This window comes from Blastococcus sp. TF02-8 (assembly GCF_003319175.1).
In the GTDB taxonomy this organism is placed as follows: Bacteria; Actinomycetota; Actinomycetes; order Mycobacteriales; family Geodermatophilaceae; genus Blastococcus.
The window spans coordinates 1-55264 of sequence record NZ_QOHK01000013.1 but is presented as its reverse complement, the minus strand read 5'-3'; the positions used below and the strand labels follow the sequence as shown (position 1 = coordinate 55264).

62 protein-coding genes and 1 pseudogene (1 of these 63 cut by a window edge) are annotated in these 55264 nt (G+C 73.7%); 36 read left to right on the top strand and 27 right to left on the bottom strand.

Annotated elements, in window-relative coordinates; genetic code table 11:
* Both DQ237_RS18365 and DQ237_RS18360 read left to right on the top strand, forming a co-directional pair.
* A protein-coding gene (locus DQ237_RS18365; RefSeq protein WP_113801588.1) for a TIGR03885 family FMN-dependent LLM class oxidoreductase crosses the window boundary here: on the top strand, positions 1 to 791 show its 3' portion. Its footprint begins 196 nt before the window's first position; only the last 791 of its 987 coding nucleotides appear in the window; its start codon lies beyond the left edge, outside the window; the stop codon is at positions 789 to 791.
* Between the two features lie 111 nt (positions 792 to 902).
* Complete coding sequence (locus DQ237_RS18360) at positions 903 to 1415, top strand: hypothetical protein (protein WP_205730283.1); 513 nt, start codon at positions 903 to 905, stop codon at positions 1413 to 1415.
* Between the two features lie 21 nt (positions 1416 to 1436).
* On the opposite strand, the gene DQ237_RS20650 is transcribed toward DQ237_RS18360, so the two are convergent.
* Genes DQ237_RS20650 through DQ237_RS18340 form a run of 5 tightly spaced genes read right to left on the bottom strand, consistent with a single transcriptional unit; the run spans position 1437 to position 3834 of the window.
* Positions 1437 to 1700 carry a dihydrofolate reductase family protein gene (locus DQ237_RS20650; RefSeq protein ID WP_205730286.1) on the bottom strand — a complete coding sequence of 88 codons (264 nt, stop codon included), beginning with the start codon at positions 1698 to 1700 and terminating at the stop codon, positions 1437 to 1439.
* A 9-nt stretch (positions 1701 to 1709) separates the two neighbouring features.
* On the bottom strand, positions 1710 to 2000 hold the full coding sequence (locus tag DQ237_RS20645) for a dihydrofolate reductase family protein (protein WP_205730282.1): 291 nt from the start codon (positions 1998 to 2000) through the stop codon (positions 1710 to 1712).
* Positions 2001 to 2032: 32 nt separating this feature from the next.
* Positions 2033 to 2803, bottom strand: a complete 771-nt coding sequence (locus tag DQ237_RS18350) for a sulfite exporter TauE/SafE family protein (protein ID WP_113801587.1) — start codon at positions 2801 to 2803, stop codon at positions 2033 to 2035.
* Complete coding sequence (locus DQ237_RS18345; RefSeq protein ID WP_113801586.1) at positions 2800 to 3579, bottom strand: sulfite exporter TauE/SafE family protein; 780 nt, start codon at positions 3577 to 3579, stop codon at positions 2800 to 2802. Before DQ237_RS18345 ends, DQ237_RS18350 begins: the two co-directional genes overlap by 4 nt.
* 57 nt (positions 3580 to 3636) lie before the next feature.
* Positions 3637 to 3834 (bottom strand): hypothetical protein, encoded by a 198-nt coding sequence (locus tag DQ237_RS18340; RefSeq protein ID WP_113801585.1) that lies wholly within the window; start codon positions 3832 to 3834, stop codon positions 3637 to 3639.
* Between the two features lie 193 nt (positions 3835 to 4027).
* On the opposite strand from DQ237_RS18340, the gene DQ237_RS18335 reads away from it, so the two are divergent.
* Positions 4028 to 4519, top strand: coding sequence for a hypothetical protein (locus tag DQ237_RS18335; protein ID WP_147251849.1), 492 nt, complete (start codon positions 4028 to 4030; stop codon positions 4517 to 4519).
* A gap of 41 nt (positions 4520 to 4560) precedes the next feature.
* On the opposite strand, the gene DQ237_RS18330 is transcribed toward DQ237_RS18335, so the two are convergent.
* Entirely contained in the window at positions 4561 to 4809 is a 249-nt protein-coding gene (locus DQ237_RS18330) for a hypothetical protein (RefSeq protein ID WP_113801583.1), read from the bottom strand.
* Positions 4810 to 4849: 40 nt separating this feature from the next.
* Between DQ237_RS18330 and DQ237_RS18325 the strand changes: the two genes are divergently transcribed.
* Positions 4850 to 5338: a GrpB family protein gene (locus DQ237_RS18325; protein ID WP_113801582.1), complete on the top strand. Its 489-nt coding sequence runs from the start codon at positions 4850 to 4852 to the stop codon at positions 5336 to 5338.
* A gap of 14 nt (positions 5339 to 5352) precedes the next feature.
* On the opposite strand, the gene DQ237_RS18320 is transcribed toward DQ237_RS18325, so the two are convergent.
* Together DQ237_RS18320 and DQ237_RS18315 are read right to left on the bottom strand one after the other, a co-directional pair.
* Complete coding sequence (locus tag DQ237_RS18320) at positions 5353 to 5826, bottom strand: GNAT family N-acetyltransferase (protein WP_113801581.1); 474 nt, start codon at positions 5824 to 5826, stop codon at positions 5353 to 5355.
* Positions 5819 to 8356 carry an RNA helicase gene (locus DQ237_RS18315; protein WP_113801580.1) on the bottom strand — a complete coding sequence of 846 codons (2538 nt, stop codon included), beginning with the start codon at positions 8354 to 8356 and terminating at the stop codon, positions 5819 to 5821. Before DQ237_RS18315 ends, DQ237_RS18320 begins: the two co-directional genes overlap by 8 nt.
* A 386-nt stretch (positions 8357 to 8742) precedes the next feature.
* Here DQ237_RS18315 and DQ237_RS18310 point away from each other — a divergent pair, with 386 nt between their 5' ends.
* From DQ237_RS18310 to arfB, 4 genes are all read left to right on the top strand, one after another.
* Positions 8743 to 9600, top strand: coding sequence for a glucose 1-dehydrogenase (locus DQ237_RS18310; RefSeq protein WP_113801579.1), 858 nt, complete (start codon positions 8743 to 8745; stop codon positions 9598 to 9600).
* A gap of 158 nt (positions 9601 to 9758) precedes the next feature.
* A complete protein-coding gene (gene yidD, locus DQ237_RS19985) occupies positions 9759 to 10229 on the top strand; it encodes a membrane protein insertion efficiency factor YidD (protein ID WP_113801578.1) in 471 nt (156 codons plus the stop codon).
* Between the two features lie 50 nt (positions 10230 to 10279).
* Entirely contained in the window at positions 10280 to 11293 is a 1014-nt protein-coding gene (locus DQ237_RS18300; RefSeq protein ID WP_113801577.1) for a phosphotransferase, read from the top strand.
* Between the two features lie 23 nt (positions 11294 to 11316).
* Positions 11317 to 11757: an alternative ribosome rescue aminoacyl-tRNA hydrolase ArfB gene (arfB, locus tag DQ237_RS18295; protein WP_113801618.1), complete on the top strand. Its 441-nt coding sequence runs from the start codon at positions 11317 to 11319 to the stop codon at positions 11755 to 11757.
* Between the two features lie 7 nt (positions 11758 to 11764).
* Here the strand turns inward: arfB and DQ237_RS18290 are convergent, their stop codons facing one another.
* Genes DQ237_RS18290 through DQ237_RS18270 form a run of 5 tightly spaced genes read right to left on the bottom strand, consistent with a single transcriptional unit; the run spans position 11765 to position 15378 of the window.
* Positions 11765 to 12478 carry a VOC family protein gene (locus tag DQ237_RS18290; RefSeq protein WP_113801576.1) on the bottom strand — a complete coding sequence of 238 codons (714 nt, stop codon included), beginning with the start codon at positions 12476 to 12478 and terminating at the stop codon, positions 11765 to 11767.
* Positions 12479 to 12530: 52 nt separating this feature from the next.
* Complete coding sequence (locus DQ237_RS18285; protein ID WP_113801575.1) at positions 12531 to 13160, bottom strand: GyrI-like domain-containing protein; 630 nt, start codon at positions 13158 to 13160, stop codon at positions 12531 to 12533.
* A complete protein-coding gene (locus DQ237_RS18280) occupies positions 13153 to 13788 on the bottom strand; it encodes a class I SAM-dependent methyltransferase (RefSeq protein WP_113801574.1) in 636 nt (211 codons plus the stop codon). The genes DQ237_RS18285 and DQ237_RS18280 overlap by 8 nt, the downstream gene beginning before the upstream one ends.
* Before the next feature lie 5 nt (positions 13789 to 13793).
* Positions 13794 to 14693, bottom strand: coding sequence for an alpha/beta hydrolase fold domain-containing protein (locus DQ237_RS18275; RefSeq protein WP_113801573.1), 900 nt, complete (start codon positions 14691 to 14693; stop codon positions 13794 to 13796).
* Positions 14694 to 14715: 22 nt separating this feature from the next.
* Positions 14716 to 15378, bottom strand: a complete 663-nt coding sequence (locus DQ237_RS18270; protein ID WP_113801572.1) for an N-acetyltransferase — start codon at positions 15376 to 15378, stop codon at positions 14716 to 14718.
* 119 nt (positions 15379 to 15497) lie between these two features.
* On the opposite strand from DQ237_RS18270, the gene DQ237_RS18265 reads away from it, so the two are divergent.
* Genes DQ237_RS18265 through DQ237_RS18255 form a run of 3 tightly spaced genes read left to right on the top strand, consistent with a single transcriptional unit; the run spans position 15498 to position 20955 of the window.
* Positions 15498 to 18080 carry a molybdopterin oxidoreductase family protein gene (locus DQ237_RS18265; RefSeq protein ID WP_113801571.1) on the top strand — a complete coding sequence of 861 codons (2583 nt, stop codon included), beginning with the start codon at positions 15498 to 15500 and terminating at the stop codon, positions 18078 to 18080.
* Entirely contained in the window at positions 18080 to 20635 is a 2556-nt protein-coding gene (gene nirB / locus DQ237_RS18260) for a nitrite reductase large subunit NirB (RefSeq protein WP_240619733.1), read from the top strand. Before DQ237_RS18265 ends, nirB begins: the two co-directional genes overlap by 1 nt.
* On the top strand, positions 20632 to 20955 hold the full coding sequence (locus DQ237_RS18255) for a Rieske (2Fe-2S) protein (RefSeq protein ID WP_113801570.1): 324 nt from the start codon (positions 20632 to 20634) through the stop codon (positions 20953 to 20955). Before nirB ends, DQ237_RS18255 begins: the two co-directional genes overlap by 4 nt.
* Before the next feature lie 3 nt (positions 20956 to 20958).
* Here the strand turns inward: DQ237_RS18255 and DQ237_RS18250 are convergent, their stop codons facing one another.
* Complete coding sequence (locus DQ237_RS18250; RefSeq protein ID WP_240619732.1) at positions 20959 to 21423, bottom strand: DUF2000 domain-containing protein; 465 nt, start codon at positions 21421 to 21423, stop codon at positions 20959 to 20961.
* Positions 21424 to 21473: 50 nt separating this feature from the next.
* Between DQ237_RS18250 and DQ237_RS18245 the strand changes: the two genes are divergently transcribed.
* Complete coding sequence (locus tag DQ237_RS18245) at positions 21474 to 22268, top strand: AraC family transcriptional regulator (protein ID WP_240619731.1); 795 nt, start codon at positions 21474 to 21476, stop codon at positions 22266 to 22268.
* 4 nt (positions 22269 to 22272) lie between these two features.
* Here DQ237_RS18245 and DQ237_RS18240 read toward each other — a convergent pair whose 3' ends face one another.
* From DQ237_RS18240 to DQ237_RS20330, 3 genes and pseudogenes are all read right to left on the bottom strand, one after another.
* Positions 22273 to 22677 (bottom strand): hypothetical protein, encoded by a 405-nt coding sequence (locus DQ237_RS18240; RefSeq protein ID WP_113801568.1) that lies wholly within the window; start codon positions 22675 to 22677, stop codon positions 22273 to 22275.
* Between the two features lies 1 nt (position 22678).
* Positions 22679 to 22885, bottom strand: a pseudogene (locus tag DQ237_RS20335) (cupin domain-containing protein); the annotation flags it as partial.
* Between the two features lie 15 nt (positions 22886 to 22900).
* Positions 22901 to 23260: a helix-turn-helix domain-containing protein gene (locus tag DQ237_RS20330; protein ID WP_240619729.1), complete on the bottom strand. Its 360-nt coding sequence runs from the start codon at positions 23258 to 23260 to the stop codon at positions 22901 to 22903.
* A gap of 66 nt (positions 23261 to 23326) precedes the next feature.
* Between DQ237_RS20330 and DQ237_RS18230 the strand changes: the two genes are divergently transcribed.
* Both DQ237_RS18230 and DQ237_RS18225 read left to right on the top strand, forming a co-directional pair.
* On the top strand, positions 23327 to 24274 hold the full coding sequence (locus DQ237_RS18230; protein WP_113801615.1) for an NAD(P)/FAD-dependent oxidoreductase: 948 nt from the start codon (positions 23327 to 23329) through the stop codon (positions 24272 to 24274).
* A complete protein-coding gene (locus tag DQ237_RS18225) occupies positions 24271 to 24909 on the top strand; it encodes a bifunctional 2-polyprenyl-6-hydroxyphenol methylase/3-demethylubiquinol 3-O-methyltransferase UbiG (protein ID WP_113801567.1) in 639 nt (212 codons plus the stop codon). The genes DQ237_RS18230 and DQ237_RS18225 overlap by 4 nt, the downstream gene beginning before the upstream one ends.
* Here DQ237_RS18225 and DQ237_RS18220 read toward each other — a convergent pair.
* Positions 24906 to 25721, bottom strand: a complete 816-nt coding sequence (locus DQ237_RS18220) for a hypothetical protein (protein ID WP_113801614.1) — start codon at positions 25719 to 25721, stop codon at positions 24906 to 24908. The two genes, DQ237_RS18225 and DQ237_RS18220, sit on opposite strands and share 4 nt — an antisense overlap.
* Positions 25722 to 25868: 147 nt before the next feature.
* Here DQ237_RS18220 and DQ237_RS18215 point away from each other — a divergent pair, with 147 nt between their 5' ends.
* Positions 25869 to 27260 (top strand): MFS transporter, encoded by a 1392-nt coding sequence (locus DQ237_RS18215; protein ID WP_113801566.1) that lies wholly within the window; start codon positions 25869 to 25871, stop codon positions 27258 to 27260.
* A 122-nt stretch (positions 27261 to 27382) separates the two neighbouring features.
* On the top strand, positions 27383 to 27958 hold the full coding sequence (locus DQ237_RS18210; protein WP_113801613.1) for a GNAT family N-acetyltransferase: 576 nt from the start codon (positions 27383 to 27385) through the stop codon (positions 27956 to 27958).
* On the opposite strand, the gene DQ237_RS18205 is transcribed toward DQ237_RS18210, so the two are convergent.
* The 3 genes from DQ237_RS18205 to DQ237_RS18195 form a co-directional block, all read right to left on the bottom strand.
* Positions 27948 to 29069, bottom strand: a complete 1122-nt coding sequence (locus DQ237_RS18205; RefSeq protein ID WP_113801565.1) for a uroporphyrinogen-III synthase — start codon at positions 29067 to 29069, stop codon at positions 27948 to 27950. The genes DQ237_RS18210 and DQ237_RS18205 overlap by 11 nt on opposite strands.
* A gap of 92 nt (positions 29070 to 29161) precedes the next feature.
* Positions 29162 to 29725: a uridine kinase gene (locus DQ237_RS18200; protein WP_113801564.1), complete on the bottom strand. Its 564-nt coding sequence runs from the start codon at positions 29723 to 29725 to the stop codon at positions 29162 to 29164.
* Complete coding sequence (locus DQ237_RS18195; protein ID WP_205730281.1) at positions 29704 to 30759, bottom strand: MBL fold metallo-hydrolase; 1056 nt, start codon at positions 30757 to 30759, stop codon at positions 29704 to 29706. Before DQ237_RS18195 ends, DQ237_RS18200 begins: the two co-directional genes overlap by 22 nt.
* A 52-nt stretch (positions 30760 to 30811) precedes the next feature.
* Here DQ237_RS18195 and DQ237_RS18190 point away from each other — a divergent pair, with 52 nt between their 5' ends.
* The 5 genes from DQ237_RS18190 (at position 30812) to DQ237_RS18170 (ending at position 33892) form a co-directional block, all read left to right on the top strand.
* Positions 30812 to 31300 carry a PH domain-containing protein gene (locus DQ237_RS18190; RefSeq protein WP_240619728.1) on the top strand — a complete coding sequence of 163 codons (489 nt, stop codon included), beginning with the start codon at positions 30812 to 30814 and terminating at the stop codon, positions 31298 to 31300.
* Between the two features lie 300 nt (positions 31301 to 31600).
* Positions 31601 to 32287, top strand: coding sequence for a translation initiation factor IF-3 (gene infC / locus DQ237_RS18185; protein ID WP_369832235.1), 687 nt, complete (start codon positions 31601 to 31603; stop codon positions 32285 to 32287).
* Between the two features lie 94 nt (positions 32288 to 32381).
* Complete coding sequence (rpmI, locus tag DQ237_RS18180) at positions 32382 to 32576, top strand: 50S ribosomal protein L35 (protein WP_104525481.1); 195 nt, start codon at positions 32382 to 32384, stop codon at positions 32574 to 32576.
* A 34-nt stretch (positions 32577 to 32610) separates the two neighbouring features.
* On the top strand, positions 32611 to 33000 hold the full coding sequence (rplT, locus tag DQ237_RS18175; protein WP_113801561.1) for a 50S ribosomal protein L20: 390 nt from the start codon (positions 32611 to 32613) through the stop codon (positions 32998 to 33000).
* Between the two features lie 82 nt (positions 33001 to 33082).
* Positions 33083 to 33892: an RNA methyltransferase gene (locus DQ237_RS18170; RefSeq protein ID WP_113801560.1), complete on the top strand. Its 810-nt coding sequence runs from the start codon at positions 33083 to 33085 to the stop codon at positions 33890 to 33892.
* Here the strand turns inward: DQ237_RS18170 and DQ237_RS18165 are convergent.
* The gene (locus tag DQ237_RS18165) at positions 33889 to 34815 is read right to left on the bottom strand and encodes a diiron oxygenase (RefSeq protein WP_113801559.1); all 927 of its coding nucleotides are present in this window, start codon (positions 34813 to 34815) and stop codon (positions 33889 to 33891) included. The genes DQ237_RS18170 and DQ237_RS18165 overlap by 4 nt on opposite strands.
* An 89-nt stretch (positions 34816 to 34904) precedes the next feature.
* On the opposite strand from DQ237_RS18165, the gene DQ237_RS18160 reads away from it, so the two are divergent.
* Positions 34905 to 35549, top strand: coding sequence for a TetR/AcrR family transcriptional regulator (locus DQ237_RS18160; RefSeq protein ID WP_166509675.1), 645 nt, complete (start codon positions 34905 to 34907; stop codon positions 35547 to 35549).
* Between the two features lie 14 nt (positions 35550 to 35563).
* Positions 35564 to 35857: a DUF4873 domain-containing protein gene (locus tag DQ237_RS18155; protein ID WP_113801557.1), complete on the top strand. Its 294-nt coding sequence runs from the start codon at positions 35564 to 35566 to the stop codon at positions 35855 to 35857.
* Positions 35858 to 35860: 3 nt separating this feature from the next.
* Here the strand turns inward: DQ237_RS18155 and DQ237_RS18150 are convergent, their stop codons facing one another.
* Positions 35861 to 38107, bottom strand: a complete 2247-nt coding sequence (locus tag DQ237_RS18150) for an EAL domain-containing protein (protein WP_113801611.1) — start codon at positions 38105 to 38107, stop codon at positions 35861 to 35863.
* An 81-nt stretch (positions 38108 to 38188) separates the two neighbouring features.
* Complete coding sequence (locus tag DQ237_RS18145) at positions 38189 to 39031, bottom strand: DMT family transporter (protein ID WP_113801610.1); 843 nt, start codon at positions 39029 to 39031, stop codon at positions 38189 to 38191.
* Positions 39032 to 39213: 182 nt separating this feature from the next.
* On the opposite strand from DQ237_RS18145, the gene pheS reads away from it, so the two are divergent.
* The 3 genes from pheS to DQ237_RS18130 are packed head-to-tail and all read left to right on the top strand — an operon-like array spanning position 39214 to position 43551.
* Positions 39214 to 40296 (top strand): phenylalanine--tRNA ligase subunit alpha, encoded by a 1083-nt coding sequence (gene pheS, locus DQ237_RS18140; protein WP_113801556.1) that lies wholly within the window; start codon positions 39214 to 39216, stop codon positions 40294 to 40296.
* Complete coding sequence (gene pheT, locus DQ237_RS18135; RefSeq protein WP_113801555.1) at positions 40293 to 42755, top strand: phenylalanine--tRNA ligase subunit beta; 2463 nt, start codon at positions 40293 to 40295, stop codon at positions 42753 to 42755. Before pheS ends, pheT begins: the two co-directional genes overlap by 4 nt.
* A complete protein-coding gene (locus DQ237_RS18130; protein WP_113801554.1) occupies positions 42748 to 43551 on the top strand; it encodes an SDR family NAD(P)-dependent oxidoreductase in 804 nt (267 codons plus the stop codon). The genes pheT and DQ237_RS18130 overlap by 8 nt, the downstream gene beginning before the upstream one ends.
* On the opposite strand, the gene DQ237_RS18125 is transcribed toward DQ237_RS18130, so the two are convergent.
* Positions 43524 to 44309, bottom strand: a complete 786-nt coding sequence (locus DQ237_RS18125; RefSeq protein WP_113801553.1) for a helix-turn-helix domain-containing protein — start codon at positions 44307 to 44309, stop codon at positions 43524 to 43526. The genes DQ237_RS18130 and DQ237_RS18125 overlap by 28 nt on opposite strands.
* A gap of 125 nt (positions 44310 to 44434) precedes the next feature.
* On the opposite strand from DQ237_RS18125, the gene DQ237_RS18120 reads away from it, so the two are divergent.
* Entirely contained in the window at positions 44435 to 44797 is a 363-nt protein-coding gene (locus tag DQ237_RS18120; RefSeq protein ID WP_113801552.1) for a nuclear transport factor 2 family protein, read from the top strand.
* 26 nt (positions 44798 to 44823) lie between these two features.
* On the opposite strand, the gene DQ237_RS18115 is transcribed toward DQ237_RS18120, so the two are convergent.
* Complete coding sequence (locus tag DQ237_RS18115) at positions 44824 to 45231, bottom strand: glyoxalase superfamily protein (protein WP_113801551.1); 408 nt, start codon at positions 45229 to 45231, stop codon at positions 44824 to 44826.
* A 59-nt stretch (positions 45232 to 45290) separates the two neighbouring features.
* Complete coding sequence (locus DQ237_RS18110) at positions 45291 to 45605, bottom strand: STAS domain-containing protein (protein WP_166509674.1); 315 nt, start codon at positions 45603 to 45605, stop codon at positions 45291 to 45293.
* 142 nt (positions 45606 to 45747) lie between these two features.
* On the opposite strand from DQ237_RS18110, the gene argC reads away from it, so the two are divergent.
* Genes argC through tyrS form a run of 9 tightly spaced genes read left to right on the top strand, consistent with a single transcriptional unit; the run spans position 45748 to position 55038 of the window.
* Positions 45748 to 46785 carry an N-acetyl-gamma-glutamyl-phosphate reductase gene (argC, locus tag DQ237_RS18105; RefSeq protein ID WP_240619726.1) on the top strand — a complete coding sequence of 346 codons (1038 nt, stop codon included), beginning with the start codon at positions 45748 to 45750 and terminating at the stop codon, positions 46783 to 46785.
* A gap of 25 nt (positions 46786 to 46810) precedes the next feature.
* Entirely contained in the window at positions 46811 to 47962 is a 1152-nt protein-coding gene (gene argJ / locus DQ237_RS18100; protein WP_113801548.1) for a bifunctional glutamate N-acetyltransferase/amino-acid acetyltransferase ArgJ, read from the top strand.
* Positions 47959 to 48978 carry an acetylglutamate kinase gene (gene argB, locus DQ237_RS18095; RefSeq protein WP_113801547.1) on the top strand — a complete coding sequence of 340 codons (1020 nt, stop codon included), beginning with the start codon at positions 47959 to 47961 and terminating at the stop codon, positions 48976 to 48978. The genes argJ and argB overlap by 4 nt, the downstream gene beginning before the upstream one ends.
* Positions 48975 to 50165, top strand: a complete 1191-nt coding sequence (locus tag DQ237_RS18090; protein WP_113801546.1) for an acetylornithine transaminase — start codon at positions 48975 to 48977, stop codon at positions 50163 to 50165. Before argB ends, DQ237_RS18090 begins: the two co-directional genes overlap by 4 nt.
* Positions 50162 to 51109, top strand: coding sequence for an ornithine carbamoyltransferase (gene argF, locus DQ237_RS18085; RefSeq protein ID WP_113801545.1), 948 nt, complete (start codon positions 50162 to 50164; stop codon positions 51107 to 51109). The genes DQ237_RS18090 and argF overlap by 4 nt, the downstream gene beginning before the upstream one ends.
* Positions 51106 to 51645, top strand: coding sequence for an arginine repressor (locus DQ237_RS18080; protein WP_113801544.1), 540 nt, complete (start codon positions 51106 to 51108; stop codon positions 51643 to 51645). The genes argF and DQ237_RS18080 overlap by 4 nt, the downstream gene beginning before the upstream one ends.
* Positions 51642 to 53084: an argininosuccinate lyase gene (gene argH, locus DQ237_RS18075; protein ID WP_113801543.1), complete on the top strand. Its 1443-nt coding sequence runs from the start codon at positions 51642 to 51644 to the stop codon at positions 53082 to 53084. The genes DQ237_RS18080 and argH overlap by 4 nt, the downstream gene beginning before the upstream one ends.
* 2 nt (positions 53085 to 53086) lie before the next feature.
* Positions 53087 to 53764, top strand: coding sequence for a DNA-3-methyladenine glycosylase (locus DQ237_RS18070; protein ID WP_113801542.1), 678 nt, complete (start codon positions 53087 to 53089; stop codon positions 53762 to 53764).
* Positions 53761 to 55038, top strand: coding sequence for a tyrosine--tRNA ligase (gene tyrS, locus DQ237_RS18065; RefSeq protein WP_113801541.1), 1278 nt, complete (start codon positions 53761 to 53763; stop codon positions 55036 to 55038). Before DQ237_RS18070 ends, tyrS begins: the two co-directional genes overlap by 4 nt.
* The last annotated feature ends 226 nt before the right edge of the window (positions 55039 to 55264 follow it).

Here is a 55264-nt window from a genome sequence, read left to right as displayed (position 1 = left end):
CGTACGGGGTGGTCAACGCCCCGGGCCAGCGCTACCACCCCGTGATCGTGGCGCAGGCGATCGCCACCCTCGGAGCGATGTTCCCCGGCCGGTTCTGGGCGGCGCTGGGGAGCGGCGAGGCGATGAACGAGCACGTGACGGGGGAGAAGTGGCCGCGCAAGGACGTGCGTGATGCCCGCCTGCGCGAGTGCATCGACGTCATCCGCGCGCTGCTGGCCGGGGAGGAGGTCACGCACGACGGGTTGGTCACGGTGGACCGGGCGCGCGTGTGGAGCCTTCCGGACCAGCCGCCGGCCCTGGTCGCACCGGCGGTCACCGCCGGGACGGCCCGGCGGGCGGCCGAGTGGGCCGACGGGCTGATCACCATCAACCAGCCGGTCCCGACCCTCCGCGAGCTCATCGAGACCTACCGAGGAGCCGGCGGACGCGGGAAGCTCGCCGTCCAGGTGCACGTCTCCTACGACCCCGATCCCGACCGCGCCCTGGCGATCGCCCACGACCAGTGGCGCAGCAACGTCTTCCCGCCGCCGCTGGTCTGGGACCTCGACACCGCGGAAGCGTTCGACCAGGCCAGCGCGCACGTGCAGCCGGCCGACGTCGAGGGCGCGGTGCTGATCTCCGCGGACCTCGGCCGGCACACCCAGTGGCTGGCGGAGCTCCTCGAGCTGGGCTTCGACGAGGTGTACGTCCACCACGTCGGTCAGGAACAGCGTGGGTTCCTCGACGCCTTCGGGCAGCACGTCCTGCCGCAGCTCCAGGTGACGCCGAGAGAGGCGGCGGCTACCCGCTGACGACCGTTCAGGCACGTCGATTCCCTGAGGGATGGCCCACTCGGCGTCGGCGGGGTGTCCTGCGGGGATCGGTCGCCGCCTGTGCCTAGCGTGGCGCACGAGGTGAATGGAATGACCGAACCGAACGTGACCATGTCCCTGCCGAAGCAGAACGCCGACGGCACCCCGACCGCCGCGGCCCCGGTACCTCCGCTGCCCGACGCGACCCCGGTCGACGAGGCGTCCGAGAGCCCGAACGCCACGTCGCCGGTGACCGTGCGCCCCTCGCTGCGCCGCCCACGCCGGGGCCCGATGACGGTGATGGGCCCGTGGGCGCCCGTCGCCGGTGGTCTGGTCGGCTTGCTGCTCGGCGTGATCGCCGCGGTCGTCCTCGGCGGCTCGGCCGACTCGTTCCAGGAGGAGCTCGCGCTGGTGTTCGCCGTCGTGGGCCTGGGCCTGCTGGGTGCTGCGGGCATCCTGCTGGCCGACGAGGTGCGGATCATCCGGCAGCAGACCCGCGAGGCCGCCGTCCGCCCGGCGTGGGTGGAGACGACCGCCGGCCTGGTGAACGGCCTGACCCCGGCGCGGCTGCTCCTGGGCGTCAGCGCGTTCGTGCTGTTCCTGGCGGCCTACGTCAGCCGCTGAGCGGCCGAGGCCCGGCGGTGCTCACCGCCGGGCCTCGTACCGGGTCAGGAGCACGCCGCCGGGGAACGTCCGGGTCTCCACCAGGTTCACGTTCACCCAGCCGTCGAGGGTCGGGAAGAACGGTGTGCCACCCCCGATCAGGACGGGATGGGTGACAACCACGTACTCGTCGATCAGGCCGGCGCGCATGGCCGCTGCGGCGAGCGTGGCGCCGCCGACGTCCATGGGGCCGCCGTCCTCGGTCTTGAGCCGGGCGATCTCGGCGACGGCGTCGCTCGCGACCAGGCGGGCGTGTCAGTCGACCGCGCCGATCGTGGAGGAGAAGACCACCTTCGGCAGGTCCCGCCACCGGCCGGCGAACTCGACGTGCGCGGGGGTGGCACCGGGCTGCTGGTCGGCCGTGGGCCAGTGGGAGCTCATCGCCTCCCACAGCCGGCGCCCGTAGAGCGTGAGGCCGGTCGCCGCCACCCGGTCCGACCAGAACTGGAACAGCTCGTCGCTCGGCGCCCCCCAGGTCAGATCGTCACCGGGTGCGGCGACGTAGCCGTCGAGAGACACGTTCATGGCGTAGGACAGCGTGCGCATGCGGCGGCCTTCCGGTTGGTGGACGCCGATCATCACGGGAAGAACGCCTGGACGGCGAGACGGACCGCGAGGGCCAGCCCCGCGAGGGCGATGACCCGGCGCAGCCCCGCCTGCGGGGCCCGGCGCACCACGGCCGGGCCGATCCTTCCCCCGATCAGGCAGCCGATGGCCAGCGGGACGACCGCGGACCACGCCACCGAGGCGAAGAGGACGTAACCGACCGCCGCGACGGCGTTGGCGACGCCGAGGATCACGTTCTTCATCGCGTTGCCGCGGGGTAGGCCCTCGCCGGTGCCGAGCAGGTACATCGCCAGCAGCAGCACGCCCGCCGCGGCGCCGAAGTAGCCGCCGTAGATGGCGACGACGAAGGTGCCCAGCGGCAGCCACCGCGGATCGCCGCCGCCGGAGGAGTGGCGGGCGCCCTCGGCGGCCAGGTCCCGCGGCGGACGCTGCACCAGGATCGCGGCCGAGGCGCCGGCGATGAGGACGGGGACGATCTTCTCGAACGCCTCGGTCGGCGTGAGCAGGAGCAGCACCGCTCCCGCGACCCCGCCCAGCACCGCCGCCACGGCGAGGGGGAGGAGTCGCCGGCCCTGGCCCCTCAGCTCGGGACGCGAGGCGCTCACCGACCCGACGCTGTTGAGCACCAGCGCGACGGTGTTCGACACGTTCGCGGTGACCGGGGGCAGCCCGGTGGCCAGCAGCGCCGGGTAGCTCACGAGGGAGGCCAGCCCGGCGATGCTTCCGGTGAGGCCGGCGCCGATCCCGGCGAGGACGAGGAAGAGGAACTCCAGGGGGGTCATCGGCTCAGCAGCACCCCGATCGCGACGACGCCCAGCGCGACGATCGCCGTCCGCAGGACCGGCTCGGGCAAGCGCCGCCCGAAGCGGGCGCTGAGGTAGGCGCCCACGAGCGACCCGGCCGCCAGGAGCGCAGCCGCCGTCCAGTCCACCCGGTCGGTGGCCACGACGACGTAGGCGCCCGCGGCGACGGTGTTGACCGTCAGGGTGAGCACGTTCTTGATCGCGTTGAGCCGCTGCAGCGACTCGGGCAGCAGGAGCCCGAAGAGCCCGATCTGCAGCACGCCCTGGCTCGCGGCGAAGTAGCCGCCGTAGGTGCCGGTGAGGTAGGCGCTGCCGAAGAGGGCGGCGAGCCGGCCCGGCGCGATCCGCGCAGTCGCCGCTGCACCGGACCGCCGGCTGTCCAGCCGCCGGCGCAGGAGCGGGTGCACGGCGACCAGTACGACGGCGACCGCGATCAGCACCGGCACCACGGCCTCGAAGGTCGAGGCGGGCAGGTGCAGGAGGAGGTAGGCGCCGGTCGGGCCGCCCAGGACCGAGGCCGGGACGAGGCTCAGCAGCAGCCGCCGCTGACCGCGCAGCTCCTCGCGGTAGCCGATCGACCCGGTGAGGTTGCCGGCGATCAGGCCGAGCGAGTTGCTGATCGTGGCCGGGACCGGGGGTAGCCCGACGGCCAGGAGGGCCGGGAAGGAGACCAGGGTGCCCGAGCCGACGACGGCATTGATGCCGCCCGCGGCGAAGCCGGCAGCCAGGACCACCGCCATCTCCCAGCCGGTCATGCGTTCATCGGCTGCGAGCCTGGCACACGGTCCCGGCCCCGCCGGGAGCCGCGACGACTAGCGCTGCTGCCGCCGGGCGATGACGACGAGGACGCCAACCACGAGGACCAGCGGCGCCCAGCCGGGCAGTCCGAAGGAGCCGAGCAGGAGCTCGGCCACGAAGAGCAGCAGCTGGAAGGCTACGAAGAAGCCGACCAGCAGGGCGATGTAGAAGAGCACGGGTCGTTCCATCTGCAGACGCCGCAGGTAGTCCATGGCCCCTCCTCGTTCCTCGTGACGTCGATCAACTGATTCATCGGCAGCGCACGGCCGCGGCTGAAGGCCGACGCCCCTTCCACAACTTCCCGGGGGGAGGGGGCGTTCCCGCGATCGGCGCGCTCCTGACGAATCAGGCGACGACTCGGGGACGAAGGCCCGGAGCCCGTCATCCGGTCCCTACGCTGCCCCGGTGCGCCGTCCTCTGCTGCTGGCTGTGGCACTGCTCCTCGTCCTCCTCACGTCGGGGTGTTCGGTCCCGCCGGCGGCTGTGTCAGGGGTGGGTCTCGACGAGAACGGCGAGCTCGTCGGCTACGTGTACGTCTGCCGCCACCACATCGACGGCATGGCGCTGTACGCGGCAGACGGTGACGTCCACGGCTCATGGGGTGCGGTCGAGCCCGTGACCGGTCTGGCCACCTGGTCGCTGAGCGGTCCGTCGGCGGGTTGGCGAGTGGAGACCCGGCTGACCGATCTCGACCCGCAGCGCGAGTACACGCTCTACGGCGGGACCGACGACAACTCGTGGTCTGCGAAGGGCGTGACGTTCCGCCTCGACGCGCTGGCCAGCACGGACCCGGGGCAGGTCACCTACTGGTCGGGCGAGATCGACCGTCGCGGCGAGGTGAACGCGGTGGCGAGCGTGGAGGAGTTCACCCGCGACGCGTGCGACCTCGTCGACTAGCGGCGTCCTCTCGTGATGTCGGCCGGGTGGGAAGCCCGCAGCTACTGGTCCAGGTGGGCCTCGTCCACGTGTCCGCTGGATGACCCGGCCTCGATCCACAGGCCGTCCCGGTCCCGCTGGAAGAGCTCCACGTACTCGTAGTCGCCGTTCACGAGCAGGTTCACCGCGGCTCGACGTCGGGTCGTGACCACGGAGTGCACGCGCGCCTCGGCGGCCGCCGACCAGCCGGCCAGGGCGCGCAGCACCAGGTGCTCGCGCGCGGAGTCGCCGAGTCCGGTCTCCGGAGGCACGTGAGCAGGCTATGCCGACTCGCCGCCCTAGGGTCCGGGCATGGAGCTGGTCGACGCCGACGTGACCGGGTGGGCGGCACGCTTCGCGCTCGAGGCCGCCGTGGTCGGAAGGGTCCTGCCGCGGGCCGCGGTCGAGCACATCGGGTCCACGGCCCTCGGCATCCGGGCCAAGGACGTGGTCGACGTCCTCGTGGGCACGCCCCAGGCCGAGCACGACGAGGCGGTCGCCCGGCTGGTGGCGATCGGCATGGTCGTCGACGGCGAGCGCACGACGGGGGAGGGGGAGCGACACACCTGGCTCGCGCGGTGGGAGGGTGGCCGGCGCGTCACCGTGGTGCACGTCGTGGATGCCGAGGGCGGGGAGTGGGTTCGCCGCACGACCTTCCGGGACGTCCTGCGCCGCGACGAGGCGCTGCAGGCCGAATACGTCCGGCTCAAGTCCCAGCTCGCCGCCACGACCGACGACTGGACGGAGTACACGGCCCGCAAGGCGGCCTTCGTGCGCCGGGCGCTCCAGCGGCGAGGCTGAACTCCGGCTCGACGTCAGACCATCGCGGCGACGCGCGCGAGGAGGCCGCCGCTCAGCGGCCGGTCGGCGTAGACGAGCCGTACGGCGGCCGGGTCGGAGTTGCCGGCGTCCGGACCCCGCCATACCTGGGTCAGCCCCGAGCGCTCGGCCCGGCCGCGCGACTCGACGTTGTGCTCCAGCAGGTAGGCGACGACCGGCCGCTGCGGCGCGACCGTGTGCGCCGCGTCGATCGCCGCGAGCACGAGCTCGGCCGCGAGTCCCGTGCCCCAGGCCGGCGGGGTGAAGCGGTAGTAGAGGTTCCACCACGCCGTCCCGACCCGGAGAGCACACCCACCCGTGCCGACGACGTCGTCCGCGCGCAGGTCCGTGTCCGGTAGGTCGGCGCGCAGCCGCGCCGTCCAGTAGCCCAGGCCGTCCCGCGCCAGGTGCTGGGGGACGACGGCGTCGAGTTGCAGTCGCTGGGTGGTCAGGTGGCGCAGGTCAGTCACGGCGGCCGGCGTCCACGAGCCGGATCACGGCGGCGCCCTCCTCGTCGGAGGCCTCCAGGTCCACCTCGACGTCGAGACCCCAGTCGTGGTCGCCCGCGGGGTCGTCGACGATCTGCCGCACCTTCCACACGCCTGGCTCGGACTTGTCCCAGAGGAGCAACGCCGGCCCGCGGGCGTCGCCGCCGGTGTTGACCTCCGCGTGCTCGGCGAAGTAGGCCTGCACGACCTCGCCCCAGCGGTCGGCGTCCCAGCCGGAGCCGGAGTCCAGCTCGCCCAGGTCGTACCAGCGCCGGCGCGCCCACAGCTCCACCCGGCGGAACAGCGCGTTGCGCACCATCGCGGTGAACGCGCGCTCGTTGCCGGTGAGCGGCCGCGGGCGGGCAGGGACGGCGACCTCGGCGACGGCGTCGTCCTCGGGATTGGTGAGCGCCTCCCACTCGTCGAGCAGCGAGGAGTCGACCTGGCGCACCATCTCACCCAGCCACTCGACCAGGTCGGTGACCTCCTCGGTGCGAGCAGACGCCGGCACACCCGAGCGCAGCGCCTTGAACGCGTCGGAGAGGTAGCGCAGAACCGCGCCCTCGGAGCGGGTCAGCCCGTAGGTGTTCACGAACTCCCGGAAGGTGAACGCCCGCTCCCACATCTCACGGACGACCGACTTCGGTGACAGCTGCGCGTCGGCCGCCCACGGGTTCGTCTGCCGGTAGACGTCGAAGGCGTGCCCGAGCAGCTCCTCGAGCGGCTTGGGGTAGCTGACCTCCTCCAGCAGCTCCATCCGCTCGTCGTACTCGATGCCCTCGGCCTTCATCTGGGCCACGGCCTCGCCCTTGGCCTTGTTCAGCTGGGCCGACAGGATCTGCCGCGGGTCGTCGAGGGTCGCCTCGATGACGCTGACGACGTCGAGGGCGTACGTGTCCGACTCGGCGTCCAGCAGGTCGATCGCGGCCAGGGCGAAGGTCGACAGCGGCTGGTTGAGGGCGAAGTCCTCGGGCAGGTCGAGCGTGAGGTCGTAGCGGCGGCCGTCCGGCTCCGGCTCGGGCAGCCGCTCCAGGACGCCGGCCTGCAGCAACGAGCGAGCGATGCCGATCGCCTCGCGGATCAGCTTCAGCTGCCTCTTCCGCGGTTCGTGGTTCTCGGTGAGGAGTCGGCGCATGGCCACGAACGGGTCGCCGGGCCGGTCGACGACGTCGAGGACCATCGACGTCGAGACCCGCATGTGGCTGGTCAGCTTCTCCGGCTCGCTCTCGATCAGCCGGGTCATCGTCGACTCGCTCCAGGGCACCATCCCCTCGGGCACCTTCTTGCGCACGAGCTTGCGGCGCTTCTTCGGGTCGTCGGCGACCTTGGCGAACTGCTTGATGTTCTCGATCTCGTGCTCGGGCGCCTGGACGACGACCGTGCCCGCGGTGTCGTAGCCGGCCCGCCCGGCGCGGCCGGCGATCTGGTGGAACTCGCGGACCTGCAGCAGCCGCATGCGGGTGCCGTCGTACTTGCTGAGCGCGGAGAAGACGACGGTGCGGATCGGCACGTTGATGCCGACGCCGAGGGTGTCGGTGCCGCAGATGACCTTGAGCAGCCCGGCCTGGGCCAGCTGCTCCACCAGCCGCCGGTACTTCGGCAGCATCCCGGCGTGGTGCACGCCGATGCCGTGGCGGACCAGGCGGGAGAGCGTCGTCCCGAAGGCGGAGGAGAACCGGAAACCGCCGATCATCTCGGCGATCGCGGCCTTCTGCTCCTTGCTGGCCACGTTGACGCTCATCAAGGCCTGGGCGCGCTCCAGCGCCGATGCCTGGGTGAAGTGGACGACGTAGATCGGCGCCTGCTGGGTGTCCAGCAGCTCCTGGATCGTCTCGTGCATCGGCGTCGTCGCGTAGTAGTGGTGCAGCGGCACCGGGCGCTCGGCGTTCGCGACCAGTGCCGTGGTCCGGCCGGTGCGGCGGCTGAGGTCCTCGCGCAGGAAGGTGACGTCGCCGAGCGTGGCGCTCATCAGGAGGAACTGCGCTTTCGGCAGCTCCAGCAGCGGCACCTGCCAGGCCCAGCCGCGGTCTGGGTCGCCGTAGAAGTGGAACTCGTCCATGACCACCAGGCCGATGTCGGCGTCGGCGCCCTCGCGCAAGGCGATGTTGGCCAGGACCTCCGCCGTGCAGGCGATGATCGGGGCGCCGGGGTTCACGCTCGCGTCGCCGGTGAGCATGCCGACGTTGGCCGCGCCGAAGACTCCGCAGAGGGCGAAGAACTTCTCGCTCACCAGCGCCTTGATGGGTGCGGTGTAGTAGCTGCGCCGTCCGGCGGCCAGCGCGGCGTACTGGGCGCCGGTGGCCACCAGCGACTTGCCCGACCCGGTCGGGGTGGCGAGGACGACGTTCGCGCCGCTGACCAGCTCGATCAGCGCCTCCTCCTGCGCCGGGTACAGCACGGTTCCGTTCGACTCGGCCCAGGCGGCGAAGGAGGCGAACAGCTCGTCGGCGTCGTCACCGAGCTTCCGGAGCGCGGTGAGGTCGGCCGGATCGGCGAGCAGGGGAGTGGTCATCGTGCCGAACAGCGTGCCCGACGCCGTCCTGCTTCCCGTGCACCGCCCGTCGGTTCGGGCTCGATCACGGAACGGTAACGGAACCTCTAGCTGTGCATCGGCTACGTCGATGGCGGTAGGTAAGGTGAACAGCAGGTGAATGAGAGGTAGCGAGACGATGCGCGAGATCAAGGACTGCCCGGAGTGCCGTTGGGTGCCCGTCGTGGATGCGTCCGGTCGTCGTCGGCTCGAGATGCGCTGGGTCTCCGCCGAGGCGGCTCCGGCCAGCCGCGCAGCCTGACGCAGGAGCCCACCGGGTTCCCTCCGGGCCGGACCGGGTAGCGGGCGGACGACGAGGCGCGGGAGACGACCGCGCCGCAGGTCGTGAGCCGCACCGGAGGAGAACCATGTCGTCGCCCCGTCCCGAGTCCCAGCCCGCCCAGCAGCAGAGCGTTCCCGGCACGCTGGGGGAGATGGACCCCAAGCCGGACCACGGCGAGGAGAGCTACAAGGGCTCCGGTCGCCTCACCGGCAAGGCCGCCGTCATCACCGGTGGCGACAGCGGTATCGGGCGCGCCGTCGCGATCGCCTTCGCCCGGGAGGGTGCCGACGTCCTCATCTCGTACCTGAACGAGCACGAGGACGCGCAGGACACCGCGAAGTACGTCGAGCAGGCCGGACGGAAGTGCGTCCTGGTGCCGGGCGACATCTCCGACCGGGCGCACTGCAAGACGATCATCCCGAAGGCGGTCGAGGAGTTCGGCAAGGTCGACATCCTGGTGAACAACGCCGCGTTCCAGATGAGCCACCCGACCCTGGACGAGGTGTCGGACGAGGAGTGGGACTACACCCTCGCCACGAACCTCACCGCGATGTTCACCCTGTGCAAGGCCGCGATCCCGCACATGCAGCCGGGCGCGTCGATCATCAACTCCTCGTCGGTGAACTCCGACAACCCCAGCCCCGACCTCGCGCCCTACGCGATGACCAAGGGGGCCATCGCGAACTTCACCGCGTCGCTCGCGCAGATGTACGCGGACAAGGGCATCCGAGCCAACAGCGTGGCGCCAGGCCCGGTCTGGACGCCGCTGATCCCGGCGACCATGCCCCCGGAGAAGGTGGAGAAGTTCGGCCAGCAGGCTCCGCTGGGCCGTGCCGGGCAGCCGGCCGAGCTCGCGCCGGTCTACGTGCTGCTGGCCAGCGACGAGGCGTCCTACGTCTCGGGGGCCCGCATCGCCGTCACCGGCGGCACCCCGATCCTCTGACGCCTCGCTGATGATCAGGTGACCTGGTCGTTCTGGGTCCTACCTCACGGTCGACCGTGAGGTAGGACCCGTCGTGATCAGGTGACCTGATCATCGTCGTGCCGCGGGTGCGGTGGGATCACGCATGGGCGCCGCCGTCGCGCGGTACCTGCCAGACCATGGTCTTCATCTGGAGCAGTGGGGGGCGCCGCCGTCGCGGCTACGGGGGATACGGACCCGGCTACGGCCGCGGGTACGGCCCGCCGCCCGGGTACGGCTACGGCGGCTACCGCCGGAACAACGACTCGTGCCTGCGCGATCTGCTGTTCCTCAACACCGGCTGCTGCCTGGCCAACGCGATCGGCTGCGGCCTCGAGCTGATGCTGGTGGCGCCCCGCTCGATCCCCGCGATCCGGGCAGGGCAGCAGGGGACCGGCGCCGCGGCTCGGCTCATCTCCGCAGTGCGGTACTACCAGCGGGAGATCAGCCCGAAGCGGCGCCCGTGCTGCCGGTACACGCCCACCTGCTCGGCCTACGCGATCGAGGCGCTGGAGACCCATGGCGCGCTGCGCGGCTCGTGGCTGACCCTGCGCCGGCTCGTGCGATGCCGTCCCGGGGCGGCAGGGGGAGCGGACCCGGTACCGGCCTGAGCGCGGAAACCGGCTCGGCGTCGGCGCGGGAGGATCCTAGGATCCCGCCGGTGATCACCGAGACCACCGGCGCGCGCACCTGGCGGGATCCGCGGTGGCGGGCAGGGGTCCTCGCCTGGGCCGACGACCAGCTGGAGCGACTCGGCCTGGCGCCGGCCGGCGAGCCGGAGCAGCCACACGTGCAGCCGTGGTCGACCGCCTTCCGCCTGCCGCTGCGGGACGGCGGTGCGGTCTGGCTGAAGTCGGTCGGTCCCGGGTCCGCCCAGGAGCCGGCGCTGGCCACGGCGCTCGGCGGCTGGGCGCCGGACCACGTCCTCGTGCCCCTGGCGGCCGAGCCGGAACGGCGGCTGCTGCTCCTGCCCGACGGCGGCCGCACCATGCGGGAGGTGGGCTCCCGCGAGCCCGCCGACTGGGCGGCCATGCTCGTCGAGCACGCCCGTCTGCAGGTCGCCGTCGCGCCGCACGCCGCCGACCTGATGCGCCTCGGGGTGCCCGACCACCGGCCCGAGCGACTGCCCGGGCTCGCGGAAGAGCTCCTCACCGACGACGAACTGCAGAAGCTCGGCACACCCGACGGGCTCTCGGAGGAGGATCGCGATCGGGTGCGCGCCGACCTCGGCGCGTACGCGGAGGCGTGCCGGGGGCTGGCCGACGGCGGTGTGCCGGCATCGGTCCAGCACGACGACCTGCACGACGCCAACGTCTTCGTCGAGGGCGAGCGGCACCGCTTCTTCGACTGGGGCGATGCTTCGGTCGGGCACCCGTTCCTGGTCCTGCTGGTGAGCCTGCGGTTCGCCGCGCGCGTGCTGGAGCTGCCCGGCGGCGACCCGGTGCTGTTCGGGCTGCGCGACGCCTACCTGGACCAGTGGCTGGATTTCGGGACGGCGGCCGAGCTCCGCGAGCTCAGCGACCTGGCGCTGCGGGTGGCGCCGCTGCAGCGGGCGAGCAGCTGGCGGCGGATCCTGCGCGGGGTGCACCCGGAGGAGCGGACCGAGTGGGCCGAGCAGGTGCCGGGCTGGACCGCCCAGCACCTCGCTCCGGGAACGTTGCGCGCCGGATCGTGATCACCGTCGGCCAGACTGGTGGCATGCCCGCGACCGACGACGCCGCCGGTGACCTGCCCGTCACCGGCTCCCTCGTCGTACCCGCGGGGCTGCTGTCGTGGCGGTTCTCGCGGTCGTCCGGACCGGGCGGGCAGGGCGTGAACACGGCCGACTCGCGGGTGGAGCTGTCGGTGCGGCCGCTGGAGCTGCCCGGGCTCAGCGAGCACCAGCAGCAGCGGATGGCCGGGCGGCTCGGCGGCCGGCTGGTCGACGGCGTGCTGACCATCGCGGCGAGCGAGCACCGGCAGCAGCTGCGCAACCGGCAGGCTGCCCGCGAGCGGATGGCCGCGGTGCTGCGCGCGGCTCTGGCGCCGCCCGCGCCGGCCCGGAGGCGGACCAAGCCGACCAAGGGCTCGCAGGAGCGGCGGATCCAGGCCAAGAAGCAGCGCAGCCAGCTGAAGAAGCAGCGCGGCTCCTGGGACTGACGACTGCTCAGGTGGTCAGGCAGAAGGGGTGGCCGGCGGGGTCGGCGAACACCCGGAAGCCTTCGCTGCCGCCCTCCAGCCGGATCGCGCCGAGTTCCAGCGCGCGCTGCTCTCCGGCATCCAGGTCGTCGACGAGCAGGTCCAGGTGGGCCTGCTGCGGTCGGGCCGGATCCGACCAGCGCGGCGGGGTGTAGTCGCTGATCTGCTGCACCATGACCGAGAAGGCGCCGCCGGGCACCAGCGCGCCCTCCGGGCCGTCGTAGGCCACGTCCAGCCCGAGCAGGTCCGCGTAGAAGTGCCCGAGTGCCGAGGCGTCCGGCGCGTCGATCGTCACCGCGTACAGCTCCATCGCCGGGCCGACCCCGTCCCGCTGGCACAGGTCGAACGGATGGCCGGCCGGATCGGCGAGCGTGATCCAGGACGCCCCCTCGGCGAGCCGGGTGGCGCCCAGCTCGACCGCTCGCGCGGCCGCCGCCTCATGGCCGTCGACCAGCAGGTCGAGGTGGAACTGCTGCGGATGCTCCTGGCCCGGCCACTCGGGAGGCACGTGGTCCGGAGCGCGCTGGAAGGCGATCTCCTGCCCGGAGACGAGTCGGATCGTGATCCAGTCCGGCATCGTCCGGACGACCTCCCCTCCGGCGAGCTCGGCGTAGAACGAGGCGAGCGCCCCGATGTCCGCGGCGTCGAGGGCGACGAGTTCCAGACGGGGGGTGGCGGTCATGCGGGGCATGGTGGCGTACCGGGACGACAGAACGGTCCCGCTGCCGCGTGGGTCAGCTCCGCGGTTCGGGGGCAACCGGCTGCCGGAGGATGGTGCGTTGCCTCTCGGGCGCGACCCGGCGGAAGTCACTGAGGTAGATCTCGTGGTGCCTGCCGGTCATCCGCAACCCGTGCGTCGGGACGAACTCGTCGTGCAGGCGAGCGAGGGTGCCGGTCTCGTCGTCGAACGAGCCCACGTGCAACGTCTGCACGCAGCGCCCCTCGGCCAGCGACTCGAAGCGGACGTCGTCCAGGCGTGGAGGGTTGCTCCGTCCGGCGACCCGCTCCACGGCCATCTGGAAGTGCTCCTGCCCGAGCCAGTCCGGAACCATCAGCATCAGGGTCCAGTTCCAGCGAGACTTGTCGCGCGCGGAGGTGAACACGGCCATCTCCTCGGCCCACCACAGCGCCTCCAGCGGCGGGACGACGTAGTCGCGCCCGAGGTCGGCCTTGCTCGCGAACTTCAGCGCGTAGGCCAGCGGGTAGAGCGTCGTCAGTGCCTCGGCGAAGGCGGGTGCGGTGTTCGGGTCGCCGCACCCGTCGATCATCAGGTAGCGCAGGTCGGGCACATCGACGATGCGGAACTCGTGGCGGGTGGCCCGATAGGGGTCGAGCGTCCGCTTGAAGTCGGTCTTCTCAGTCATCCGCCACCGTCCGTCTCGCGAGGAGGTAGGCCTGCCGTGTCCGCTCCCGTGCCCGAGGCTCACGGGTGGCGCGGGCGACGACGGGCAGGTCGACTCCGGCCAGCATCGCCGACACCTGGTCGGGGTCGAGCCGGTGAGCATCCAGCACGACATCGTGACCGTAGGGGCGGTCCAGGCGCACCTTCCCGTCGCCGGCCTGGAAGGCGGCCAGCAGGTAGCCGCCCGGACGGAGGACCCGCGCCAGCTCGGAGACGGCTCCTCGCAGCGCGTCGGGTGGCAGATGGATGAGCGAGTACCAGGCCAGCACCCCGCCGAATGAGGCGTCCGGGGCATCGAGTGCCGTCAGCGAGCCGACGTCGAACCGCAGCTCGGGATGGTCCCGCCGGGCGACGGCGACCATGCCGGGGGAGAGGTCGACGCCGCGGACGTCGGTCCTCAGCGACGCGAGGTACCCGGCGATCCGCCCGGGACCGCAGCCGGCGTCGAGCACGGGCCCATCGCCGACGAGTTCGGCGAAGGCGCCCAGCAGGGCGCGGTCCAGCGGCTTTTCGGCCAGTTCCTCACGGAGCAGGTCGGCGTAGTCCTCGGCGACGACGTCGTACGCGGCGCGGACGGCCTCCTGCTCCACGGTGGTCAGCTGGAGAGGACGTCGGCCATGACCTGACGGGCGCGCCTGCCCTCGGGGATCGGCAGGAGCGCGTGCACGTGCACGAGCCCGGCCTCCTCGTGGTGGTCGACCCGCACGCCGGCGGCTCGGGCGCGCTGCACCAGCAGCCGGGTGTCGGGGCTGGTGATGTCGCGGGTGCCGCTGAACACCGTCAGGGGTCCGAGCCCGGTGAGGTCTCCGAAGAGCGGGCTGACCACGGGGTGGGTGCGCGGCAGGTCCCCCCGCCACAGGTCGATCGCCGCGTGCGTGCCGGCGCGGGCGAGCCACGGGTCGGTCGGCTCGACGACGTCGATCTCCGGGTTCGCGAGCGTCAGGTCCAGCGCGGGGGAGATCAGCACCGTCCCGTGCAGCGGCGGCACCCCCCGGTCGCGCAGCAGCAGTGCCGCGGACAGCGCGATCTGCCCACCGGCCGAGTCGCCCAGCACGGCCACCTGCCCGGCGCCGTGGCGGTCGACCAGACCGGCGAGCAGGTCGGCGACGGCGGGGACCACCACCGCCGCCGTCCCCATCGGCGCGAGCGGGTAGATCGGGACGGTGATCGCCGTTCCCGTGCGGGCGACGAGCCCGGCGACCAGCCGCCAGTGCAGCGGGTGGATCTGGTTGACCCAGGCGCCGCCGTGCAGGTAGACCGCGGCCCCGGTGGGCGTCCGGTTCGCGGGCAGCACGCGGTAGACCGGCCAGCCCGTCTCGTGCTCACCGTCCCGCTCGATGCGGACCCCGCGCAGTCGGCGCGGCGGCCCGTAGGGAACCGGGCGCACCAATCGGTCCTGCACACCCTTCAGCAGCGCTTCGGGGGAGTCGAACTCCCGCCGGAAGCCGAGCAGGCGGAACAGCGGGGGCAGCAGGCGACTGACGGTGCTCGGCACGGGAGTCCTCTCCGACGGGTCTTCAGCTCAGGGACAGCGGTTCGCGGACCAGCACCCACAGCGGGAGCTCGTCGTCGGCGGTGCGCAGCTCGCTGGTCGGCTGGAAGCCGAAGCCGCGGAGGAAGCGCACGTTCGCCCAGCTGAACACCGCGACGGCTGCCTTGGTCTTCTCGGCGTCGCAGCGGACCAGGACCGGTGCGAGCACGGCGGCCGCGAGACCCCGGCGGCGGGACGACGGGCGGACGCCCAGATGCCGAAGCCGCCAGTACGGCTCGTCGGGCAGCGCGGCGGTGACCAGCGCCTCGGTCTCCGCGACGACCCGCGCCCGGGAAGCCCCCAGGTACGGGAGCTCGCCGGCCAGCGCACGCCGCACGTCGTCGGGCAGCGGCCGGGTGCCGGAAGCGCCGGCCGGCGGTTCCCACACGGCGACGGCGTCCCGGTCCTCGGTCACCCAGGCCGTTCCGGTGGCCACTCCGCGGTGCGCGGCGTCCAGCTCGTGCAACCGGGTCAGCCGCTGCATGCGCCCGTCGTCGGGCAGGGCCCAGCGGGTCCACCGGGAGTCGGCCAGGGCAACGGTGAGCGTCGCGGCGATCGCCGGTACGTCGCGCTGCTCGGCGACCCGGACGTCGGGGCCGGGCTCGTCGGGGTCGTCGATCCGGCGGACGGTCGGGCCGGGAGGAGTCACCCCCGAATTCGACCACGACCGCACCGCACACCCGCCCGGCGGCCATCGTGAGGTGAACGGAACGCAGCGTTGACGCCGAGGTCGACGCGGGGAAACGACGGCGACCCACTCTCGTTCCCGTGACCACCGCCGCCTCGCCTCCCACGGCCGCCCCAGGCGTGCGGGGCACGCGGACCACGAACACCCACTGCCCGTACTGCTCGCTGCAGTGCGGGATGGCCGTCACCGCCGGCGACCGCCCGGCCACCCTCGTCCCGCTGGACTTCCCGACCAACCGCGGCGGCCTGTGCTCCAAGGGCTGGTCGTCCACCGAGCTCCTCGACCACCCCGAGCGGTTGACCCGGCCGCTGGTCCGCGCCGTCCCCGGCGACCGCACCAGCCCGCTGGTCGAGAGCACCTGGGACGACGCGCTCGGCCGGCTGGTCGACGCGATCCGCCGCACCCAGGCCACCCACGGTCGCGATGCCGTCGGCTGCTTCGGTGGCGGCTCCCTGACCAACGAGCAGGCCTATCAGTTCGGCAAGTTCGCCCGCGTCGCGCTGCGCACCTCCGCCATCGACTACAACGGCCGGTTCTGCATGTCCTCGGCCGCCGGGGCCGCCACCCGCGCCTTCGGGCTGGACCGCGGCCTGCCGTTCCCGCTCGCCGACATCGCCGAGGCCGACGTCGTCGTGCTGGTGGGCAGCAACCCGGCCGACACCATGCCGCCGGCGATGCAGTGGTTCGACGCCGGCCGCGAGCGCGGCGCCCAGCACATCGTCGTCGACGCTCGGCGCACCGCGACCGCCCGCAACGCCGCGCTCCACCTGCAGCCGCTGCCCGGCACCGACCTCGCGCTGGCCAACGGGCTGCTGCACATCGCGATCGCCGAGGGGCTCGTCGACACCGGCTACGTGCGCACACGCACGACCGGGTTCGAGGCGGTGCGGACCGGCATCGCCGCCTACTGGCCCGACCGCGTGGAGCGGCTCACCGGCGTACCGGTGGAGCAGCAGCGGCGCACGGTGTTCGCCCTGGCCCGCGCGGAGAAGGCGATGATCCTGACCGCCCGCGGGGCCGAGCAGCACCGCAGCGGCACCGACACCGCGCAGGCGTGGATCAACCTCGCGCTCGCCCTCGGCCTGCCGGGACGCCGGGGGAGCGGCTGGGGCACCGTCACCGGCCAGGGCAACGGGCAGGGCGGCCGCGAGCACGGCCAGAAGGCCGACCAGCTGCCCGGCTACCGGTCGCTCGCGGACCCCGCCGCCCGCGCGCACGTGGCGGCCGTCTGGGGCGTCGACCCCGACGACCTGCCCATGCCGGGGAAGAGCGCCTTCGAGCTGCTCGACGCGCTCGGCACCGAGGGCGGGGTCCGCACGCTGCTGGTCCTGGCGAGCAACGTCGCGGTCTCCGCGCCGGACGCGCGCCGGGTCGCCAGCCGGCTCGGGGACCTCGACTTCCTCGCCGTCAGCGACTTCTTCCTCTCCGAGACCGCCGAGCTCGCCGACGTCGTCCTGCCCAGCGCCATGTGGGCGGAGGAGGCCGGGACGATGACCAACGTCGAGGGCCGGGTGATCCGCCGCCGCCGCGCCCTCGACCCGCCCACCGGCGTCCCGGACGACCTCCAGCTGCTGGCCACCCTCGCCGAGCGGCTCGGGGCCGGACGGCACTTCAGCGGTGACCCGGAGACCGTCTTCGAGGAGCTGCGCCGGGCCAGCGCCGGCGGCGCGGCCGACTACTCGGGGATCAGCTACCGGCGCATCGACGAGGAGCAGGGCGTCTTCTGGCCCTGCCCCTCACCGGAGCACCCCGGCACGCCGCGGCTGTTCACCGAACGCTTCGCCACCCCCGACGGCCGCGCGCGGTTCGTCCGGGTCGAGCACGTCGATGCCCACGAGCAGCCCGACGCCGACCACCCGTTCGTGCTCACCACCGGGCGCGTGCTCGCCCAGTACCAGTCGGGCACCCAGACCCGCCGCACCCGCAGCCTGCAGCTGGTCGCGCCCACGCCCCGCGCCGAGCTGCACCCCGACCTCGCGCGCCGGCTGGACATCGAGCAGGACGACGTCGTGGAGCTCGCCACCCGTCGCGGTCGCGCCCGCTTCCACGCCCAGGTGACCGACACCGTCCGGCCCGACGTCGTCTTCGTGCCCTTCCACTGGGGCGGCGGTGCCAGCGCCAACGCGCTCACCGACGCCGCGCTGGACCCGATGTCGAGGATGCCCGCCTTCAAGGTCTGCGCCGTCGCCGTCACCCGCGTCAGCGGCCCGGAGGAACGCGTCCCACCGCCACCCGCGGCGACCCAGCCGCAGCCCCGCGACCACGCCCAGCCGACCGCCCCCGAACCCCGCCGTCCCACCCGGAAGAGGAGCACCGTGAAGAGCACACCCCGCTTCCTGCAAGGCGTCTTCCCGATCACCGGCGAGGGGCTGGCCAAGCCCGGCCCCGTCGACCCGGCGCTCCGCTACACCGTGCCCGCCGGCTGCAGCGCCCAGGCGCTCTACTTCCGCGGCGGCAATGCGGCGGCCGAGCTGGTCTACGTGCTGCTCGTCCGGGACGGCGAGCCGATGAGGTGGTTCCCGATCGGGGCGAAGGCCGACACCCACGTGCCGCTGCGCGTGGTCGAGGACCTCCCCGGCGGCTCGGTGGTCGAGCTGCATGCCGCCGCCCCCGAGGGCGTCACCGGCGAGATCGTGGTCGACCTGGGTCTGGTGGAGGTCTGATGACGATGACCCAGACCCGCGGGATCCTCGGCGCCCGGCTCGCCGGCGCCAGCACCCTGCACCTGGACGACGACCTCGATTCCCGCAGCCGCCTCGTCGTGGTCGGCAACGGCATGGCCGGCGCCCGCTTCGTGGAGGAGGTGCTCGAGCGCGGGGGCGGCGAGCAGTTCCGCATCACCGTCTTCGGCGACGAGCCGCACGGCAACTACAACCGGATCATGCTCAGCCCGGTGCTGGCCGGGGAGTCGTCCGAGGACGACATCGTGCTCAACTCGCACGACTGGTACGCCGACAACGGCATCGACCTGCGGGCCGGCGTCCGGGTGGAGCGGATCGACACCGCCGCCAAGCAGGTGCACGCCGCCGACGGCAGCGTCACCGCCTACGACCACCTGGTGCTGGCCACCGGCAGCTACTCGTGGATCCCGCCCATGAACGGCGTCCGGACCGACGAGGGCGAGCTGCTCCCGGGCGTCTACGGCTTCCGCACCATCGACGAGACCCGCGCGATGCTCGAGGCCACCAGCCGCTGCACCCGCGCCGTGGTGATGGGCGGCGGGCTGCTCGGCCTGGAGGCGGCCCGCGCGCTGCAGGGCCACGGGATGCACGTCGAGCTCGTGCACGCGATGCCGTGGCTGATGAACGCCCAGCTCTCCCGGGAGGCCGGGAGCATCCTCGAGAAGAGCGTCGAGGAGCTGGGCATCACCGTGCACCTCGACGTACTGGCCACGGAGGTGCTGGGCTCCGAGCACGTCGAGGGTGTGGTGTTGAAGGACGGGCGGCGCATCGACTGCGACCTGCTCGTCGTCGCCGCAGGGGTCCGACCGCACACCGATGTCGCCGTCCGGTCGGGGCTGGAGGTGGAGCGGGCGATCGTCGTCGACGACCAGCTGCGCACCGACGACCCCGACGTCTACGCGATCGGCGAGTGCGCCCAGCACCGCGGCTCGGTCTACGGCCTCGTCGCCCCCGCCTGGGAGCACGCCAAGGTGCTGGCCGACGTGCTCACCGGCACGAACCCCGACGCCGAGTACCACGGCAGCCGGACGGCGACCAAGCTCAAGGTCGCCGGCGTCGACGTCGCCGTCATGGGGATCAACACCCCCGAGCGGGACGACGACGAGTTCCTGGTCATCTCCGAGCCGAAGCGCGGCGTGCACCTCTCGGTCGTCATCCGCGACGACAAGCTGGTCGGCGCCACCCTGCTCGGCGACACCCGCAAGGTCGCCTTCCTGACCCAGGCCTTCGACCGCGGCGCCCCGCTGCCCGAGGAGCGGATCCGGCTGCTGGTCGACCTCTCCGACGGCGCTGGGTCGGCCCATGGGGAGCTCGGGGTCGCCGACATGCCGCACGACTCCCAGGTCTGCAACTGCAACGGCGTCTCCAAGGGCGACATCTGCGGCGCGGTCGCAGGCGGCTGCGGCAGCGTCGGCGAGGTCATGGACCGCACCCGCGCCGGCAAGGGCTGCGGCTCCTGCGCGTCGCTCGTGAAGCAGATCGTCGAGTGGGCCGCCGACGGCGACCTCGCCGAGGACCCGGCCGCCTCCTGGTACGTGCCGGGCATCCCGATGCCCAAGCCCGAGCTGATGCGCGCCATCCGCGAGCACGACCTGCGCAGCGTCTCGGCGGTCTTCGCGATGCTCGCCCCGGGCGGCAAGGACGACGCGAAGTCGAAGATGGGCCTCACCTCGCTGCTCAAGATGATCTGGGGCTCGGACTACCTGCCGGAGAAGGACGCGGAGTTCATCAACGACCGCGTGCACGGCAACATCCAGCGCGACGGCACGTTCTCCGTCGTCCCGCAGATGAAGGGCGGCGTGACGACGCCGGCGCAGCTGCGGAGGATCGCCGACGTCGCGGAGAAGTACGAGGTCCCGATGGTCAAGGTGACCGGCGGGCAGCGGATCGACCTGCTCGGTGTCCGCAAGGAGGACCTGCCGGCGATGTGGAACGACCTCGGCATGCCCAGCGGCTACGCGTACGGCAAGAGCTTCCGCACCGTGAAGACCTGCGTCGGCTCGGACTTCTGCCGCTTCGGCCTGGACGACTCCACCCGGCTCGGCATCGACCTGGAGACCCGGTTCCAGGGCATCGAGAGCCCGGCGAAGATCAAGATGGCCGTCGTCGGCTGCCCGCGGAACTGCGCCGAGGCCTACGTCAAGGACGTCGGCGTCGTGGCGGTCGGCAACGGGAAGTGGGAGGTCTACGTCGGTGGCGCCGCCGGGGCCTCTGTGCGCAAGGGCGATCTGCTGGCCACCGTCGAGGGCCGGGACGCGGTGATCGCCCTCGCCGGGCGATTCCTGCAGTACTACCGGGAGAACGCCAACTGGCTGGAGCGCACCTACGACTTCGTGCCCCGGGTCGGGCTGGAGAAGCTGAAGCTCGTCCTGCTGGAGGACGGCGAGGGCATCTGCGCCGAGCTGGAGGCCGGTCTCCAGCGCTCGGTCGACGCCTACCGCGATCCCTGGGGCCAGGACGCGGAGGAGCCGGCCACGCCCGGGCAGTTCCGGCCGTCCCTGCCGCTGGTCGCGCTGCCGAAGGTGTCGGTCCGATGAGCGTCACCGACGTCTCACCCGCCGTGGTGGTAGTGGGTCGCGCCGAGGACGTGCCACCCGGGGAGGGGCGCACCTTCGTCGCCGACGGCGAGCAGGTCGCGGTCTTCCGGCTGCGGAACGGCTCGCTGCACGCCACCCAGGCCGCCTGCCCGCACGCCGGAGGTCCGCTCGCCGACGGGCAGACCGACGTCGACGTGCTGGTCTGCCCGCTGCACCAGTACGCCTACCGCTGGTCCGACGGCTCCTCGACCAGCGGGGCCGCCCCGATCCGGGTGTACCCGGTGCGGGAGGTTGACGGGGACCTCGTCGTCACCGTGTGAGGCTCAGGGGTGCATCCGCGCGCCCTTCACCACCTTGTCCACGCCGTTCTTCGGCCCGTGGACCGCGATCCCGACCAGGTCGAGGTCGGCGCCGCGCACCGCCCGCACCGCCGCGCGGTTCTCGGCGTCGCCGCCCGTGGCGAACAGGTCCGCGGTGAACAGCGAGGTCGGCAGCCCGCGCTGCAGCGCACGCTCCCGGGCCGCGGCCAGGACGTCGGCCGAGCCGGTCATCACCAGCACCGGCTGGCGGATCATGGGCAGGTAACGGGTGCCGTCGGCGTCCTCGTAGGGGCGGCCGACCAGCTCCGGGACCGCCGCCGCGAGGGCGCCGGCCAGGAAGGCGGTGACGTTGAGCTCCTGCCAGGGGAGCAACCCCTCCCGGAGCAGCACGACGATCTTCGTCGGCCATGGCGGGCCCGACTCGCCGGGGACGATGGTCTCGTGGTCGGTGCTCTCCGCGGTCGTCACGGCGGTCAGCGTCCCGGTCGCGGGGCGCGCCGGTCTTGTACGTTCCTGACGTGACCGGCCCGGCCGAGGTGGTGGCCTGGCGCCCTCGGGTGCCTGGGCTGACCGAGGTGCTGCACGCCCGGTTCACCGACCACGCCTACCCCTCGCACACCCACGACGGGTGGACCCTGCTGCTCGTCGACGACGGCGCGGTCCGCTACGACCTGGACCGGCACGCGCACGGCGCCTCGCGGGACGTGGTCACCCTGCTCCCTCCCGGCGTGCCGCACGACGGCCGGTCGCAGTTCCCCGGCGGGTTCCGCAAACGCGTCCTGTACCTGGAGCCCGCGGTGCTGGGCGCCGATCGGGTCGGCCACGCGGTCGACCGGCCGGAGTTCGCCGACCGCGAGCTGCGCGACCGCGTGTCGCGGCTGCACGGCGCACTGACGCCCCGGGCGGAGGCCCTGGAGGCGCAGAGCCGGCTGGCCATCGTGGTCGAGCGGCTGGTGCAGCACCTGGACTCGACCGTCGTCCCGGCGGCGCCGGTGCGGAACGCCCGCGTGGCCGACGCGCTGCGCGAGCTGCTCGACGCCTGCGTGGTGGACGGTGTGGACCTGGCGGTGGCCGCCGCGCGGTTCAGGGTGTCGCCGACGCACCTGGTCCGGGCCTTCACGCGGCGGCACGGCGTGTCGCCGCACCGCTACCTGACCGGCCGGCGGATCGACCTGGCCCGGCGGCTGCTCCTCGACGGGGTGCCGGCCGCGGAGGTGGCGACGGCCGCCGGCTTCTACGACCAGGCGCACCTGACGCGGCACTTCCGCCGGATGCTCGCGACGACGCCGGCGGCCTACGCCCGCTCGGCCTGACCCCTCAGGGCGCGGGGACGACGACGGTCGCCTCGTGCGGCCCGCCGCACTCCTCGGTGCCTCCGACCCGGCGCCAGTCGAGGTCGGCGTCGACCTCGGTCAGGCGCGCCCCGTCGGCGCCGATGACGCGCACGACGATCGATCCCGGGGTGGACATGCCGAGCAGCCCGGTCGCCGATTCGCCGTCGGCCGGGTCGACCGTCGCCGCCTCGGGGTCCACGAGCACGTCGGTGTAGCAGGCGGGGTCGCACTCGACCGTGACGCCTCCCTCGACCGCACGCCAGCCCTCGGCGAACTCCACCACGACCGCGTTGTTCCAGCCGACCGCCGTGCAGGCCGCCCCACCGTCCGCGCAACCGGTCAGGGCGAGCAGCCCCGCGAGGGCCGGCGCGCCACTCCGGCCGACCACGTCAGCGGCCCTGCGGGCGGGCGCGCACGTGCATGCGCTCGCCCTGCGGTCCGAACAGCACCAGGCCTTCGGCCGGCTCGGGGAAGGGGTTGGAGAAGGTGTGCGGCACCCGGGTGTCGAACTCCACGACCTCGCCCGTCTCCAGCACGAAGTCCCGCGCGCCCAGCAGCAGCCGGATGCGGCCGGAGAGCACGTAGAGCCACTCGTAGCCCTCGTGCGTCTTCTAGTCGGTGTCGCCCACGCGCCAGCGGGGCGGGAGGATCATCTTGTTGGACTGCAGCCCACCGGCCTGCCGGGTCAGCGGCACCATCGTCATGCCGTCGTCGCGCTCGATCGGCCGCCCGTGCACCCGAGGGTCGGCCGGTGCCGGGGTGTCCACCAGGTCGTCGATCGCGACGCCGTAGCTGCGGGCCAGGGGCAGCAGCAGCTCGAGGGTGGGCCGGCGCCCGCCGGACTCCAGCCGGGACAGGGTGCTGACCGAGATGCCGGTGGTCCCGGCGACGTCGGTGAGGGTCGCCCCGCGCTCAGTGCGCAGCGCCCGCAGCCGTGGGCCCACGTTCTGCAGGACGTCGTCGTCGGTCACGCCAGCAGTTTGCCACTTCGGCAACGGAAATTGCCAGAGGCCTCCTCCTTGCGGAGAGTGGTGGGCATGGACGAGCGGTACGACGTGGTGGTCATCGGAGGCGGCGCGGCGGGGCTGAGCGGAGCGCTCACCCTGGCCCGTGCCCGGCGCAGGGTGCTGGTGGTGGATGCGGGGCAGCCGCGCAACGCACCGGCCGGTCACGTGCACAACTACCTGGGCCGGGAGGGCGCCCCGCCGTCCCAGCTGTACGCGATCGGGCGGGCGGAGGCGGAGAGCTACGGCGCCACCGTGGTCGACGGCCGGGTGGCCGCCGTAGTGGGCCAGGACGACGGCTTCCGGGTCGAGCTGGACGGCGGGGCGTCCGTGCGCGCGCGGAGGCTGCTGCTGGCGACCGGGCTCACCGACGAGCTGCCGGAGCTGCCCGGCGTCGCCGAGCGGTGGGGGAGCACGGTGCTGCACTGCCCCTACTGCCACGGATGGGAGGTCCGCGACCGGGCCGTCGGCATCGTCAGCACCGGGGTGGTCGGCGCCTACGCCTCCCTGCTGTGGCGCCAGTGGACCGCCGACGTGGTCCTCTTCGTGCACACCGGCACCGAGCCGAACGCCGAGGAACTCGAGCAGCTCGAGGCCCGCGGGGTGCGGATCGTGCGCGACGAGGTGGCCGGTCTGGAGGGCGGCGCCGACGTCCGCCTGGCCACCGGTGAGCTCATCGCCCGGGACGCCGTCGTCGTGAGCCCCCGGTTCACGGCGAACGCAGGCCTGCTCGGGGCACTCGGGGCGGAGCCGGTCCCGCAGGAGATGCACGGGGCGGTGATGGGCACCTACCTGCCGGCCGACCCCACCGGGCGCACCGACGTCCCGGGCGTCTGGGTGGCCGGCAACGCGGGCGACCTGAGCGCGCAGGTCGTCGTGGCGGCCGCCCAGGGACTGCGCGCAGGGGCGATGATCAATGCGGACCTGATCAGCGAGGACACCCGGGCCGCGGTGGCCCAGAAGCGGAGCGTGGCGGCATGAGGGCGACCGACCGGGAGTCCTACGAGGAGCTGTACCGGTCCGCGCCATCGGTGTGGAGCGGACGGCCGAACCGGCAGCTCGTCGTCGAGGCGACGGATCTGACGCCCGGTACCGCGCTCGACGCCGGCTGCGGCGAGGGCGCCGATGCGCTCTGGCTCGCCGAGCGGGGGTGGCGGGTGACCGGCGTCGACTTCTCCACCGTGGCTCTGGAGCGGGCTGCCGCACAGGGGCGCGCACAGGGTCTCGACGTGGACTGGGTCCAGGCGGACCTGGACGTGTGGACGCCGCCCACCCGCTACGACCTGGTGACCGCGCACTACCTGCACGCCCGCGGCGCCTCCCGGGCCGAGCTGTTCGAGCGGCTGGCCGCGGCGGTGGCGCCCGGCGGGACGCTCCTGGTCGTGGGCCACCTGATGGAGGGCGGTACCGCCCACGACCACGAGCCCTCCGGTGAGCAACCCTCGCACCGGCACGACCCGGAGGCGATGTACACCGCCGAGGAGGTGGCCGCGGTGCTCGACCCGGCCGAGTGGGAGTCCGTCCTCACCGAGACCCGCGACCGCGACCCGCAGGCCGCGGAGCGCACCGGCAACACCACGCCCGACACGGTGCTGGTCGCCCGCCGGGTGGGCTAGGAGCGGGGCAGGCCCAGATCGGCCAGGGCCGCGATGACCGCCTCGTCGCGCAGGACCTCCAGCACCAGGAGCCGGTGGACCAGGACACCGCGACGGGTCAGGCGCAGATCGGCCGCCCGGAGGCGGGGGAGTGCGGCACCACCGGGACGCGGCTGCGCCGGCGGCGGATCGAGCAGGCCGGCACGCTGCAGGTCGACGAGGTCCTCGCGCGCGCCCCAGGCGGTCCAGGCACGCGGATCGTCCTCCAGCGGTGTCATGGGCAGCGGCACGCGGTCCCGCCGTCCGACGGCGGCCAGCAGGGCCAGCTGACGCCAGGTGAGGACCTCGGCCGACCGCAGGGCGCGGGACACCAGCTCGACGTCGATGTCGGCGGAGACGGCGACCTCGGCGAGCAGGTAGCCCAGATGGCGCACCCGGCGCTCGTCGGTCGTCCGGCGGGCCGCGGCCACGACCGCCTCGGCCAGCTCCTCTGCCACCGGCCGACTGCCCGGGCGCGGGGTGAAGAACCGGTCGGTGCGGACCGCCCGGCCGTTGCGGTGGACCGTGGCCGCGTACTCGACGGCGAAGGCCAGGACGGCGCCGGCGCGCACGCGCTCCCGGCCGGTCAGCCCTGCGGCGTCACCGGCCGCCGTGCGCAGGACGGCGGCGAACCGTCCATCGACCTGCACCCGCGCCGTCGTCGGCTCGAACACCACGGTCGCGGCGGCGGCGCTCATCGACCCGGCGACCGGGCTGCCGGCCTCGATGAGGTCGCGACCGGGTGACGGCGTCTCGTCGGCGGCCTGCTCGGCGGGGTCCTCCACGGCACTCACGCGCTGATCCTCGCCGGTCGGGCCGTCCCGGTGCACGCCGGTGGCGACGGGCCTCACCACAGCGGGGCACGCGGAGTGAGCGAAACGGAACAGGAGTTCACCCGGGGGGCGACGCCGGGGAAACCCTGGGCCGCCACCGTCGTCGGCATGGCTGCTCCCACCCGCTCGCCGTCCGCCTCGCCACCCTCGGCCCCGTCCGTCCCACCGGAGCGAGCGGGCCGGTGGATCGACGACTGGCGTCCCGAGGATCCCGAGTTCTGGGAGACGTCGGGCAAGCGGGTCGCCCGCCGCAACCTCTTCTTCTCCGTCTTCTCCGAGCACGTGGGCTTCTCCATCTGGAGCCTGTGGTCGGTGCTCGTGCTCTTCCTGCCCGAGCCGGTGTTCGGCATCGACCCGGCCGGCAAGTTCCTGCTCACCGCGCTTCCCACGGCGCTCGGCGCCTTCGTGCGGCTGCCGTACACCTTCGCCGTCGCCCGGTTCGGCGGGCGGAACTGGACCATCGTCAGCGCGGCGCTCCTGCTCGTCCCCGCCGCCGCGACGGCGATCGTGCTGGAGCCCGGCGTCGACTACGGCACGCTGCTCGTCGTCGCCTGCCTCGCCGGGGTCGGCGGCGGCAACTTCGCCAGCTCGATGGCCAACATCAACGCGTTCTACCCCGACCGGCTCAAGGGCTGGGCGCTCGGCCTCAACGCCGGCGGCGGCAACCTCGGCGTCCCCGTCGTCCAGCTCGTCGGCCTGCTCGTGCTGGCCACCGCCGGTGCCGACCACCCGCGGTTGATCCTGTGGATCTACCTCCCGCTGATCGTCGTCGCAGCGGTCGGAGCCGCCCTGCTCATGGACAACCTGACCATGGTGCGCAACCAGCCGCGGGCCCTGCGCGAGGCCACCCGCGAGCCGCACACCTGGTTCATGGCGTTCCTCTACATCGGCACCTTCGGCTCGTTCATCGGATTCGGGTTCGCGTTCGGTCAGGTGCTGCAGAACCAGTTCGCCGACTCCTTCGCGACGCCCCTGGCGGCCGCCTCGCTGACCTGGCTGGGACCGCTCCTGGGATCGCTGATCCGGCCGTTCGGCGGCTCGCTGGCCGACCGGTTCGGCGGCGCGCTCATCACCTGCCTCACGTTCGTGGCCATGGCGGCGGGCGCCGCGGTGGTGTGGACGGCGAGCCAGGTGGCATCGCTGCCGCTGTTCGTCGTCGGCTTCGTGGTGCTGTTCGTGCTCAGCGGCATCGGGAACGGGTCGACCTACAAGATGATCCCGGCGATCTTCCGTTCGCAGGCGCTGCAGCAGGTGGCCGAGGGGCGCGATCCCGGGGAGGCCGACCGGCGGGCGCTGCGGATGTCCGGGGCGCTGATCGGGATCGCGGGGGCGGTCGGGGCCTTCGGGGGAGTGCTGGTCAACCTGGCGTTCCGGCAGTCGTTCATGACGACGGGCACGGGTGACTCCGCGTACGTGGCGTTCATCGGGTTCTACGTCGTCTGCGTCGCGGTCACCTGGTTCGTCTACCTGCGCCCCGGCCGCGCGCTCGGCCGCGTCTGATCCCGGCATCCTCCCTCACGGTTACGGGTCCTCCCTCGCGATCGACCGTGAGGGAGGACCCGTGACGATCAGGAGACCTGATCACCCTCACGGGGGCGGTGGAGGCTGCCAGGATGCCCGTCATGGCGATCGAGGTGCGCCCCGCGACCCGGTTCGACGACGTCGCGACGATGGTCGGGCCCAAGCGGCCGGAGTCGAACGTCTGCTGGTGCCTGAGCTACCGCATCCCGTCCAAGGAGAACCTCTCGCTGGCCGGTCCTGCCCGGGGTGAGCGGGTGCGGGAGCTCGTGGGCCAGGACCCGCCGCCGGGGGTGCTGGCCCACGAGGACGGCGAGGTCGTCGGATGGGCCGCGGTGCACCCGCGCAAGGACACCGCCTTCGCCACCAACCGGAAGATCCCGCACGTGGACGACCTCGACGTCTGGTCGCTGTGGTGCGTCCGCGTCCGCCCGGGGCACCGCAAGAAGGGCATCTCCCACTCGCTGGTCGCCGGCGCGGTGGAGCACGCGCGCGCCGCCGGGGCCCCGGCCATCGAGTCCTACCCCGTGGACAACGAGGGCCGGAAGGTCGACCTCACGATGGCCTACGTCGGCACCCGGGCGCTCTTCGAGCGGGCCGGCTTCGTCAAGGCGGCCGACACCGACTCGGTCATCAACGGCTTCCCGCGCATCCTGATGCGACGCGACCTCAGATCTTGAGCCGGTAGCCCCGCTTCACCACGGTCTCCACCAGCGGCGCCCCGAGCGCGGCGCGCAGGCGGGTCACCGCCATCTCGACCGCGTGCCCGTCGCCGCCGCCCGGCAGCGCCGACACCAGCTCCGCCCGGCCGACGACGTGCCCCGGGCGGCGGGCCAGCTCCCGCAGCACCGCCAGCGGGCCCGGCGCCAGCTCGACGAGCCGGTCGTCCACGACCACGGCGTGCCCCCGCACCTGCAGCGTGTGCGGGCCGACCGGCAGGACCGGGTCGCGCTCCGGCAGGCGGGCCACCACCTCCCGGGCGAGCGCGCCCAGCCTGGACCGCTCGGGCCGGGCGGAGGGGATGCCCGCGGCGTCCAACGGACCGGCGGTGACCGGGCCGACGGCGACGACCAGCACCCGCTCCCGCAGCGCCCCGACCAGCGTCTCCCGCTGCCCGAGCTCCTCGGCGACCTGCAGCAGGCTGGCTGCGGCAGGGGCGCTGGTGAAGGTCACCGCGTCGATCCCGCCGGCGACGACCGAGGCGACCAGCCGGCGCACCGGGGCGACGTCCTCGGGCAGGACCCAGCGGTAGACCGGCACCGTCAGCACGTCGGCACCGGCGTCCCGCAGGCCCGAGACGAGGTCCGGCAGCGGGTCACCGTGCAGCTGGACGGCGATGCGCCGCCCGGCCAGCGGACCCTCGGCACCCGACAGCAGGTGCTCCAGCACCTCGGCCGAGGACTCGGACTCCGGCGACCACGCGTCGACCAGCCCGCCACCGCGGATCGCTCCGCGCGCCTTGGGGCCCCGGGCGAGGACGCGCGCGCCCGACAGGTGCTCCACCAGCGGGAGGTCCCACGCCTCGGCCGCCTCGAGCCACCCGCGGAAGCCCACCCCGGTGGTGGCAACGGCCAGGTCGACCGGCGCCTCCAGCACCCGGCGGGTGGCCGCGACCAGCTCGGCGTCGTCGGCGAGCGGGACGATCCGGATCGCCGGTGCCTGCACGACCCGGGCGCCGCGCCGGTCCAGCAGCGCGCCGAGCTCCTCGGCGCGGCGGGCCGCGGTCACCGCGACGGTGTACCCGGCCAGCGGCAGCACCTCGGTCGGCTGTTCCCGGACGGTGTCGGTCACGTGTCCCCCTCGCCAGCGGTCCTCCCCATGGTGGTCGACGGGGGTTTCCGGCGTGTGTCCTCCACGGCCCCGGGTGCGGTTCGTGAGCGGAGTCACGCACCGCCGTCGACGACGACGTCGGCCCGGTCGCGGGTGCCGTCGGCGGCGAAGTGGGCGGCCTCCAGGCGCTGCCACCGGTGCCACTCGGGCGCCAGGTCCGCGCCGTCGCGCGCGAGCCCCCGGGCCAGCCGGAGAGCCGCGGGTGCTTCCACCCAGATCCGCAGGGTGGCCCAGGGGTCGACCGCTCGCGAGGCACTGGCGCAGCCCTCGACCACCAGCACGGCCGGGACGGGCACCGGTGTCGCTCCGGAGGAGAACCGGGCAGCGGACCAGTCGTAGCGGTGGAAGCTCCCGGGGCGCCCCTCCGACACCGGGCGCAGGACACCCGAGGACAGCCTCGCGACGGCGCCGGTCAGCGCCCACCCGGCGTAGAGGTCGTCCATGTGCACGACCGTGACCTCGCCGGGAAGTGCATCTGCGAGCCGGCCGGCCAGCGTCGTCTTCCCCGACCCGGCCGGCCCGTCGACGCAGACCAGTCGGGTGCGGCCCAGGCGCGGGGGAGCGGCGAGAACCCGCTGGACCAGATCCGCCGGGCTCACCGGACGGCGGCGGTCCACGTCTGCACGGGATCGCCGCTGCCGACCACCAGACCACGGCGGGCCAGCAGCCGGAGGTGGGCGTCGGTCTCGGTGATCGCGAAGATCCGCATCCGCCGCGCGTACTGCTCCCAGGGGCGCGACCAGGTCAGGTGGGCGGCGAGGTCCCACGGGGTCGAACCCGGGTGTGCGCGGATCGCGGCCAGCAGCTCGGCCATCCGCCGCTCGTGGTGGTCGGTGAGCGAGTCGACCCGTTCGGCCAGGCCGCGGAAGCGCCACTCGTGGGCCGGAAGCACCTCGGTCGGGTCCAGGTCGCGGACGGCCTGCAGGGAGGTCATGAAGTCCCCGAGCGGGTCGCCGTCGGGGCCGGAGCCGGGGCTGGTGGAGATGTTGGGGCTGATCTTCGGCAGCACGTGGTCGCCGGCGAAGAACAGCCCGGTGCGCTCCTCGGCGAAGCAGAGGTGGCCCGGGGTGTGCCCGGGCGTGTGCACCGCGCGCAGGTCCCAGCCGGGGAAGTCGGCGAGCTCGCCGTCCTCGAGCAGCCGGTCCGCGACGGCCATCCGGGAGAACCCGGCGAGGTTCTCCGCCCCGCCGACGTCGCTGAGCGCCTCCTCGCGGGGTGCGCCGAGGCCGACGAGGAAGGCCACCTCCCCGTCCACCGCCGCCTGGGTCTCCGTCGTGGTCAGCCGGCGGACGGCGTCCACGTCGGCCGGGTGCATGGCGATCCAGGCGCCGCTGGCCTCGCGCACCCGGGCGGCGAGCCCCAGGTGGTCGAAGTGCAGGTGCGTGACGAGGACTCCGCGCAGGTCCCCGACTCCGCCACCGATCGAGGACAGGCCACGGGTGAGGGCAGCCCAGCCCTCCTCGCTCTCCCAGCCGGTGTCGATCAGACCCAGGCCGCCCCCCTCGAGGGCGAAGGCGTAGGTGCTGACGTAGCGCAGCGGGTTGTGCGGGATCGGTACCGGGATCGACCAGAGGTCGGGTCGCAGCTGTTCGACCGGGGGGAGGGTGCGTGCCTCCCAGGCCTCGTGCTGGGCGGTGCCGGTGATCTCCACGACACCGCACTCTGCCAGGAGCGGTCCGGGCGGCGGCTGGGAGAATGGTGGCGTGTCCGGACCCCAGGCCCCTGCGGCGGTCTCCATCGTCCCCCGTCGCATGCGTCAGCTGCTCACCGTCCTGGCGGTGGTCGTGGTGCTCGTGATGGTGCTCGCGGCGCTCTCCCTCCCGGGGACGACCAACACGGTCGTCGACTACGGGGTGGTGGACCAGGTCGCGATCGCCGGCCTCGGCGTGGTGCTCGCCGCGGGGGTCGTCTTCCTGGGGCGCTCGCGCATCGACGCCGATGCGTCCGGCGTCCGGATCCGCAACCTGCTGATCCACCACGAGCTCCCGTGGACGGCCGTGCGCGCGGTGCGGTTCGACGAGAAGTCCTACTGGGGCTCGCTGCTGCTGGAGAACGGGGACGAGGTCTCGCTGCTGGGACTGCAGGCCTTCGACGGGGAGACGGCGGTGCGCGGGGTCGAGGGCCTGCGCGCGCTGCACGCCGCGGCGCGGGCGAACGACCCGGTGCGCCCCCCGCTGCTCTACGACGACTGAAGAACGGCCGCTGTGGTGCTCCGCCTCGCGAGCTCAGCGCGAGCCGCTGCGCGGGGCCGTTCCAGTCCCTCGCGAGGGGGGAATGCCGCGGAGGACGGACACGCTGTAGAGTGGGCGTGCCTCCCCGCTACATCGAGGCGCGCGAACCACTCAGCGGCCCCGCCCCGGGCCGCTGAACCAGAAGAGGAGCCCGCTCCCACCTGACGCCCCCTGGGCGCCCAGGTCCCGGATCGCGAGAACCGGCCACCGGTCGGTGCTCGCGTGTGCACGTACCCGTCACGGGTCGTGCGCCACCGGCGAGTGGGCCCCGTGAGCAGACGCTCACGGGGCCTGACGTCTGTCGGCGCCCGGGTGGGCCAGCGACTCCTCCCATGCAGAAGCAGAGGAGAGGCCATCACCGAGCCCCGCATCAACGACCGTATCCGGGTCCCCGAGGTCCGCCTCGTGGGTCCCGAGGGCGAGCAGGTCGGCATCGTGTCGATCGGCGAAGCGCTGCGCCTGGCCCAGGACTCCGAGCTCGACCTCGTCGAGGTCGCTCCCATGGCCCGGCCGCCCGTCGCCAAGCTCATGGACTACGGGAAGTTCAAGTACGAGGCCGCCCAGAAGGCGCGTGAGTCGCGGCGCAACCAGGCGCTCACCGTCATCAAGGAGATGCGGCTGCGCCTGAAGATCGACCCGCACGACTACGAGACCAAGAAGGGCCACGTCGAGCGCTTCCTCAAGGGCGGCGACAAGGTCAAGATCACCGTGATGTTCCGCGGCCGCGAGCAGTCGCGCCCGGAGATGGGCTACCGCCTCCTGCAGCGGCTGGCCGCCGACGTCAGCGAGCTGGGCGTCGTCGAGTCCAACCCGAAGCAGGACGGCCGGAACATGGTCATGGTGATCGCGCCGCACAAGAACGCGCAGGCGCTGCAGCAGCAGGCGCAGGCCGCCAAGGCCCGACCGGCGAAGGACGAGCCTGCCGAGGAGCAGGCGCCCACCGCCTGAAGACCGACCCCGCCGGCCCCCACCGCGCGCACGCTCGCGGTGGGTCACCGCAGCGGGGCCGAACGACTCACGAGACACGAACAGGACCAGGGACATGCCGAAGCAGAAGACCCACAAGGGCACCGCGAAGCGCGTGCGCGTGACGGGTTCCGGGAAGCTCGTGCGCGAGCACACCAACAACCAGCACAAGTTCGAGGTGAAGTCCTCGGGCCGCAAGCGCCGCGTGAGCGGGATCGGCGTCCTGTCCAAGGCCGACGCCCCCCGCATGAAGAAGCTGCTCGGTCTCTGACCGCCCTTACTGACGAGAAGACAGGAGCTCTCACGTGGCACGCGTGAAGCGGGCGGTCAACGCCCAGAAGAAGCGTCGTAGCGTCCTCGAGCAGGCCAGCGGCTACCGCGGCCAGCGCTCGCGGCTCTACCGCAAGGCCAAGGAGCAGATCCTCCACTCCGCGACCTACAACTACCGCGACCGCAAGGTGCGCAAGGGTGACTTCCGCAAGCTGTGGATCACCCGCATCAACGCCGCGGCCCGCCTGAACGACATGACCTACAACCGGTTCATGCAGGGCCTCAAGCTGGCCGGCATCGAGCTGGACCGCCGGGTCCTGGCCGAGCTGGCCGTCAACGAGCCGGCCGCCTTCGCCGCGCTCGTCGAGTCCGCCCGGGCCGCGCTCGCCGCGAACCCGCAGGCCACCGGCGCCCAGGCCGCCTGAGAATCACCCCGACGCCGTCGGCGTCCGGCCCCCGGGGTCGGCGCCGGCGGCGTCGCCGTCTGTACCGAGAGGAGTCCCTCCCGTGACCGAGCTGCTGACCGAGCGGTCCGGGCGGGTCGCCGCCGCACGCAAGCTCACCCGCCGTCCCGGCCGTGAGAGCGCCGGCCTGTTCCTCGCCGAGGGGCGCCAGGCCGTGGCCGAGGCGTTGGCCCAGCCCGCCGGTGTCCGCGAGGTGTTCGCCACCGAGGCCGCGGCCGCCGCGCACCACGACCTGCTGGCCGGCACCGCCGTGCCGGTCCGGCTGATGTCGGAGAAGGCGGCCGTGGGCCTCTCCGAGACCGTCACCCCGCAGGGCCTCGTCGCCGTCTGCGAGCTCCGCGACGTCCCCGCCGAGCAGCTGACGACGTCGCCACCGCGGCTGGCCGTCGCGCTCGCCGAGCTCGCCGACCCGGGTAACGCCGGGACCGTGCTGCGCACCGCCGACGCGTGCGGCGCCGGCGCCGTCGTCTTCGGAACCGGCTCGGCCGATCCCTACGGCGGCAAGGCGGTGCGGTCCAGCGCCGGGAGCCTCTTCCACGTCGACGTCGTCCGGAGTGCGCCGCTGGAGTCGCTGCTCCCCGCGGTCCGCGCCGCCGGGGTCACGGTGCTGGCCGCCGACGGCGGGGGAGAGGTGGAGCTCCCGGAGCTGGTGCCGGCCGGTCGGCTCGCCGGACCGGTGCTGTGGTTGTTCGGCAACGAGGCCCGTGGGGTGCCCGCCGACCTGGCGGCCCTGGCCGATGCCCGGGTCCGGATCCCGATGCGCGGCCGAGCGGAGAGCCTGAACCTCGCCGCCGCCGCCGCGATCTGCCTGTACACGACCTCGCTCGCCCAGGAGCCGGGGCCGGCCGCCTAGAGCAGGCCTGCGCGCTTCCAGAGCCGCTCCGACGGGCCGCCGATCAGGCCGACCCCGCGCAGGAACGAGACGAGCCCGGCGGCGGAGTCCTTGAGCTTCGCGGTGTAGTGCTCGTTGCCGCGTGCGGCGGCGCGGGCCACCCTCGGGTCCAGCCCCACCGCCGCGTACACCTGCGGCTGCACCAGGTTCTCCGCCACGATCGCGGCGCAGGCGGCGACCATCGTCCGGTGCCGGTGGCGCTGCAGGAACGACAGCTCCGGGGTGCGCCGGGCGACCTCCTCACGGGCGAAACGCATGTGCCGCGCCTCCTCGACGACGTGGATCTGGCTGGTCGCGCGGGTGAGCGGCTGCACCCGCTCGTCCTTCATCAGGTCGCGCTGGAAGATGTCGAGGATCTCCTCCGCCACGAGGATGGCGGCGTAGGCGGCCGGGCCGTCGGCCCGCGCGGCGTAGGCCTTGCCCAGCGTCAGCAGCGCAGCGGGCGGGCCGTACGACGGGGCGCCGAAGGTCTGCGCCGTGCGGGCGAACATCACCGAGTGCCGGCACTCGTCGGCGATCTCGGTGAGTGCCCACTGCACGTGCGGCTGGGCGGGGTCGTCGCCGTAGATGTCGCGCAGCACGAGCTGCATGAGCAGGTGCTCGAACCAGATCCCGATGCCGGAGATCGAGCAGTACTCGTGGATGGTCAGCCGGACCCGCTGCGCGTGGTCCAGCTGCTCCCACAACGGCGTGCCGTACAGCGTGGACCACTCCGGTGACAGACCGTAGAGGTCGTCGGGGATCGGGGCGGTCCAGTCGATGTCGACGACGGGGTCGTAGGACTTCTTCGCCGCCGATCCGAGCAGCCGTGTCGAGAGGGCCTGCCGGTCCACGGGCGCCTTGCCCGTCGAGCGTTCGCGGCCGGACGGAAGGATGGTGGTCATCGGCGGGCTCCCCCTGGACGTCGGTAGGACTGCAACGGAAGGTAGCTGTTACCTTGGAACACATGCAAAGGGTGGTGGAGTCGCCGGGCGTGTCGCAGCCCACGACGCCGTCACCGGCGCCCGACGGCCGGCGCTCCCGCTGGACCGAGCACCGCAGGGCCCGCAAGGAAGAACTCGTGGACGCCGCCGTCGCCGCCGTGCGGCTGGTCGGCCCCGAGTTCTCCGTCGACGACGTCGCGCGCAGCGCCGGGGTGTCGAAGACCGTCATCTACCGCTACTTCAGCGACAAGGACGAGCTGATCGACGCCGTCCTCGACCGGATCTCCCAGGCCATCCTGCTTCCGCGGCTCCTCGGCGAGCTCGCCGTCGACCGGGCCGACGACCGGGACCGGCTGCGTGCCGTCATCGCCGCATTCGTCGCCCTGATCGAGGACGAGCCGGCCCTCTACCGCTTCGCCTACGCCCAGACCGGCCGGGCCGGCCGCGCGGACCTGGTCGCGGCCACCGAGCACGCCGTCGCCACGGCGCTGGGCGGCCTGATCCAGGAGCGCCTGGCCCGGGTGGGGCGGCCGACCGAGGGCGCCATGACCTGGGCCTACGGCGTGGTGGGGATGGTCCAGCTGGCGTCGCACTGGTGGTCGGTCGCCCGCACCGTGCCCGCTGCGGAGCTGGTCGACCAGCTCACGGCACTGGCCGACGGCGGTCTGGGGACGCTGCTCCCGCCGCGGAGCTGACGAGGGGGAGGTCGATGAGCGAGCACGAGGAGCCCGAGGGCTACGAGGGTGAGGTCGCCGTCGTCGTCGACGGCGTGTCGACGACGACGCGAGCGGCGCTCGCCGCCCGCTTCGATCCGCTCGCCGGCTCCGTCGTCTGGTCCGGGCGGGTCGCCGTCCAGGCGGCCCCCCGGACGCGGCTGGAGATCACCACCCCGCACGGGACCTCGGTCGCCGAGGCCACCGAGGCCGATCCCTGGGGCAACACCCGGGTCAGCGGCATCGGCCGGCCGCCGTTCCGCGTCGAGCTGCTCGACGAGGTCGGCTGACCGTCAGCGGGCCGAGGTCCGCCCGGCGGCCAGATCGGCGACGGCCAGCAGACCGGGCACGTCCTGGGCGTCTGCGGGGAAGCGCGCCGCACCGACCCGGGCGGCCAGCACCACCGGACCACCGCCGACGACGACAGGACCCTGGACGGCGCAGCTGAGCTCGTCGACCACCCGCTCGGTCTCCTCCTCGGCCGTCGCCGGGGCCAGCCCCGGCAGGACGACGGCGAACGAGTCCCGGGTCCAGCGGGCCACCAGGTCACCGCGGCGCAGGCGCGTCCGCAGCCGCTCGGCGGTGGCGCGCATCAGCCCCTCCGCGGCGGCCGGCCCGAGGTCGCACTCCAGCTGGGCATGGCCGTCCACGGCGACGACCAGCAGCGCCACGGCGTCGCCGGACGCCGTCGCGTTCCACAGCGCGGTCTCCACCTGCTGCTGCAGGTGCGCGCGGGTCGGCAGGCCGGTGAGCGGGTCGGTGACCGCCAGCTCCTCGATCTGGGCGAGGTAGCGGCGGGCCCGGTCCCGCTCACGCTCCAGGGCGCGCTCGGCCTCCACCCGGTCGGTGACGTCGACCTGCACGCCGATGTACTGGACGACGGCGCCGCTCTCGTCGGTGACCGGGGCGAGGTGCAGCTCGTTGAACCACGGGGTGCGCTCGGGGCCACGGACGTTGAGCAGCACCTCGCGGCACTCCTCGCCGGCGGCGATGGCGTCGCGGATGCGGGCGACCGCGGCGGCGTCGGTGTCGGGTCCCTGCAGGAAGCGGCAGTTGCGGCCCAGCAGCTCCTCGCGCGGCAGGCCGGCGAGCCGCTCGAACGCGGCGTTCACGTAGACCATGGGCTGGTCGGGGAGCCGGACGTCGACCAGGCAGACACCGCTGGGCGTGGCGTCCAGGGCCCGGCGCACCAGCACGTTGTCACCGAGCAGCGCCGCCACCTCCGGCGAGGTGGCCGGCGTGGCGGCCGGCACCCGAACCGCCCGGGGTGCGACGCGCGGCCCCGGAGCGCCCGGGGCCACCCGGTCCAGCAGGCTGCGCCCGGCCCGCACGGCGACGTCGCGGTCGTAGGTCAGGGCGTACTCGAACTGACGCTCCAGGTCCGGGCCGACGGTGCCCAGGTCGCGGGCCAGCAGGGCGACGCTGAAGTGCGGGGCCAGGACGACGACGTCCCACTCACCCCGGACCGGGTCGGTGGGCGACAGGTCGGCACCGCGCACCCCCGGCAGCGGCTCGACCGGCAGGCCCTCACCCAGGGCGCAGACGAAACCGGTGCGCTCGACCAGGTCGCGGTAGCGCTGGCTGGTCGACGGAGTGACGTGCCGGGCCTCCTGGAAGGTGGCGGCGACCACGCAGGTCTCGCCGAGCCGCATCGCCTCGCGCTCGAGCTGCTTGCTGAGCTCGATGAGCAGGCTCTTGGGCGCGCGGCGCAGCGTCGTCCCCTCGGGCAGGCACGCGAAGGGGGAGGTGCTGGGGTCGGGCACCGACCTCTCGACCGGCGCGGGCAGCGACCCAACCGGGCGGTCGGTGGCCGGTGTGTCGGAGGGGCGGCCGAACAGCCAGCCCTGACCGAGCGTGGCCCCGAGCGCGCGGGCCACGGCCAGGTGCCGGTCGTCCTCGATGCCCTCGGCGAGCACGGCCGCACCGCTGGCCTCGGCGTAGGCGTTGACCGCGTTCATGATCTGCGCGATCGCCGGGCCGGGGCGGTCCTGCACCAGCCGCAGGTCGAGCTTGACCACGTCGGGGCGCAGCAGCGGCATGAACGCCAGCGACATCGGCTCGGCGCCGACGTCGTCCAGCGCGATGCCCCAGCCCAGTTCCCGCACGCGGGCGACGGTCCGCAGCAGCTCGGCGGGGCGGGCGGCGATGGCCCGCTCGGTGATCTCGAGGACCACGCGCAACCGGCCGGGAGCCGCATCGGCGATGGCCAGCAGATCGTCCAGCGGTGCGGTGTCCAGGACCTCGGGCTCGACGTTGACGAACAGCGCCAGCGGAGCGGCGATGCCGTGCCGGCTCGCCCCCTCGAAGGCCGCGACGCGGCAGGCGCCGTCGAGCTCGGCGAGGCGACCGGCCTCGCGGGCGGCGGCGAAGAGCTGGTCGGGCCGCTGCAGGGGACCCTCCGGGCCGCGGGCCAGCGCCTCGTGGGCGACGACGCGACCGCTGTCGAGCTCGACGATGGGCTGGAAGACGCTGCGCACGCCACCGGGGCGCAGCGCGGCGTCGAGGGCAGCGCTGAGGGCGGCGTCGGCTGTCGGGCGCACGGGGTCCACGGAACGGGGATCGGCCGCCGCCGCGGAGGACCGGAGTCGACCGGCGCGATCACCCCCCGAAGGGGGAGTCCCTCAACCGGGGAGCGTGATCAGCACGACGGCCGCGGCGGCGGTGACGAGACCTGTCACCTGTGCCGCGACCAGCCGCTCCCGCAGCACCAGCTGGGCGAGCACGACCGTGCTCACCGGGTACAGGGAGGAGAGCACGCCGATGACGGCCAGCGGGCCGTCGGTCTGGGTGGCGAGCAGGAACAGGGCGTTGGCCGCCATGTCGCCCACTCCGGAGACCACGACGAGCGGCAGGGCCGGCCGGGTGGGCCGCAGCTCACCGCGGGTGGCGAGGGCCACCAGCAGCACGAGGAGCACCGATGCCGTGCGCGCCGCGGCGAGCGGGGTGAGCCCGGCATCGGCCGAGGTGCGGTCGAGCAGGACGAAGAAGACCCCGAAGGCGGTGCCGGCGGCCAGAGCCGGGAGCAGCGAGTCGGGGCGGGCGGCCCGCAGCGCGCGCAGGCCGCCCTCGGCGGATACCAGGACGACGGCGACCAGCGCGAGGACGATCCCGGCGGCGGCCCATCCGTCGATGCGGTCCCCGCCGAGCAGTCCGGCGAGGACCGGCACGGCAGCGGCGGTCACGCCGGTGACCGGGGCGACGACGCTCATGGCGCCGCCGGCGAGCGCGCGGAAGAAGACGAGCAGGCCGGTGGCACCGGCGAGCCCGGCCGCCGCGCCCCAGCCGAGATCGGCGGGGGTCACCGATCCGCCGAGCCAGGGGAGCAGGAGCAGGAGGGAGACCAGCCCGACGACCTGGGAGAGGACGACGACGGCGAACACCGACGCCCTCCGGCTGGCCAGACCGCCGAGGAAGTCCGAGGCCCCGTAGACGACCGCCGACGCCAGCGCGAGGACGACCGCCACGCCCACCTCCGACTTGCGATGATGATGATCAGGTCACCTGATCATCCCGGGTCCTACCTCGTGGTCGACGGTGAGGGAGGACCCCGAACGGTGAGGGAGGACGCTGGTGCCGGCGACCGGAGGGATCCTCGCAGCGGAACCCAGGCGCGGGCCGGTCGGGTGGGCGGGCAGAATGGCCTCCCGTGTCTGGCGCCAACGATCCGTACGACCCGAAGCAGGTCGCCGCGCTGTCCCGGGAGGCCTTGGAGGAAGCGCTGACGCTCGGCGTCGCCGCCTTCCAGAACGCCGGGGACCTCGAGCAGCTCGCCACCGTCCGGCCCGACCACCTGGGTGACCGCGCGCCGCTGCTGCTGGCCCGCCGCGAGTTGGGAGCGCTGCCACCCGCGGCGCGTTCGGACGCCGGCAAGCGGCTCAACAGCGTGCTCGGCGACCTCAAGAAGTTCTACGCCGAGCGGCTGGAGCAGCTCGAGGCCGAGCGCGACGCGCGCGTGCTGGCCGAGGAGCGGGTCGACGTCACGCTCCCGTGGGACCGCACGCCCCGGGGAGCCCGGCACCCGCTGACCACGCTCACCGACCGGATCGCCGACATCTTCGTCGGGATGGGCTACGAGGTAGCCGAGGGCCCCGAGCTCGAGGCGGAGTGGCTGAACTTCGACGCGCTCAACATCGGCCCCGACCACCCGTCGCGCTCGATGATGGACACGTTCTTCGTGGCGGGTGGGCCGGGTCAGGACGAGAACTCCGGCCTCGTCCTGCGTACGCACACCAGCCCGGTGCAGGCGCGCACCATGCTCGACCGGCGGCCGCCGCTCTACGTCGTCGCCCCCGGCCGGGTCTACCGCACCGACGAGCTCGACGCGACGCACCTGCCGGTCTTCCACCAGGTCGAGGGCCTGGCCGTCGACAAGGGCCTGACCATGGCCCACCTGCGCGGCACCCTGGACCACCTGGCCCGGCAGCTGTTCGGCCCGGACGCACGCACCCGCTGGCGCCCGCACTTCTTCCCCTTCACCGAGCCCTCGGCGGAGTTCGACGTCTGGTTCCCCGAGCACCGCGACGGCCCGCAGTGGGTCGAGTGGGGCGGCTGCGGGATGGTCAACCCGCGGGTGCTGCGGGCGTGCGGCATCGACCCGGACGAGTACTCCGGCTTCGCGTTCGGCATGGGCATCGAGCGAGCGCTGCAGTTCCGCTCGGCGGTGTCGGACATGCACGACATCGCCGAGGCCGACGTCCGCTTCACGAGCGTTTTCGGAGTTGAGCAGTGAAGGTCCCCGTCAGCTGGCTGTCCGAGCTCGTCGACCTCCCGTCCGGCATCACGGTCGAGGAGCTCGACGACGCCTTCGTGCGGCTCGGCTTCGAGGTGGAGGAGATCGCCCGCCCGCCGGCGACGACCGGTCCGCTCGTCGTCGGCGAGGTCCTGGAGATCGAGGAGCTCACCGGCTTCAAGAAGCCGATCCGGTACTGCCAGGTCGAGGTCGGGGAGAGCGAACCGCGGGGCATCGTCTGCGGCGCGCGCAACTTCGCCGTCGGTGATCTCGTGGTGGCCGCACTGCCCGGTGTGGTGCTCCCCGGGGACTTCGCCATCGCGGCGCGGTCGACCTACGGGAAGACGTCGGACGGGATGATCTGCTCGGTCCGCGAGCTCGGCATCGGCGAGGACCACGCGGGGATCCTGGTCCTGGGGCAGGACGGCGTCGAGCCGGGCACCCCGGCCGGCCCGCTGCTCGGTCTGGACGACGTCGTCTTCGACCTCGACGTCACCCCGGACCGCGGCTACGCGATGTCGATGCGCGGCATCGCACGCGACCTGGCCGGCGTCCTCGGCGTCTCCTGGCGCGACCCCGCCGACCTGCCGCTGCCCGAGTGGCACGGCGCTCCGGCGTGGGAGGTCACCGTCGCCGACCCCGAGCGCTGCGACCGGTTCTCCATGCTCGCCCTGGAGGGCCTGGACCCGGCGGCGCCCAGCCCGTGGGCGCTCCGGCGCCGGCTGACCCAGTGCGGCGTGCGCAGCATCTCGCTGGCCGTCGACGTCACCAACTACGTGATGCTCGAGCTCGGCCAGCCGATGCACGCCTTCGACCGCGACACCGTGCGTGGCCCGATCACGGTCCGGACGGCGGCGGCGGGGGAGCGGCTCACCACCCTGGACGGCGCCGACCGCGCGCTGACCGAGGACGACCTGCTGATCACCGACGAGTCCGGCCCGATCGGCATGGCCGGTGTCATGGGCGGCGCCTCGACCGAGATCGGCGACTCGACCACCGCGGTGCTGCTGGAGGCCGCGCACTGGGAGCCCACCGGCATCTCCCGCGGGGTGCGCCGGCACCGGCTGCCCAGCGAGGCCGGCAAGCGCTTCGAGCGCGGCACCGACCCCGAGGTCACCGTCGTGGCGCTGGCCCGCGCGGCCGGCCTGCTCGTCGAGCACGGCGGCGCCCGCGTCGTGGGCACGCCGGTCGACGTCGACACCCGGGAGCCGGGCTACGGCATCGCGCTGGACGTCTCGCTCCCGGGCCGGATCGCCGGCGTCCCCTACACCCGCGGGCAGGTGCTCGAGGCGCTCGAGGCGGTCGGCGCGACGGTCGAGGGCGACGGCGACACCGTCCGGGTCGCTCCGCCGTCCTGGCGCGGGGACCTGCTGGAGCCGGCCGACCTGGTCGAGGAGGTCGTGCGCTTCCGCGGGTTCGACGAGATCCCGTCGATCCTGCCGACCGCTCCGCCCGGGCGGGGGCTCACCGAGCGGCAGCGTCGTCGGCGCAGCATCGGTCGCGCGCTGGCCGACGCCGGCTACGTCGAGGCCCCGGCGTTCCCGTTCATCGGGACGCCGCAGCTCGACGCGCTGGGCCTGCCCGCCGACGACGACCGCCGCCAGGTGATCACCGTGCGCAACCCGCTGTCGGAGGAGGCCCCGGCGCTGCGGACGACGCTGCTGCCCGGCCTGCTCGCCTCGCTGGCCCGCAACCTCGCCCGCGGGCAGCGTGACGTCGCCCTGTTCGAGCACGGCACCGTGTTCCCGGGTGGAGAGCGCTCGGCCGCCCCTCTCCCGGGGGTCGACCGGCGTCCGGACGACGCCACCCTCGCCGCGCTGCTGGGTGCGGTCCCCGCTCAGCCGTGGCACGTGGCCGTGGCGATCACCGGCCAGCGCGAGCCGCGCGGCTGGTGGGGCCCGGGCCGCCCGGCCGAGTGGGCCGACGCCGTGCAGGTGGCACGGACCGTCGCCGAGGCCGCCGGGGCCGCGCTGACCGTGCGCGCGGGGGAGCGGGCGCCGTGGCACCCGGGGCGCTGCGCCGAGCTGCTGGTCGACGGGGCCGTCGTCGGGTACGCCGGCGAGCTGCACCCGAAGGTCTGCGAGACCCTCGGCCTTCCGCCGCGCACCTCGGTGATGGAGTTGGACGCCGATGCCTTCCCGGCGCCGGACGTGCCGCAGGCCCCGCCGATCTCCACCTTCCCGCCGGTGCTCATCGATCTGGCGCTCGTGGTCCCCGTCGAGGTCCCGGCCGCCGACGTCGCCGCCGCGCTGCGCGAGGGCGCGGGGGAGCTGCTGGAGGACCTGCGGCTGTTCGACGTCTACACCGGCGCCCCGGTGCCCGAGGGCTCCCGCTCGTTGGCCTATGCGCTGACGCTGCGCGCACCGGACCGGACGCTCACCGGCGAGGAGGCGGCCGCCGTGCGCGACTCGGCGCTCGCCGCCGCGACCGCCGCCACCGGGGCGACGCTGCGTGGGTGACCTGAGCGGCGTCGCCCTCGTCACGGGGGCGTCCACCGGGATCGGCCGGCACCTCGTCGAGGGGCTGGCCGCCCGCGGCATGGCTGTGGCCGGCCTCGCCCGGAACGGCGACCGGCTCCGGACGGCGATGGACGACGTCGCGGCGGCGACCGGTGCCCGCACGCTGGCCGTGGCCGCCGACGTCACCGACCGCGCGTCGGTCGAGGACGCGGTGGGTCGGGTCCGCGAGGAGCTCGGGCCGATCGACCTGCTGGTCAACAACGCGGGGCTGATCGACGAGTTCGAGGTGCCGGTCTGGGAGGCCGACGCCGACCAGTGGTGGGACGTCGTCTCCAGCCACGTCCGCGGCGCGCAGCTGACCATCCGCAACGTGGTGCCGTGGATGGTGCTGCGCAACCGGGGGCGGGTGGTGAACATCGCCAGCGGCATGAGCACCCGGGCCAATCCCGACTACTCGGCCTACTCGGTGGCCAAGACGGGGCTGATGCGGCTCACCGAGGCGCTGGTCGCCGGGCTCGAGGGTTCCGACGTGCGGGCCTTCGACGTCGCACCGGGCGTCGTCGACACCCCGATGACGCGCTCGATGCACATGTGGCAGGGGTTCGAGGACTGGACGCCGCCCGGGGCCGTCGTCGACATCGTCGCAGCGATCGCCGCCGGTGAGCTCGACCAGTGGTCCGGCCGCTTCGTGCGGGCGGGCAAGGACGACCTGGACGTGCTGCGCTCGACCACCCCCGAGGACGCCGCCCGGCAGCTCCGGCTGCGCCCCTACGGTGACACCGACCCGCTCGCCTGAGCCCGGACCGCCTCCGCGGTGCGCTCGTCGGCGGGCAGGAACGCCTCGACGCTGACCTCGGCCGCGGTCAGGTCCACCGCGGTGCCGAACGTCGTCACGGTGGAGAGGAACGACAGCTCGTCGTCCCCGACCCGGATGCGCAGCGGAACGGCGATGCCGTCCGGCGGGCTCGGGTCCAGACCACCGGGGAGCAGGGACAGCTCCCGGTGCAGGGCCGCCAGCCCGGCATCACCGGAGAGCCGGGTCTCGCGGGCCAGCCGCTGGAGCACGTGCGCCCGCCACTGGGGCAGGTTGCGGATCCGCGGCGCCATCCCGTCGGGGTGCAGGGACAACCGCAGGACGTTGACCGGCGGCTCCAGCAGCCGCGGGTCCGCGCCGTCGGTCAGCAGCGGAACTCCCCGGTTGGCGGCGACCATGTCCCAGCCGCGGTCGACCACCGCGGCGGGGAACGGCTCGTAGGCGGCCAGCACCGTCTCGATGGCGCGCCGGACGGCCTGCATGTCCGGGGTGGCCAGACCCCGCCGCCCGTAGACCGGGGCGTAGCCGGCCGCGACGAGCAGCTCGTTGCGCGCGCGCAGCGGCACCTCCAGCTGCTCGGCCAGGTGCAGCACCATCTCGCGGCTGGGCTGCGACCGCCCGGTCTCCACGAAGCTCAGGTGGCGGGCGGAGACACCCGCCTCGTTGGAGAGGTCGAGCTGGGAGAGGCGGCGCCGCTGCCGCCAGGAACGCAGCAGGTGCCCGACGGGTGGGGAGGTCATGGCGCCGACCGTAGGGCGACGGCGTCCTCCGGTCGCTTACCTCGCAGGTAATCGACCCGCCTCCCTCGTCCCGCGACGGTGGTCTCCGAACCGCCACCCGGGCGGTGAACCGAGAGGAGCCCACCATGAGCGACTACACGACCCTCGCCGAGCGCTACATCGGCGCCTGGAACGAGACCGACCCGGAGGCCCGCCGCCGCGCGGTCGAGGAGCTGTGGACGCCCGACGGCCGCTACGTCGACCCGCTGGCCGATGCCACCGGCGGCGAGGGGATCGCGGCCACCATCGCCGCGGTGCAGGCTCAGTTCCCAGGGTTCGTCTTCCGGCTGAACGGCCCCGTCGACGGCCACCACGACCAGCTGCGGTTCTCCTGGGAGCTCGGCCCGGAGGGGGACGCCGCGCCGATCGCCGGTTCCGACGTCGCCGTCACCGACGGGAACGGCCGGCTGCGCACCGTCCTGGGCTTCCTCGACCGCGTGCCCGGCTGACCATGCGCGGGCCGCCCCGGTCGTCGTCAGCCGGCCGGGGCGGCCTCGACGATCCAGACGTGGTTGCCGTCGGGGTCCGCGACGCTGAACAGGAGCGGAGCTCCGGGCATCCGGGTCGGGGTCGGCCCGACCTCCACGTCGCCCCGGGCGGCGAGCCGGGCGTGCTCGGCCAGGACGTCGCTGCTCTCGACGCCGATCGCGGAGCCACCGGGGGTGTCGCCCATGGGCGGGTTGAGGGCGAGCCGGGCGGCCGAACCGCGCGGGGCGACCTCCAGCCAGCGGTGCTCGCCGTTCTCGCCGAAGCGCTGGTCACCGCGCACCTCGAAGCCGAGCACGTCGACGTAGAAGGCGAGCGCGGCGTCCTGGTCCCGCACGGTGAACATGGCGGTGGCGAGCTGGGTCAGGGTGGTGGCCGAGGCCTGAGAAGTGGTCATGCACGTCTGACCCCCGGACGCCCGAGAACTCATCGCCGACCGTCGGCCCCGGCGTCGAGTCAGGCGACGGTGGCGAACAGCGGGCCGGCACCGGTGATGTCGACCAGCCGGCGCACCGAGCTCGACGGGCGGCGCAGCTCGGGCATGCGGCCGGAGCGGCGAGCCGCCTCGGTCTCCCGGACGACCAGCCGCAGGCCGCGGCAGTCGAGGAACGTCGTGCCGGAGACGTCGACGGCGACAGCCCTTCCGTGGTGCTGCCCGGAGGCATCCCACCGCGCGACCACCGCGGAGTCGACCTCTCCGCGCAGCCGCAGCACCGGGCCGGCCTCCTCGTCGACCAGGTCGATGGCGCCGAACGGCTCGGTGATCTGCACGGGAACCCCCTCCTCGTCCGGCGAGCATCGTCGGACGAGGAGCACTGTGCCTCTGGGTACTGACAGAACCGCGAACGGTGACTGACAGGCGGCTGGGAAACCGCCGTGAACGTTCATGCACGACCGTGTATGGTCATGCACCGTGAACGCGCAGACGTGGACGGTCGGGGTCACCGGCGCCACCGGGTACGCGGGCGGTGAGGTGTGCCGGCTGCTGGCCGGGCACCCGAACCTCCGGCTGACCGGGGTGCACGCCAACTCGAGCGCCGGCCGACGCCTGGGCGAGCTGCAGCCCCACCTCCTCCCGTACGCCGGGATGGTCGTCCAGCCCAGCGACGCCGCGAGCCTCGCCGGCTACGACGTCGTCGTCCTGGCGCTCCCGCACGGTGAGTCCGCGGCGATCGCCGACCAGCTGCCCGCGGAGACGCTGGTCATCGACTGCGGTGCCGACCACCGGCTGAACGACCCCGCCGCCTGGAACCGGTGGTACGGCGGGGTGCACGCCGGCACCTGGCCCTACGGCCTGCCGGAGCTGCCCGGCCAGCGGGAGGAGATCGCCGGTGCGACCCGGATCGCCGTCCCCGGCTGCTACCCGACCTCGGTCACCCTCGCGATGGCACCGGCCCTTGCAGCCGGCCTGGTCGAGCCCGAGGTCGTCGTGGTCGCCGCCAGCGGGACCTCCGGCGCGGGCAGGTCGCCCAAGGCGCACCTGCTGGGCAGCGAGGTCATGGGCGCGGCCAGCGCCTACGGCGTCGGGGGAGTGCACCGGCACACCCCGGAGATGATCCAGGGGCTGTCGCAGGCGGCAGGCCGTGACGTGGGCGTGAGCTTCACGCCGACGCTGGTGCCGATGAGCCGCGGCATCCTCGCCACCTGCTCGGCGAAGCTGGCGCCCGGCGTCGACGCCCAGGCCGCCCGCGCCGCGTACGAGAAGGCCTACGCCGACGAGCCGTTCGTCCACCTGCTGCCGGAGGGTCAGTGGCCCACCACCGCGCAGGTGCTGGGTGCGAACACCGTCGCGCTGCAGATCGCCGTCGACGTCGACGCGAACCGCCTGGTCGTCGTCGCCGCCGTCGACAACCTCACCAAGGGCACCGGGGGAGCGGCGGTCCAGTGCGCCAACCTCGCCCTGGGCCTGCCGGAGACCACCGGCCTTCCCGTCGTAGGAGTCGCACCGTGACCATCTCCGCACCAGAGGATGCCCAGTGAGCGTCACCGCCCCGCAGGGGTTCTCCGCCGCCGGCGTCGCCGCCGGGCTCAAGTCGAGCGGCGACCCCGACGTCGCCGTCGTCCTCAACACCGGACCGGACGACGCCGCAGCCGCCGTCTTCACCACCAACCGGTTCCCGGCCGCGCCCGTGCAGTGGAGCCGCCAGGTGCTCGCCGGTCAGCGGTGCCGCGCCGTCGTCCTCAACTCCGGAGGGGCCAACGCCTGCACCGGCCCCGAGGGCTTCTCAGACACCCACGCAACCGCCGAGCACGCCGCCGCGGCCCTCGACATCGGCGCGATCGATGTCGCCGTCGCCAGCACCGGCCTGATCGGTGTCCGGCTGCCCATGGACGAGCTCACCGCCGGCGTCACCGACGCCGTCACGAAGCTCTCCGAGGACGGCGGCCCCGACGCCGCCCGCGCGATCATGACCACCGACAGCGTCCCCAAGACGACCATCCAGCAGCGCGAGGGCTGGACCGTCGGCGGCATGGCCAAGGGCGCGGGCATGCTCGCCCCGAGCCTGGCCACGATGCTCGTCGTCCTCACCACCGACGCCGCCGCCGACCCCGACGTGCTGCAGCGTGCGCTCGAGGCGGCCACCGCGGTCAGCTTCGAGCGGGTGGACTCCGACGGCTGCCTGTCGACCAACGACACCGTGATCGCGATGGCGAACGGCGTGAGCGGCGCCGAGCCGACCGAGGAGGAGCTGACCGAGGCGCTCACCGCCGCGTGCACCGACCTCGCGATGCAGCTGCTGGCCGACGCCGAGGGCTCCACCAAGGACATCGCGATCACCGTCCGCAACGCCGCCAGCGTCGAGGACGCGCTGACCGCCGGCCGGGCGTGCGCCCGCAACAACCTGCTGAAGACCGCACTGTTCGGCAACGACCCCAACTGGGGTCGCGTGCTCGCCGCCATCGGCACCACCGACGCCGCCTTCGAGGCCGACCAGGTCGACGTCACGATCAACGGCGTGACCGTCTGCCGGGGCGGCTCGATCGGTGACCCGCGCGAGGGGGTCGACCTCACCGGCCGGGCGATCACGATCGACGTCGACCTCAAGGCGGGCGGCGAGCAGGCCACCGTCTGGACCAACGACCTGTCCATCGCCTACGTGCACGAGAACTCGGCGTACTCGACGTGAGCGACCACCAGGACGCCCCACCCCAGGACCCGACCCCGCCCGACGTCCGGGTCGACGAGCACGCACCGCCGCCGAAGCTGCCGCGCACGGTCGGCACCCGCCGCGTCATGCGCACGCACGACCCGGAGGGTGACGCCGCGAAGGTCGCCGTCCTCACCGGCGCACTGCCCTGGCTCAAGGAGTTCCACGGCAACGTCGTCGTCATCAAGTACGGCGGCCACGCCATGGTCGACGACGCCTGCCGTCGGGCCTTCGCCGAGGACATGGTCTTCCTGCGGACCTGCGAGATCCTGCCGGTCGTGGTGCACGGCGGAGGCCCGCAGATCAGCGCGATGCTGGGCAAGCTCGGCATCGCCAGCGAGTTCCGCGGCGGCCTGCGGGTCACCACACCGGAGACGATCGACGTCGTGCGGATGGTGCTCACCGGACAGGTCGGACCGGACATCGTCGGGCTGATCAACCAGCACGGCCCGATGGCGGTGCACCTCTCCGGCGAGGACGGCGGCCTGTTCACCGCGGAGCGCACGCAGGCGATCGTCGACGGCGAGCCGGTCGACGTCGGGCTGGTCGGCGACGTGGTCGCCGTCGACACCACCCCGGTCACCGCGCTGCTGGAGGCCGGGCACATCCCGGTCGTCGCCAGCGTCGCCCCGGATGCCGACGGCGTCGTGCACAACGTCAACGCCGACACCGCGGCCGCGGCCCTCGCGGCGGCCCTCGGCGCGGTGAAGATGGTCGTCCTCACCGACGTCGAGGGGCTCTACGCCGACTGGCCCGACCGCGACTCGCTGGTCCAGCAGATCGACGCCACCGAGCTGGCCGAGATCCTGCCGACCCTGGACGCCGGGATGATCCCGAAGATGGCGGCCTGCCTCCGGGCGGTCGAGGGCGGCGTGAAGCGGGCGACGGTCGTCGACGGTCGCACCCCGCACGCGCTGCTGCTGGAGACGTTCACCACCGAAGGCACCGGGACGATGGTCGTCCCGGCGAAGGACCAGAAGGAGGGCACAGCATGACGCACACCGAGGAGCTGGCCCGCCGCTGGTCAGCGGTGATGATGAACAACTACAAGGCACCGCCGGTGGCCCTGGACTCCGGCAGCGGCGCGACCGTGACCGACGTCGACGGTCGCGCGTACACCGACCTGCTCGGTGGCATCGCGACCACGATCCTCGGGCACGCCCACCCCAAGGTGGTCGAGGCGATCACCACGCAGGCGGCCAAGCTCGGCCACGTGTCCAACCTCGCGATGCACGAACCCGGCGTGCTGCTCGCCGAGCGGCTGCTGGAGCTCGCCGGCCGTCCCGGTCGCGTGTTCTTCTGCAACTCCGGCGCCGAGGCCAACGAGGCGGCGTTCAAGGTCAGCCGGCTCACCGGACGTCCCCAGGTGATCACCGCCGAGGGCGCCTTCCACGGCCGGACGATGGGCGCCCTGGCGCTCACCGGCCAGCCCTCGAAGGCCGCGGCCTTCGCACCGCTGCCCGGCGGGGTCTCCTACGTCCCGTACGGGGACGCCGACGCGCTGGTGGCCGCGGTCTCCGGGCGGACGGCGATGGTCCTGCTGGAGCCGATGCTGGGGGAGGGCGGCGTGCTGCCCGCGCCCGCCGGCTACCTCGCCTCGGCGGCGACGGCGGCGAAGGACGCCGGTGCGCTGTTCGCCCTCGACGAGGTGCAGACCGGCATCGGCCGTACCGGCCACTGGTTCGCGCACCAGGCCGACGGACTCCGGCCCGACGTCATCACCCTGGCCAAGGCGCTCGGCGGAGGCCTGCCGATCGGCGCGATGCTCGCCTTCGGCGAGGCGGCGGACCTGCTGACGGCGGGGTCGCACGGCTCGACCTTCGGTGGGAACCCGATCGCCGCCGCTGCCGCTCTGGCGGTCCTCGACACGATCCGCGACGAGGGGCTGCTGGAGCGGGCCAAGGAGCTCGAGCACCGGTTCACCACGGGCATCGAGGGCCTCGGCCACGCCGGCATCAGTGGCGTCCGGGGGAGGGGCGCGCTGCTCGGCGTCGTCCTCACCGCCGACGTCGCACCCGCCCTGGAGACCCAGCTGCGGGCAGCCGGCTTCCTCACCAACGCGGTGGCACCGGGTGTGCTCCGCCTCGCCCCGCCCCTCGTCCTCACCGACGCCCAGGTCGACGCGTTCGTCGCCGCCCTTCCCTCCGCGCTCGACGCTGCACTCCAGGAGAACGACCAGTGACCCGGCACTTCCTCACGGACGACGACCTCAGCCCGGCCGAGCAGGCCGAGGTGCTCGCCCTGGCCGCTGCGCTCAAGGCCTCGCGGGGCACCTCGGCGGCACCCACGCCGCTGCGGGCGCCCAACGGCGCGCCGCGGACCGTCGCCGTGCTCTTCGACAAGCCCTCGACCCGCACCCGGGTCTCCTTCTCCGTGGGCGTCACCGAGCTCGGCGGCTTCCCGCTGGTGATCGATGCCGGCAGCAGCCAGCTCGGCCGCGGGGAGTCGGTGGAGGACACCGCTCGGGTGCTCGACCGGCAGGTGGCCGCGATCGTGTGGCGCACGTTCGGGCAGGAGCGGATCGAGGCCATGGCGGCCACCAGCCGCGTGCCGGTGGTGAACGCGCTCACCGACGAGTACCACCCCTGCCAGATCCTCGCCGACCTGCAGACGGTCATCGAGCGCAAGGGCTCGCTGGCCGGACGCTCGATGACTTACCTCGGCGACGGCGCCAACAACATGGCGCACTCCTACCTGCTGGGCGGCGCGACCGCGGGCATGCACGTGCGGATCGGCTCGCCGGAGGCCTTCCGGCCCGACCCCGCCGTCCTCGACCGCGCGGCCAAGATCGCCGCCGAGACCGGCGGGTCGGTGGGCTGGACCGCCGACGCCGCGGCCGCCACCGACGGTGCCGACGTCCTGGTCACCGACACCTGGGTGTCGATGGGCCAGGAGGACGAGTACGACGCACGGGTCGCACCGTTCCTGCCGTACGCACTGGACGAGGCGGCGCTGTCCCGCGCGGGGGACGAGGCCGTCGTGCTGCACTGCCTGCCGGCCTACCGGGGCAAGGAGATCGCCGCCGACGTCATCGACGGCCCGCGCAGCGCCGTCTGGGACGAGGCGGAGAACCGGCTGCACGCGCAGAAGGCCGTGTTGACCTGGCTCCTGGAGCGATCGGCATGACCTCCGCCGTCGGACGCTCCGCGCGCCAGGCCCGCATCCGCGCGCTGATCGAGGCCCAGCCGGTCAGCTCGCAGACCCAGCTGGCCGCGCTCCTCGCCGAGTCCGGCATCGAGGTCACCCAGGCGACGCTCTCGCGCGACCTGGAGGAGCTCGGTGCGGTGAAGCTGCGGGGCTCCGACGGCGCTCCCGCCTCCTACGTGGTGCCGCCGGAGAACGCGCCGCTGCGTCCGGCCCAGGCGGCGCCGGCGCGGCTGACCCGGCTGCTGGCCGATCTGCTCACCAGCGCCGAGGGGAGTGCCAACCTCGCCGTGCTGCGTACCCCGCCCGGTGCGGCGCAGTTCCTGGCCTCGGCACTGGACAAGGTGGGCCTCCCCGACGTCCTGGGCACCATCGCGGGGGACGACACTCTGCTGGTCGTCTCGCGCGCCCCCGACGGCGGGCCCGCGCTCGCCGACCGGCTCCGTGCGCTCGCGCAGCGCACGCCCGCCGTCTACCCCGAACTGAGCGCCGACCTGGAAGAGGAACCCGGCACGTGAGCAGCACCGCACCTGGATCGCAGACCCGGCTCTGGGGCGGGCGCTTCGGCGGTGGCCCGTCACCGGCCATGGCGGCACTGAGCAAGTCCACGCACTTCGACTGGCAGCTCGCGCCGTTCGACCTCGCCGGCTCCCGCGCCCACGCCCGCGTGCTGCACCGCGCCGGCCTGCTCGCCGACGACGAGCTCGAGCAGATGCTCGGTGCGCTCCGCGAGCTCTCGACCGAGGTCGCCGACGGCACCTTCACCGCGATCGACTCCGACGAGGACGTGCACGAGGCCCTCGAGCGGGGCCTGACCGAGAAGCTCGGCGCGCTCGGCGGCAAGCTGCGCGCCGGCCGCAGCCGCAACGACCAGATCGCCACCGACCTGCGGCTCTACCTCCGCCACCACGTGCGCGCGCTGGTGGGGGAGCTGTCCTCGCTGGAGTTCGCGCTGCTCGGGCTGGCCCAGCGGTACTCCGACGTCGCCGCGCCCGGCATGACCCACCTGCAGCACGCCCAGCCGGTGCTCATCAGCCACCAGCTGCTCGCGCACGCCCACTCGGTCGCGCGCGACGTCGACCGGCTCCGCGACTGGGACAGGCGTGCTGCGGTGAGCCCGTACGGCTCGGGCGCGCTGGCCGGCTCCTCGCTGCCCCTGGACCCCGACGCCGTCGCCGCCGAGCTCGGCTTCGACCGGGCGTCGGAGAACTCCATCGACGGGGTCAGCGACCGCGACTTCGCCGCCGAGTTCTGCTTCGTCGCGGCCCTTCTCGGCGTCCACCTCTCGCGGCTGGGGGAGGAGGTCGTCCTCTGGACGTCGACCGAGTTCGGCTGGGCGCGCCTGGACGACGCCTGGGCCACGGGGTCCTCGATCATGCCGCAGAAGAAAAACCCCGACATCGCCGAGCTGGCCCGCGGGAAGTCCGGTCGGTTCGTCGGCAACCTGACCGGCATCCTCACGATGCTCAAGGGCCTTCCGCTGGCCTACGACCGCGACCTGCAGGAGGACAAGGAGCCGGTCTTCGACTCCATGGACCAGCTGCTCCTGCTGCTCCCCGCCGTCACCGGGATGATCGCCACCCTGACGCTGCGGCCCGAGGTGCTCGAGGCCGCAGCGCCCCAGGGGTTCGCACTCGCCACCGATGTCGCCGAGTGGCTCGTCCGCCAGGGCGTGCCGTTCCGCTCGGCGCACGAGATCAGCGGCGCGATGGTCGCCTTCTGCGAGGAGGCCGGCCTGGAGCTCGACCAGCTCGACGACGACCAGCTCGCCGGCATCGACGAGCGCCTCACCCCCGAGGTGCGATCGGTGCTCTCGGTCAGCGGCGCGCTGGCCGCGCGCAGCACCCGCGGGGGCACGGCCCCGGTCCGGGTCGCCGAGCAGATGACCGGGCTCAAGGCGCTCGCCACCGAGCACGCGGACTGGGCGTCGTCGTCGCCGGTGGCGCCGGTCCTCTGACCGTGTCGCCCGACCCGACGCCGTCGCCCGGTCCCGTCCTCCGCGCCGAGGAGCTGCTCGGGCCGGTCGACGTCGTCGCGCGGTCGCTGCTCGGTTGCTGGGTGGTGACCGACCGGCCGGAGGGAACGGTCGCCCTGCGGTTGACCGAGGTGGAGGCCTACTCGGGCTCCGGCATCGACCCCGCAGCGCACTCGCACCGTGGGCCGACGCCGCGCGCCGCGATCATGTTCGGCCCGCCCGGGCGGCTCTACGTCTACTTCTCCTACGGGGTGCACTGGTGCGCCAACGTCGTCGTCGGCCCCGAGGGCGACGGCGAGGCGGTCCTGATGCGCGCGGGCGACGTCGTGGTGGGGGAGGAGCTCGCCCGCTCTCGCCGGCCGGCCGCCCGATCCCCCCGCGACCTGGCCGGTGGCCCGGCCCGGCTGACCCAGGCACTGGCGATCGGGCGGGAGGACCTGGGGACCGACCTGCTCGATGCGTCGTCGCCGGTGCGGTTGCACCGGGGGCCCGCGCCGGCCGACGTCTCGGCGGGGCCGCGGGTCGGGATCAGCGTGGCGACGGAGCTGCCGTGGCGGTTCTGGGAGACCGGCGCCCCGTCGGTGAGCGCTTTCCGGGCGGGGGGCGCTGGACGGGTGGGTAGGTCGCGGAGTCGTCGCGCCGGGCAGGATGGTGCCCCGTGACCGATGTGATCGACGAACTGCACCGCCGCGGCCTCATCGCCCAGAGCACCGACGAGGCCGCGCTGCGCGAGCACCTCGCCACCGGCCCGGTCGCGTACTACGCCGGGTTCGATCCGACGGCGCCCAGCCTGCACGTCGGCCACCTGCTGCAGTTCATGGTGCTGCGGGCCCTCCAGCGGGCCGGCCACCAGCCGGTCGTCCTCGTCGGGGGCGCGACCGGTCTGATCGGCGACCCGCGGCCGTCGTCGGAGCGCCAGCTCAACGACCGGGACACCGTCGCGGGCTGGGTCGAGCGCATCCGTGACCAGGTGGCACCGTTCCTCGACGTCCCCGCGGAGACCGAGGGCCTCCGGGGGCCGGTCTACGTGAACAACCTCGACTGGACGGCGCCGGTGTCGGCCATCGACTTCCTCCGGGACATCGGCAAGCACTTCCGGGTGAGCCAGATGCTGGCGAAGGAGGCGGTCTCCGCCCGGCTGAACTCCGAGGCCGGGATCAGCTACACCGAGTTCAGCTACCAGATCCTGCAGGCCAACGACTTCCGCGAGCTGCACCGCCGGCACGGCGTCACGTTGCAGACCGGCGGCTCGGACCAGTGGGGCAACCTCACCGCCGGCATCGATCTCGTGCGCCGCACCGAGGGTGCGAAGGTGCACGCGCTCTCCACGCCACTGGTCACGAAGTCCGACGGGACGAAGTTCGGCAAGAGCGAGGGTGGCGCCGTCTGGCTCGACCCCGCGCTCACGTCGCCCTACGCCTTCTTCCAGTTCTGGCTGAACGCCGACGACGCCGATGCGCGGGCCTGGCTGCCGCTGTACTCCGAGCGCCCGGCCGAGGAGGTCGAGGCCCTGATCGCGGAGAGCGTGGAGCGGCCGGCGGCGCGCACCGCACAGCGCGCGCTGGCCGAGGAGCTCACGCTGCTCGTCCACGGACCGGATCAGCTCGCCCAGGCCGAGGCCGCCGGGCGGGCGCTCTTCGGGCGGGAGGACCTGGCGTCCCTGGACGCCGCGACCCTGACCGCCGCGCTGCAGGAGGCCGGGAGCATCACCGTCGACGGCGACCTCCCCACGGTGGCGCAGCTGCTCCAGCAGACGGGCCTGGTGGCCTCCCTGTCCGAGGCCCGGCGCACGGTCAAGGAGGGCGGCGCCTACCTGAACAACGAGCGCGTCACCGACGGCGACGTCGTGCCCGGGGAGGACGCCTGGCTGCCCGGCGGTTGGTTGGTCCTGCGCCGCGGGCGCCGCGCCATCGCCGGGGTGCGCCGGGGGGTCTGACCCGCGCAGGGGCCGGCCCGGGGAGGGCTTCTGACGTGCGTGTCGGGCGTCACCGCCCCCCGGGTTTGACCCCGCCCAGGGGGCCGTGTAACTTTCTCTCTGCGCCGCGCGGCCCGGGAGGGCCGCCGGACCGGGCCCCGCGGGTAGCGGGTCGACCGGAAACCGGCGTAGAGTTGGACATCCAGCCAGGAGCGAAGCCCGGAAGGGTCGAGTTTCTGCGCGTCCG

Excerpts from the sequence above, each read along its gene's own strand:
- DQ237_RS18360 (WP_205730283.1), top strand. The coding sequence starts at position 903 with ATGACCGAACCGAACGTGACCATGTCCCTGCCGAAGCAGAACGCCGAC.
- DQ237_RS20645 (WP_205730282.1), bottom strand. The coding sequence starts at position 2,000 with ATGCGCACGCTGTCCTACGCCATGAACGTGTCTCTCGACGGCTACGTC.
- DQ237_RS18350 (WP_113801587.1), bottom strand. The coding sequence starts at position 2,803 with ATGACCCCCCTGGAGTTCCTCTTCCTCGTCCTCGCCGGGATCGGCGCC.
- DQ237_RS18345 (WP_113801586.1), bottom strand. The coding sequence starts at position 3,579 with ATGACCGGCTGGGAGATGGCGGTGGTCCTGGCTGCCGGCTTCGCCGCG.
- DQ237_RS18340 (WP_113801585.1), bottom strand. The coding sequence starts at position 3,834 with ATGGACTACCTGCGGCGTCTGCAGATGGAACGACCCGTGCTCTTCTAC.
- DQ237_RS18325 (WP_113801582.1), top strand. The coding sequence starts at position 4,850 with ATGGAGCTGGTCGACGCCGACGTGACCGGGTGGGCGGCACGCTTCGCG.
- DQ237_RS18315 (WP_113801580.1), bottom strand. The coding sequence starts at position 8,356 with ATGACCACTCCCCTGCTCGCCGATCCGGCCGACCTCACCGCGCTCCGG.
- DQ237_RS18310 (WP_113801579.1), top strand. The coding sequence starts at position 8,743 with ATGTCGTCGCCCCGTCCCGAGTCCCAGCCCGCCCAGCAGCAGAGCGTT.
- yidD (WP_113801578.1), top strand. The coding sequence starts at position 9,759 with ATGGTCTTCATCTGGAGCAGTGGGGGGCGCCGCCGTCGCGGCTACGGG.
- arfB (WP_113801618.1), top strand. The coding sequence starts at position 11,317 with ATGCCCGCGACCGACGACGCCGCCGGTGACCTGCCCGTCACCGGCTCC.
- DQ237_RS18290 (WP_113801576.1), bottom strand. The coding sequence starts at position 12,478 with ATGACCGCCACCCCCCGTCTGGAACTCGTCGCCCTCGACGCCGCGGAC.
- DQ237_RS18285 (WP_113801575.1), bottom strand. The coding sequence starts at position 13,160 with ATGACTGAGAAGACCGACTTCAAGCGGACGCTCGACCCCTATCGGGCC.
- nirB (WP_240619733.1), top strand. The coding sequence starts at position 18,080 with ATGACGATGACCCAGACCCGCGGGATCCTCGGCGCCCGGCTCGCCGGC.
- DQ237_RS18255 (WP_113801570.1), top strand. The coding sequence starts at position 20,632 with ATGAGCGTCACCGACGTCTCACCCGCCGTGGTGGTAGTGGGTCGCGCC.
- DQ237_RS18230 (WP_113801615.1), top strand. The coding sequence starts at position 23,327 with ATGGACGAGCGGTACGACGTGGTGGTCATCGGAGGCGGCGCGGCGGGG.
- DQ237_RS18225 (WP_113801567.1), top strand. The coding sequence starts at position 24,271 with ATGAGGGCGACCGACCGGGAGTCCTACGAGGAGCTGTACCGGTCCGCG.
- DQ237_RS18215 (WP_113801566.1), top strand. The coding sequence starts at position 25,869 with ATGGCTGCTCCCACCCGCTCGCCGTCCGCCTCGCCACCCTCGGCCCCG.
- DQ237_RS18210 (WP_113801613.1), top strand. The coding sequence starts at position 27,383 with ATGGCGATCGAGGTGCGCCCCGCGACCCGGTTCGACGACGTCGCGACG.
- rpmI (WP_104525481.1), top strand. The coding sequence starts at position 32,382 with ATGCCGAAGCAGAAGACCCACAAGGGCACCGCGAAGCGCGTGCGCGTG.
- DQ237_RS18165 (WP_113801559.1), bottom strand. The coding sequence starts at position 34,815 with ATGACCACCATCCTTCCGTCCGGCCGCGAACGCTCGACGGGCAAGGCG.
- DQ237_RS18155 (WP_113801557.1), top strand. The coding sequence starts at position 35,564 with ATGAGCGAGCACGAGGAGCCCGAGGGCTACGAGGGTGAGGTCGCCGTC.
- DQ237_RS18125 (WP_113801553.1), bottom strand. The coding sequence starts at position 44,309 with ATGACCTCCCCACCCGTCGGGCACCTGCTGCGTTCCTGGCGGCAGCGG.
- DQ237_RS18120 (WP_113801552.1), top strand. The coding sequence starts at position 44,435 with ATGAGCGACTACACGACCCTCGCCGAGCGCTACATCGGCGCCTGGAAC.
- DQ237_RS18115 (WP_113801551.1), bottom strand. The coding sequence starts at position 45,231 with ATGACCACTTCTCAGGCCTCGGCCACCACCCTGACCCAGCTCGCCACC.
- DQ237_RS18090 (WP_113801546.1), top strand. The coding sequence starts at position 48,975 with ATGACGCACACCGAGGAGCTGGCCCGCCGCTGGTCAGCGGTGATGATG.
- DQ237_RS18080 (WP_113801544.1), top strand. The coding sequence starts at position 51,106 with ATGACCTCCGCCGTCGGACGCTCCGCGCGCCAGGCCCGCATCCGCGCG.